We start from the raw sequence: 55,270 nt of genomic DNA, 5'->3' as shown, positions 1-55,270 counted from the left end.
GCTGTTTTTGCGTAATAGAGAGCTTGAGAAAAATAACCCAACCTGCTGCTGATACTGGCTATTTGGTAAATTAAATCCGGTTCTAAAATGTTGAGCTTGCTTGCTAATAAGTAAGCTTTTTTATAAAAATGTAGTGCTGTTTTATAATTATCCGTTAAATATTCATAAAGGGCTCTGAACTGAAAAATATAAAACTCCATCTCAGTGGTATACATTTTTTTCATTTCAGTCAGCTTTTCGAGCTGTTCTTTTGCCTTATCCAAGTCCTCTATATACATAAAGTAGCGTGCTGAAAAAATTTGAAAAAGATTGACTAGACCAAGATCATTCAATTGGTTTACTTCGGTCTGAAGCTCTTCAAACTTCCTGTGTGCATCGTCTGCATTTCTGTACTTTATATCCTGATACCAGTCATAGATTTCTTTTTTCAGATTATTGACGACCTCTTCACTGACAATAGAGGTTTGGATGTCTAACCGTTCACACAACAACTGTAATATTTCAGGGCTAGCCGTTATGCTGTTGTTTTCTATCTTACTTAAGTATGAAACGGAACAGATTCCTTCACAGGCAGCTTTTTGGGTTAAGCCTTTTTTAATTCTGTAAAAATAGATTTTTTTGCCGTCGATCACGTGCTGCCTCCCCCTCACATCATTAAAGACAGAAAATATTTCTTTGTAAAAATTCTACCATATGTTTACCAATACACATATATGCTAGTGAGAGTTTAGTACATAAGAAGGTATAGTGCAGGAAACAGTGGTAGGATAAGAGAAATAAAAAATCGGATGAGGAAGGAATAAAATCAGGAGCAAATCACTAAATCTTTTTCATGGGATGTATAGAAAGCAGTTTCTGATAACAGTTTAACAGTTCATTCAGTTCATTTCCCCAGCTGACGGTCTCCTCGTTATGAAAACCTTTCTCCATCGCTGAATGAATTACTTCTGTTCTCTTATTCTCTATTAACTTTAGTAATTCCCTATTTAACGCTGGACTCATGCCGTTCACTCCTGATTGAATAAGATATTTCTATCCCCATCATAAATCAAAAAATAATCCAATAGTAGTAAAGACCGGCTTTCACAGGTTGAGAAATTTTATAAAAAACGAGCCGTTCTCTAGGTCATTTGGCGGGAAGTTTCTCAACCTCCTGCCGAAAAAGCAAAAACAGCGGCTCTTTGGAGGAGCCGCTGAGTTTATCCTTTGTATACATATAGAGCTTGGTCTTGATCAGGTCCAGAGCGAAGAGTGTTCTTTTCTTTGTTCGAGTTCCATTCACTCGACGGCACTTGATCACAATTTTTCTTGATCCAATCCGTCACCTTTTGGCTTCCGCGACCCATCGCCCCCTGTCTGCCGGAAACCAAGAAATATTTCACTTCGCCTGCTTTGGCCAATTTTTCCAGCTTCTTTGCCGTTAAGGCAGGATCACTGCCCGAAAAACCTCCCATTGCCATAACGGCATGCTTTGTATTTAAGATGATGGGAGCGGCTGACAGTGAGCTTTCCGTATCTGTCATCCGTCGCAACGTCCGATAGAACAGGGCAGCTGTCCGTTTCTTAAAAAACGTTTCCCCTTTCCTTGCCGTCCTCTTGGCATATACGACATCAAAGCCCTCTCTCCATTTATTGATCATGGCAGGGATCAATTCTGGAGGATCCTGCAGATCAGCATAAATAATGATGATCACAAAGAGAAGCTCATAATCGCTTCCTGTTGAATCCATGGCCGTTTTAAGCCGGTGGTACGTATGTTCAATAACCTCCTTTTCGTTGAATGCCAGGATCAAGACCGATAACATGCCGTTCATTGTTTCCATACTTCCTCTCATCCTCTCTGTCCGAAGCAACATTACAGCCAGTTTAAAAGGAGAAGCTTAACTCTTCCTTAAGATAGAAAAAAGAAAAAACCAGATTTCGATGAACAGAATCTGGTTTCTCTTATTTTTCATTGATGATGTGCACGGTAAGATGCAGATCATAGACCTACAGCCGGCTTAACTGGGATTTAAAATCCGAAGAAGAAAGGTCTAGTTTTAATTTTCATTCGATTTTTGAACAGCGAGGTCGTATTGTTCCTGAACCACCGAAAGTTATAATCAGTTATACTAAGAAAGAATTGAAAATTGGAAATCGGAGTGATCTTACCATGAAAAAAACAGTTGGTCTGCTTCTTCTTCTCTTTTTGTTCACGACAATTACGGCTTGTACAGGCCAATCGGACAAGGATGAGGCTTCCAAACAAAAACAAACCGTCAACTTAACGATTTCAGCTGCAGCCAGCCTTAAGGATGCCCTTACAGACCTGCAGCATACATACGAGAAAAAGCATCCATTCGTTAAGCTTCATTTCAATTTTGGCGCTTCGGGTACATTGCAGCAGCAAATCTCACAAGGGGCACCTGTCGATCTGTTCTTTTCTGCAGCCCAGGACAAGTTTCAGGCTCTTGTGAAGGATGGCAGTATTGAAAGAAAAGAGGGGGCAAATGTAGTAGGAAACGATTTAGTTCTGATTGTTCCAAAAGAATCTGAATCCAGTATAAAGACATTCAATGATTTAAAGAACAGCTCTGTTAAAAAGATCTCGATCGGGACGCCTGAAGCCGTGCCCGCCGGCCAATATGCACTGGAAACTTTTAAAAACATGAAGGTATGGGGAAAAGTGAAACCAAAGCTCATCTATGCAAAGGATGTACGTCAAGTCCTTTCCTATGTGGAAACGGGAAATGTTGATGCCGGGGTCGTTTATCGAACGGATGCTCTGGTTTCGAAAAAAGTGAGCATTGCAGCATCAGCCGATTCAGCCTCTCACAGTCCGATCGTTTATCCATTAGGAGTTATTAAGGATTCGAAACAAAAAGCAGAGGCAAAAAAACTGTACACATTTCTTAAGAGTGAGTCGTCCGTAAAGACTCTTGAAAAATACGGATTTAAAAAGATCCATTAAGAAAAGTATTCATAAAGAACAAGTCCTTTCCATACACATAGATAGTATGCCTCAGAACAGGAGGTGAAGAATTGCACGTTAAAGTGATTAACCGCAAAATTGCTGTTCATGAACTCGACATTATGGGGGTCAGTATTTCCTCCATCCTCTTGATTGGTGATGCAGAATCGATCTCATCCGGTTCAGCCTTTGATACTCCTCCTACCTCACTCGTTGTCGGTCCTTTGTTGACACCGGTTCAAGGTACACTTCAAAAGAAACCGCCCACTCCTGAAACTCCCGCACAAGCTGGAGCCGGTCCCGCTGTACCATTGACCCCTGCCCAAGCTGCCGGCCCGTCAACAACAAGCGGTGCCGCACCTAGTGCACAAGCGCCCTCTTCTGGCGGAGGAGCAGCCCCGACATAAGGAAAAACGTAAAGCCGATTCTCTCCCATAGAGAATCGGCTATTTTTTTGTTATTTTTTATTGATTCCCTTTTTTGACCCAATCCGCAACCGTCACTGTCCGTTTCGCCTGATGAATGACGGCATCCTTTACATCTTCCTTCATGTTTCCGTTTTGGTCTACCGTAACACTGGTTCCATATGGATTTCCGCCTGCGCCGTATAACACGGGATCCGTATATCCCGGTGTCGCTACGATCGCACCCCAATGGTACATCGTCGTATAAAGAGAAAGGATTGTAGCTTCCTGTCCGCCATGAGGGTTTTGAGCAGATGTCATGGCACTGGCCACTTTATTCACCAATTTTCCATTAAACCATAGACCACCTGTCGTATCAAGAAATTGTTTAACTTGTGCAGGCACATTCCCAAAACGGGTAGGGATGCTGAATATGAACGCATCTGCCCATTCTAAATCATTCAGAGATACTTCCGGAACGTCCCTCGTCTCTTCTGCATGCGCCTTCCATGCGGCATTGGATTCAATCGCCTCAGGCGGAGCAAGTTCCGGCACCTTTAAAATTCGCACTTCTGCACCTGCTTCTTTTCCGCCTTCCGCAGCCCAATTCGCCAGCTTGTAGTTGGTTCCCGTAGAACTGTAATAGATAACCGCCAGTTTGACATTTGACATGCTTCCCATCTCCTTCATTAATAAAGTACATACCACTAAAATAGCCTATTGGGGGTACTTTAAAACGTTTAGAAAAAAGAGATTATTGATGTGCCGTCGATCTGAGAACGACGACCTGATTGATGTCATAAAAATCGGCAGATGGTTTAATGTAGGCAATGTTTGTAAGTCCGTAGGGATCCGGTTTGACCTTCACGATGGTTCCGATATCCAGGTTAGGAGGCAGAATTTCGCCCAGTCCTGACGTAACGACCTTCTCGCCCTTTTTAATGTTTTTATTTAAAATATCTCGTACCATTAAGTATTTATTGCTTGAGTCATACCCGTTCAGGATACCGTTGACGTTCTTTTTTCCTTTGATGGAAGCAGAGATGCGGTACCTTTTGTCTTTGCTGCTGAGCAGCTTAACTTCGGAGCAGGTGGGTTTTACGTCGGTTATTTTTCCGATCAATCCGTCCTTCGTAATCACCGCCATATTGTTTTGAACTTTGTCCTGGCTTCCTTTATCGATCACAACGGTTTCATACCAGCTGGATGTGTCTGAATTTCTGTACATCACGCTCGCTTGAAGCGGATCGTACTGTTCCACTTCTTTTGTTTTGTCCACAACCGCTTGAAGATTTTTGTTTTCTTTTTCAAGCTCCACCTTTTGTACAGAAAGAGATTCCTGTTCCTGCAGCTTTGATTTTAGTACTTTATTTTCATTTTCGATGGAAGACATATCTTTCACATTATCGATGACATTGAGAATGGGTTGTTTTCCAGGAATTTTAATGCCTGTAAAGTAATAGAGCAGTAAAACGGCTAACACAGCCGAAAAAAATATCAAGAGCAGAAATCTAAAACTAAGAAATCTCATGTATGAAAATTCACCTTTCATGTTATGGTTTCAATCATAGCAAAAGGCAGCATTAATTTCTGTTCTGCTGCCGCATGCACGTCCATTTATTTCATCAATACTCCTACCACATATTAACATAGATTGATAGCCAACAGATCACACAATACTACCATCTTATCGTGATTTGTCAAATTCGGTGTGAATATTTGGTGCCAGGCACCTCCATTACACAAGTGTGTAAATGGGGTGCCTGGCACCAAACCGTACCATCTCATTTTCTTAATATGGGCATTGTGCAGCAGCGGAACGAACCGCCGGATTTGATGATCTCGGACAAGTCGACTTCAATCACTTCGTATCCTCTTTTTCGAAGGTTGTTGTTCACCTGAGGATTCACGGGCAGGCTGAACACTTTCCTATCCCCAATGGAGAGTACGTTTGTGCCTAATGAGAACTGTTCTTCCTTGCTCACTTCGATCAAATCGTACCTTTTCGCCAAGAAATCCAATTCCTTTTTACGAAAAGCAGATGGAAACACAAGCGCCTGAGTCGGAGATAGTATGTTGAGCACACAATCAAGATGGAGATATTTTGGATTAAACGGCAAGGAAACCACTTCATGTTCTGGTATCATTCCTCTTAAAGATTGTATGGATGAATGAGCGGTCCTGCTGCTTACACCTACATAAATAGTACGTTTATCAACAAGTACGTCACCGCCCTCAATCTTTCCTCCATTGATTTCTCGAAGGCGTACGTTTTTATTCTTCAGCCAGTTTTTTAATACAATTTCTTCTCCTCGTCTTATCTTGCTTCCCATTGAAGAGACAAAAATAGTGGAATCCAGCGTAAAACCAATATCCCGGGTAAATACCTGTTCTGGAAATTCCTGACGCGGGGGGAGTTCAATCACCTCGACTTCATGGGCACGCAAAGTACGGACGAAGTTCTGGTGCTGTTTGGAAGCCAGTCTCTTATTAATATTTTGATCTGCATAATGACGCTGTGTTTCATTAATTACTTCAGAGATATGCATGTATTTTGGTTCACATACAATCACGCGGGCGAGTGAATCATACTCACTCCTGCATGATACTGTTTCCGTTCGTTTAAGGGCGATGGACATTCTGTACCCCCGATATAAGAGATTTAATATGACATTTCCCTTTATGGGCTTGAAATTAAACAGAATTCTTTAAATGAATGACAACCGCACAAACAAGCAGCCGGCGATAAACTCGCTTTGGCTGCTTGCTTCTAATCTCGTATACCTTCTATTTTTTCGAACTCAGCTTTACTACTGAGTCTATAATTTTACCCCAGTCTTCACTATGGATCTCATGCCCCGCTCCTTCAAGTGTCACCAATTCAGCATAGGGAATGGATTTTGCGAGAGCCAATCCATGCTCATACGGCAGAGCAGGGTCCTCTGTACCATGAATGATGACCGTTGGCACCCTGATTTCTCCCATCCTATCAAAGTACTCCCCGCCGCCCTGAAGCATACCGTGATTGAATCGGCTCGGTAGTTGTTTCGCCCGGTTCACTTCCCGTACTGCCAGCTTGTTCATACGTTTTTGCTCAAAAGGCTTAGATCCCGCTAACGTTTTCCAGCCATCGGCAAGATAGGCGATGACGGACTGACGATCTGACCAATCGACAGAAGCGCTATTCGTATGATAGTCCAGAATACGCTGATCCATCGGCGGCAGCTTCTCCTGCTCCGTTCCAAATACACTTGAAGCAATTGCTGTAAGGGTAAGAACGCGTTCAGGAAATCGTAACGCCAGAATCTGGCCGATCATTCCCCCAAGGGACATTCCTACGATATGAGCTTTCTGAATCGAGTAAGCATCAAGGACACCCATCGCATCATCTGCCAGATCTGTAATCGTATAATTGGACGTCCCTGGTTCATAAATCGTCGATCGTCCCACATCTCTATGATCGTATCGTATGACGAACCTTCCTTGATCAGCAAGCCGTTGACAAAATTCATCGTCCCACCAGTCCAATGACGCCATCGCTCCCATAATGAGAAGCACAGGCGGATTTTCAGGATTACCAAAGCTCTCTGAACAAATTTCCACTTTGTTTATCGCCAATATCTGTTCTCTCATGTTTTTGTTACCTCCGTAAAATTTATTATCTATTCGCCGTCGGTTACCATGGCGCAGATCAATAAACGCTTCCCGGAGTATTGGCCTGCACCTTGAATTATCGAATACGAACCCACTTGATAATCATGACGAGGCCACCTTTACACTGTCTTTTTAAGGGCAACCGGCCCAGCTTTTATTGTAACATGGTTTTCCTGAATTTTACTTGAATCCTTTTCCCTATCTAACCTCTTGCTGGGCTCATTTTTCTTCGATCAATTATTATTGATTGCTATTTATCGTTTTTTTCTCAACACTTGCCTCTGCCTCCCAACCTTTGCAAACATCAATCCAGCCCTTGGCATTGGAATATTCGTAGATCTCATCAATTGTCAGTTGAATCGCTGAGTTTGAACTGCCGCATGCCGGGAAAAGGGTTTGAAACCTTTTCATCGATTCGTCCAGATAAACAGCAATCTCGTTTTTTAAACCAAAAGGACAGACACCGCCTACCGCATGCCCAGTCTGCTCAAGCACCTCTTCAGGTGAAAGCATTTTCGCTTTAAAACCGAACTGCTGGCGGAATTTCTTGTTATCGATCTTAGCGTCCCCTGCTGCTGTGATCAGCATAGCGGTTCCATCTTCTCCTTTGAATGATAGCGTCTTGGCGATCCTGGCAGGAATGACTCCAATCGTATCGGCAGCCTGTTGGACGGTTGCACTTGATGCATCGAATTCCATCACATCTTTTTCACGGTTCCATTGCTTTAAATGAGCTTTAACGCTTTCAATCGACATTTCCATCATCCTTCCATGCTGATATAAGATAGAATATAACACTTTTTTCAGGAAACAAAAAGGAACCTCCTGTCCGGAAGCTCCTGAGGTGATATCGATATCTTCATTCTTCATCATATCGTTAAATTCACTGGCACGTGTTGCGGCGTCTGCTGACTTTGCCTTTCGCTGCGTCCAAGTCGTTTACCGCTAATGACATGAAACCCTTCAGCCTCCACTTGCCGGATGGATTGTTTTAAAAGGTCATGAAGTTCAGGCTGTACACCGGATGAAGGAGCGGTAACCCCGATGGAAGCCTCATTTGGTAAAAGCGGATATGTGATTATAAACGAATCCTCCTTTTAAAGCGCTCTCGTCATGACGAACCGGTTCTCGTTCACTCTGTAACCATTTTTCTCGTAAAACAATTTCGCCAGACCTTGCTTAGCCGTTAATAAATAAAGACTTGGAATCTCTCTTCGTTTCAATTCTTCCTCAAACCGCTTCAGCATTTTAGAGCCATAGCCCTTCCCTTGAATGTTGTTATTCACACAGAGCTCAGCAATATAGAACGTTAATCCGCTATACGTCCTTTTGCTGTTTCCAGCAATAAATCCAATGAGCTGGCTGTGCTCATAAAATACAAATCCGAGAAACTTTGGTGTATTCATCAAATCAGCTAATCTCTCTTTTGCTGTTTCTTCGGTCCAGCTCTCATTCCACGGACTGCGGTTAAATACATCCTGATACAGCTCAACACAAGCATCCAAGTGCTCTTCCTCCATAAAAACCATTTGTTCAGACACAGGCACTCCTCCTTCTTTTCAAGGACTATAAAAACTTAAGTAATTAGCAGCATGCCCCACCTTCCGGATCTATAAGACTCTGTCCCATCTTCCAAAATTCCATGCTTAATCTTAAATCCATTCTAATGGAACAGGTACAATTTAGTAACAAAAAAGCAGCTAGTTGCTGCTTGGAAAAAAGATGAATGATATTGAGTAATTTATTATGTATTAGCCACTAGTTAACTGGATTTAAGGAGAATTTTAGCTTTTTCTGCCTTGTGCGGGCAAAGAAGGCGATTGAGCGGCCTTCTTTCACCTCTAGAATGATTATGCTGAATTTTTTTGTTCAAAATACAGATTTTTGTTCAAAAAACACCATTCTATGTTCACAGCATCTGTTTGATGTCCAAAAACCCGCCATTTATGTTCAAACCGTTTATACGCAACATCATACGACGGGATTCGACCCAATCATTCCTAAAAGAAGAAGACCTCTAAGCCTATATGATCAAAAGTTCTCCACTCTCCCCTTTGTATCGCTTTTTGCATAACGCTTCATTAATGGTTTGGCAAATGGCAGCATTGGGATGATTTTATAGACAACCATTGACGAGATCATACCTATCAAAGCACCTGCCGCTACATCGATCGGATAATGTACACCGACCCAAACACGGGAAAAAGCCACACAAAGTGCGAGAAGAAGCCATATTACACCTTCTTTCCTTCTAAAGAGCCAAATCGATGTACATATTGAAAAAAAGATGATGGTATGATCACTTGGGAAAGAATTATCGATTACGTGTTCGAACAGTTGATGCACATTCGTCAGCTCTGCAAAAGGCTGATGATGAGAATAGGCCAAACCTGCAAATTTTCCTAGAATCTCCGCAATTCCACAGCTCATAATAGCAAAAACAATCATCAGCCGGTTCCGGTTGGAGCGGGTGAGACAGTACCCGATGACAAGGATTCCCAATGCATAGAGCATATACTCCGCTAGAAACACCATGACAGGGTTTGCTGCTGAAAAACGGTCCGCCAGTTCATTGATACTTCGGAAGGTTTCATTATTAAATTGTGTAAGTGACATTTTTTGTCCCCCTTTTTACTGATTCATCCTTTTTCCTCTATTTTTATTTTATGACGGAACACAGCTGTCTAACTATGGATGGACCTTACACTTACTTACAAAGCTGTAAGGTTACCATAAAAAAAACAGAACCCTTATTTTGGTTCTGCTTTTTCATTGATTACTTCGTGATCGCTGCATATTTCGCCTTGGTCACATTTTCTAAATCTCGCGGCGACAGTTCAATTTGCACCCCGATTTTACCGCCGCTAACGATGATGGTTTCTAGTGACTGTGCTGATTCTTCAATGATTGTCGCCAGCTGTTTTTTCATGCCTACGGGCGAGCAGCCGCCGCGAATATACCCTGTGACGGCCAGTAATTCTTTGACAGCAATCATCTCCACTTTCTTTTCGTTGACCGCCTTAGCTGCTTTTTTCAGGTCAAGCTCGGCTTCAACCGGTATGACAAAGACATAATGTTCCTTGCCAGCGCCTTGGGCAACGAGTGTCTTGTATACGATTCCAGGTTCCCTGCCAATTTTATGAGCTACAGATACTCCGTCAATCTTGCCGTCCTCTGTATTGTAATTCATATTCTCATACGCGATGTTTTCTTTATCCAAAATTCTCATCGCGTTCGTTTTGTTCTTTTTCATATTCTTCTCCTTATTTCCTGTCTCTCCCCCATTATATAGTACTGCTTAGGTTTGCCCCTTCTTTTTTATTCGCTTGCATCAAGGAAAAGGATAACACCGCAGAAATCATGATGAGGGCTGCTCCCAGTATGTAAACCGCACGGATACTTATGATGTCTGCCACAAAGCCCATAAGAAAAAAGGACGAGCTCGTAACATTGGATAATAGAATTCACCTGCTGGCATACACCTTGGGCAGATGCGCGCTTTCAATGTTGGTCTGAAATGCGGTTTGCTGTGCCGGCCCCATGGCTGCACACAAAAGCAGTGCAAAGAACGGAGCACTTGTTAAGCCATAAAGCAGGGTGAACAGACTGAAAAAGAAGGATCCCGCTGCCATGCTGGCGATCAGGTGTTTCTGAATTCGCCGTGCGAGCCAAATCGTACAGATTCCTCCCATAATGGTACCGGCATAATAGCTGGCATTGATAAAGCCCCACCATTGTTCACCCTGGTGCAAAACTTCTTTTACATAGATGAGTGTCAGTGCACCGATCCAGATCGAACCTGCCACTCCTTCTATAACATCCATCAGTGTAACCAAACGTAGAGTTGGTATCTTCCACAAGTAGATCCAGCCCTCTTTCATTAATGCCAACTTTGTTGACGGGGCAGGTTTTACCTCGTCATTTTCATAAAAATACCGGACACAAACGGCCAGGCAGATGACCGCCAGCCACATGAGAGCCGCTGTAACGATCAAGACAGGGCTATGTCCCCATTTTATGACTGCGTAACCTGTAAATGTGTAGCCTGCAATCTGTACGGATTGATTTGTGATCGCTAATGAGCTATTTACTTTCACAAGGTCTTCCCTCGGTACGATTTTGGGTACGACCGATGTAAGGAAAGGACTCCCCCACCCTTCGATGAAAGAAATGATCAGTATAACTGCCAGCAGCCACACGATATGAGAAGAAATGGATTCGAATCCAAAAAGAAGCAAAGTGAGCAACAACGCCTTCATTCCTTGAAGACTGATAAGCAGTTTGCTGAACGTAAACTTACTCAGCAGCAGAGGTGACGTGACGTAAACCCGGCAGATAGGCGTGCAATCGCCTTAAAAAGTGGGAATGAAGAAGAGATGATGGCGGATCCCGTTTGTTGATAAATGAATGTCGTAACCGCCATGATATACAGACATCGGCTAAAGATATACTCGTTTCTGCAATCCAGAAACTGATAAACGGAGTCCGTTGCATCAAGCCTCATTCCTTTTTTTGTCATCTATGTTTATTTTAATATTATAAATATTTTCAGTAAATGATAAAGTAGAGGAGGATTCAGCATGGGAACTACCGGCTATCCCGGAAAAACTCCAGGCTGTTTATCTCATGCAGAACGGCTAACCTCAGCCGTGCCCCTCGGCCATTTTCTTCTGGCACTTCATGAGTTTCCGGTTCATCAGGCAAAAGCGCTTCACGTTCCTTATGACCAACTGGACCGACTGGGAATAGAGAAGCGCAAGCCAAAGCTGCTGGGCTTTTTAAAGGACGTAAGAAATCTGCAGCTTTATGAACAGGTGGATGAACTGGAGCATTGGGTTCAAGATGCAGAGCAACAGGATACCGCTCGACACCAAGTTCTTGTGCATGGTGATCTCCATATCCGCAACATAACAGTGGATGACCAAGGTAAGATTTCAGGAATCATCGACTGGGGGGATGATCGTCTACAGTTTTCTTCCTCCCGAAGGCCGGGAGCTTTTCTTTCAAGTATATGGTGAGATCGGCTATCAAACCGAGGAACTCGCACGTTTCAAGGCGCTCTATACGACTGTTCTCCTTATGCTTTATGGACATGGGCATCGTGACGCAGAATTAATAAAAGCCGCCAGTCACAGCTTGGACCTTTTACGCTTGTGACTGGCGGCTTTTATTCTTGTTATCCCAATTAATTCGCTTCTCCATCAAGTGAAGCGTCTTGTTCATTTTTTAGTTTCATATGCTCAACATGGGCAGCGCCCCAATGGTGCATAGCATCCATCACCGGCCCTAAACTTTTGCCATATTCCGTAATGGAGTACTCCACTTTCGGCGGGATTTGGGGGTAGACCACCCGCTGTACAATATCCTGCTCTTCTAATTCACGCAGGTGAAGCGTCAGCATTCGTTGAGTGATATCGGGCATGAGTCTTCTTAATTCGTTAAATCTTAAAATATCACCGGAAAGCAAGTGCTGTATGATAATCGGCTTCCATTTTCCAACGATCATGTCCAATGCGACAACGACCTGACATTGTTCTGGATTTTTTTTCATGAAATGGCTCCTCCATTTTTACAGTACCTTTTTTTATACTATACCACATGAATGTGCCTACTTCACAAATCGGTGCCTATGCTTAATAATTGCTTATGCAGGTAATTTACAATAACTGCTCTATATTAAACAAAAGGTGGAATACAAATGGCAAAAGTATTATACATTACTGCCCACCCGCATAATGAAACTCAATCTTTCAGTATGGCTGCAGGTAAGGCATTTATCGACACTTATAAAGAAGTGAATGCCGGCGATGAAGTGGTGCATATCGATCTTTATAAAGAAAATATCCCTCATATTGATGCTGATGTATTCAGCGGCTGGGGAAAACTTCAAAGCGGTAAAGGATTTGAAGAACTGTCGGCTGACGAGAAAGCAAAAGTCCAGCGTCTTGGTGAACTGAGCGAACAGTTCGTTAAGGCGGACAAATATGTTTTCGTTACACCTTTGTGGAACTTCTCATTCCCGCCAGTGATGAAAGCTTATCTTGATTCAGTTGCTGTTGCAGGTAAAGCTTTCAAATATACTGAAAATGGGCCAGTGGGTCTTTTGACGGACAAAAAAGCTCTTCATATTCAAGCTCGCGGCGGTATTTACTCTGAGGGTCCTGCTGCAGAATTTGAAATGGGGCACCGTTATTTGAATGTAATGATGAACTTCTTCGGGGTTCCTTCATTGGAAGGCGTATTTATTGAAGGACATGCTGCCATGCCTGATAAAGCGCAAGAAATTAAAGAAAACGGAATTGTGCGTGCTAAGGAAGCTGCACATACATTTTAAGCTTATAGAGAAACAAGGCGGTGCTTTACAGTGGCCGCCTTGTTTTTTTATTAAAATAGCATCTCGTGAAACGCTTCTTTAAGGTAACTGTTCAGCAGGGGAATCGTAAATTCCTTGTCATATCGTTCAGAAGCTACCCTGCTTCCATCCCACCCCAGAGTGTCCAGTTCTGTCGTCATCTCGCCGCCATTCTTCAACTGTACCAGGATCGTACCGTTTGGTGTCCGTTCAAAACTGAGCACCGTCTGCTTAATCATGATTTGTGCAAAAACACCCTGGACGGCTTCATTGATCCGGATATTGATCTCATCCGTCTTTTCTTCCACTATTCTTAACTTAAACTTCATATCACTAAAGAAAACATTAATAGAATGCTGGGTCTTATCAATATGAACCCTTGCTTTATGGTCCAAAATGTACATTTCTTTAACCTTCTGGATCAATTTTTCAGAGTATGACATAATCCACCTGCCTTTATCTTTCTATGGAATTACATTCGCTAAAAAGGAAGTTTTCCCTTCTCATTTCTGTCTGAATTTCTCCTTTTGCGTCATTTTTTGTCCATGATTATTTCTGCCGATTAAGGGAAAAATACAAGCTGTCGTTTATAAGAGCGCCAGGCAAATTATTTTATCAGGTTATTTTGATTGTGTTACTATGATTTTGTTTTCAACTATTAAAAAAACAGGAGGAGACTTTTCAATGCCACACCTTTTTTCTCCGCTTACTATCAAAGAGATTACGCTCAGAAACCGAATTGGGGTTTCTCCTATGTGTCAATACAGTGCCGAGGATGGGATGCCGAATGACTGGCATTACGTTCACTTAGGCTCTCGTGCTGTAGGGGGAGCTGGTCTTGTTATCGTTGAGGCGACCGCCGTGGAACCGAGAGGCAGGATTTCGCCAGAAGATCTTGGCATCTATACGGATGAGCATATTGAGCCATTCAAACGCATCACCTCTTTTCTGAAAGAACACGGAGCTGTACCCGGCATCCAGCTGGCACATGCCGGACGGAAAGCATCAACGTACAGCCCTTGGAAAGAAAAAGAGCAAAGTACAGCCGGAGTCCCGAACGATCAAGGCGGCTGGGATGTAGTCGGTCCGAGTGCGATTCCTTTTAGTGAAGGATATAAAGAACCAAAGGAATTAAGTATCGACGAAATCAAAGAGATTCAGGAAAACTTCCGGCTGGCGACAATCAGAGCACGCGAGGCGGGCTTTGAGTGGATGGAATTTCATGGGGCGCACGGCTATTTGGCACACAGCTTCTATTCTCCGATCTCTAACAAGCGAACGGACGAATACGGCGGCTCTTTCGAGAACCGTATCCGCTTTTTCTTAGAGACTGTACGCATCATGAGAAAGGAATGGCCGGAAAACCTCCCGTTCACCGTCCGTATCTCCTCAACCGACTGGGTGGATGACGGCTGGACAATAGAGGATTCCATCGAGCTGGCTAAACGCCTCAAAGAAGAGGGTGTGGATCTCGTGGACTGCAGCTCAGGCGGAAATCTCCCGAAAGCACCTATTCCTGTCGGTGCTGGCTATCAGAATCTATTCGCCGAAAAAATACGTGAACAAGCGGGTATTCCTACTGCAGCTGTAGGTTTGATCACACAAGCCATGCAGGCTGACGAAATCATCCGCAACGAAAAAGCGGATCTTGTACTGCTTGCACGTGAGCTGCTTCGTGATCCATACTGGCCACTGCGTGCTGCGGAAACTGTGCATCAGAAAGGTGCGCTGGACATCCCCGTTCAATATGAGCGAGGCTGGTAAACATGAAAACCCGGCAAGGACCAAGGTTCCTTGCCGGGTTTTCATTGATTTCATAAAGAGCTGAGAATCGATCATCAGGGTTCTTCATTAACTTATACACCATGATCGTTTGCAGCGGCTTAAAGCCCATTTTTTCATACACACCTTTTGCAAAGTTCGCATCAAACACATTCAATCTTACTTCTTCATATCCATTTCCCTTCAACGCCGTGATCCCGGCTTCTACAAGCTTCTTGGACTGGCCTCTTCCTCTATATTCTTGATGAACGTAGACATCATAAATAAAACCGATCTCATTGCCAGTAAAGTAGTCGGTATTACGGCCAATCATAATCCATCCAGCTACTCTGCCTTGATCTTTGTAGACGAGGTGATAGGTCCCCATCTCTATGATTACGCTCAGCCTTGTCCTATGAAAGAACACCTGTCCCCTGCATTCCTTCGACAGTATGCCGTCGGTTTCTTCGCGGGTTGCTTGCTCAACCATTCGAATCATCCCTTCTTGACATCTTTCTCAATGAGCTGGAAACAAATGGGATATCCTTCTTTTCCTAAAAATTACTGAACTAGGGGTAATGGACCAAACTTATTCTTTATATAGTTTAAAGAAGGTTTCTTGGAGGTGATACCGTGGCTGTCGTGCAAGCCAGCAGCTCAGATATTAATTTGTTAGCCCGATTGCTTCGAGCGGAAGGAGAAGGAGAAGGCGTCCGGGGAATGCAGCTGGTCGGAAATGTTGGAATTAACAGGATCCGTGCCAATTGTTCCGATTTTAAAGGACTGAGGACAATTCCTCAGATGATTTACCAGCCCCATGCATTTGAAGCCGTAACACACGGTTATTTTTATCAAGCAGCAAGAACGAGTGAAAAACGCTTAGCAAAGCGAGCGATTAATGGAGAACGATACTGGCCGGCAAAATACAGCTTGTGGTATTTTCGGCCACAGGGAAATTGTCCGTCCACCTGGTATGGCCAGCCGCTTGTTGCCAGATATAAACTTCATTGCTTCTATCAGCCCCAACCGGAAGAGTGCGACAATGTCTACAATACGTTTTAATGCTTTTAGCAGGCTGGGATCATACAAACAGCCTGCTTCTACTTGTTTAACATTTCTAGTGTGGCCGATGTGATTCGTGACCGTGGTGACATAAAACGGAAGACAAGCTTGATGCTGCCGGAAACCGTAAGCCAGCTAAATCACTAGTTTCTGAAGGAATATTATGAAGAGGAAGAATCGTTTTCTGATGAACAGCAGCTTGAAGAGATGAACGAATTGATGTTAGATGCTATGGAGTTTGCGTTCCCATTAAATTTCTCGGTGTTTGAGAAAGGCCTCTCGGAAATAAAAGGAATGATTCATTACATGGACGAATCAGCGCGCAAGCTCAGAATCCTTGACAAGGGTGGTCAACTGCGTCATCTTTCGCTGAAGAATATCAAGAATATATCGAAAGCCGATCAGTAAGAAAAATAGGTGCCATTCACGGTTGCCTGACACCATTAATTCAACGTCTTTTTTCCAATGGCCTGTTTCACGTTTCCATAGACTTTGATCGAAGTAAAATCAATCCCGGCATTTACAATTCTGCTGGCCAATTCAGGGCGTATCCCTGTAACTGCGATATCGATTCCGAGCAGAGCCAAAACACTGTGTACAGTAAAAATGTGCCTTGCCACTTCGGTATCAATGGTAATAATACCTGAAAAATCAAGAATAAGATATTTGACGCCCAAAGGAGAAATCTTTGGAACCACACGATTTAGCAAGTGGTCCGATCGATTGGAGTCTATCGTTCCGATCAAAGGAAGAATGGCAATTCCGTCTTGTATGGGTACGATAGGTGTTGATAATTCCATGATCTCTTTTTGTGCTTCATGAATGACACGGTCTTTATAGCGTTCAAAAGCGATCACTGTTTCATTTATACTGAGATCCAGCATCAGATTCACTCTTTTGATGACCATGACGACTTCTCTCGTATTCAATCCAAATTCCATGCCGATGTCCGTCAAGAAATCTGCTAACACCATACGGGTATCCGTAAAACGAATAATAATTTGGGAAATTTCCAGCTGGCTTCTTGCCGCTGTTTCTCCGTTACCCTTACTCCATGACAACAGCACCTCAGGAACAGAGCCCTCCTGGCAATCAAGGGATTGTGCTAAAAACACTAAAAACTCATCATACATTGATTTAGCTTGATCGATCTCCTCTTCCGGAACATCAAAACGAAATCTGACGACAATCTCATCAACAATGTCTGAAGCGAGTGTGCCAGAGTTCTCCAATAGATAATGCGCCATAGTGATGAAAGAGTTCATGAACGTACACTCCTATATGTTTAATATCCATTCAGCATGGAGGAATTGATATTTTAATGGTTATAGATAACAAAAGTAATAGTCATATTGTAAACGGCTAGACCTCATTATAGCTTATTTTGTCGCGACTGTAAGAGTTTCTTAGAATTGGAATGGTGAAACTCCCTTCTGCCCGTAATTGTTTTATAAGTATGGTACGATAGAGGTTAAAAAGGTGGGAAAATGAGAATGGAAGGCGAACACTTCTTTTTAAAGCATCTTGATCCATCCGATAGCGAAGCACTGCTTCAGCTGGAAGTAGATAACCGTGAATTTTTTCAAATGTATAGTCCGCTAAGAAACGATGAATTTTATACGCTGGAAGGACAGCGGGAACGGCTGGAAGTGATCAATAAGATGAGGGAAATGGGTCATCAATACACGTTTGGGATCTTTTTAAAAGGATCTGAAGAGCTCATTGGCGATGTTTCATTGTTTAAGATTGAGCGTGGCCCTGCACAAACGGGAATGCTCGGTTACTGTCTCGATCATCATCACAATGGAAAAGGGTATATGACGGAGGTCGTCAAACTGATGATTACGTTTGCTTTCAACGTCAAGAAACTTCATCGTATCGAAGCGGGTGTGATGCCTCAAAACGCTGGTTCCATCAAGGTATTAGAGAAAGCCGGATTCCATAGAGAAGGCATTGCTGTAAAATCAATAAAAATAAACGGAAGATGGGAAGATCATCAAATGCTTGCCATCATTAATGATGCCGAATGACCTCACCTAAAAAGACCGCTCGATTTAAAGAGCGGTCACTTTACTTATAGAAGGTTTTCTTTCTCTAAGTATTGCTTTGCCACCTCATCAGGTGACATGCCATTAACATTCACTTTGTAGTTCATCTCCCTCATCTCGCCGTCTGTAATTTTATTGGAAAGTTTATTGAGGGCTTTTTTTATTTCAGGATACTTTTCGGCCGTTTCCTTTTTCAGGAGAGGTGCTCCTTGATAAGGAGGAAACAGGTGCTTGTCGTCTTTTAAAACGGTCAGATCGTACTGACGCAGCTCACTATCGGTGGAATAGGCGTCCACGACATTAATATCTCCTTTTTCAACAGCGTTGTACCTCAGTTTTGGTTCCATCGTTTTAACGTTAGCAAGCTTGATTCCGTATTTCTTTTGTATGCCACGGTAGCCATCCTCCCTGTCAGCAAATTCCAGCGTAAAACCTGCATTAATATTGTTGCTCGCCTGTTTAAGGTCGGAAATGGTTCTAAGGTTATACTGGTCCGCTGTCTGCCGGGGAACCGCCAAGGCATATGTATTGTTGTATTTCATTGGACGAAGCAGCTGCATATCAAATTTATCCGCCATCCCTTTTCTTGCCTGCTCGTACACTTTTCTGCTGTCCGTGCTTGAGGCTGTTTCTTTTAAGAATTCAGAGATCGCTGTTCCTGTAAATTCTGGATAGACATCGATGCTTCCTGATTTTAGCGCATTGAAAACAAAAGATGTCTTCCCCAGTCCAGGCTTGAGTTCAACATTTAAGTCCGTGTCTTTTTCAATTAAGAGCTTGTACATATTGATTAGAATTTCAGGCTCTGAACCGAGCTTTCCGGCAATTACGATATCCTTTTGTTCACCTCTCATGGCGAAAGGAATAATGACGACGAGCAGAGCGACAACACCCAGAATCCCAAAGGTAGCCATAGACCGTTTAAAGGTCATACGTTCAAAGCTTCTTAGCAGAAAATCAAACAGGATCGCGAGCAAAGCAGCCGGTACTGCCCCGAGGACGATGAGCATGGAATTGTTGCGGTCGATGCCAAGCAGGATAAGGTCTCCCAGTCCACCTGCCCCTATTAATGCAGCGAGTGTTGCGGTACCGATAATCAGAACCATCGCCGTCCGAATTCCCGCCATGATGACCGGCATCGCCAGCGGAAGTTCCACCTTGATCAGCCTTTTTCTGCTGTCCATGCCCATCGCTCTCGCTGCCTCAATCAGTGATGGATCCACTTCTTTGATCCCCGTATACGTGTTTCTTAAGATAGGAAGCAGCGCATAGACAACGAGCGCGATGATCGCCGGTATTTTACCGATCCCGAACAGGGGAATCAACAGTCCGAGCAGAGCCAATGACGGTATCGTCTGCAGGACTGCGGTCACTCCGATCACGGGCTCAGCGGCTCTTGGCCTCTTGGTGAGAAAGATGCCGAGCGGAATAGAAATCATTACGGCAAATAAAAGTGCAATAAAGGAAATCTGTATATGCTCGAGCAGTGCGCTTGCCAGCTCACCCTGTCTATCTTGAAAAACCTGTAAGAAATTATTCATGGCCGCCGCTCCCTTCCTTTAAATGTTCGGCAAGATATTGAATGACGGCCTGCCTGTTGATGGTGCCGATGACTGCGCCTTGTGCTTCAACTCCAAGCTTTTCTTCCTTTGTTAAAAGTGCCAGTGTATCTTTTAAAGAAGATGATGCAGGTATTGTTTTGAGCTGATCGGGGAAAATTTCATCCTTCCTCAAAGGTTCCGCAATACGGGAAAGATCTGCCATTGCTTCAAAACTCCCTTTGTCATTTCCAACAAAATTTCTTACGAATTCATCCGCAGGCCGCTGTATAATGTCTTCTGGTGTTCCTACCTGAACCACTTCTCCATCCCTCATTACACAGATTCTGTCACCCAGCTTTAACGCTTCTTTCATATCATGTGTGACGAACACGATGGTCTTCTTAATGCGGCGCTGCAGGCTGTACAGGTCCTCCTGCAGCTTTTCACGGCTGATCGGATCGAGGGCGCTGAACGGTTCGTCCATCAGAATGATCTCAGGATCTGCTGCCAATGCCCGCACCACGCCGATCCGCTGCTGCTGGCCGCCAGACAGTTCCTTCGGTTTGCGGTTTTGGTACGTTTTTGAATCTAATCCCACCATGTCCAGCAGTTCATCCACACGTTCATGAATTCTCTGCTTGCTCCATCCTCTTAGCTCAGGAACCACTGAAATGTTTTCCTGGATGGACATGTGGGGAAACAGGGCGATCTGCTGAAGAACGTACCCGATGTTCCAGCGCAATTCATGGATATCATAGTCACTGATCCTCATGCCATTGATCAGAAGAGTGCCCTCTGACAGTGTGATCAGCCGGTTGATCATCTTGAGCATCGTTGTTTTGCCGCATCCGCTTGGTCCGATGACCACGAAGAATTCGCCCGCTTTGATTTCCAGATTTAGAGACTTGACCGCAGCTGTGCCATCTTGGTACTTTTTCGAAACGTTATCAAATTTAATCATTCACCTGCTCCTTAAATATAAAGTAGCTAAACATCTATAATATATAAAAAGCCGGCACAACACTACACCTGTTCGGTTATGTGAGCCAGCTCTCCATTTTATGTTTATTATTCTACAGCCTCAGGAAGATGGACAGTGAAAATAGTCCCTTTTCGCAGTTCGCTCTCGACTTCTATCCGTCCATCATGCATCTCCACAATTTTTTTTACGATAGACAATCCCAGGCCGCTTCCTTCAGCCGCTCTGTTTCTGGGTTTATCCGATTTGAAGAATCGTTCAAAGATGTGAATCTGATCTTTTTCTGAGATTCCAATTCCGTTATCCTGAATGGATACTATAATCTCAGCCCCTCGTATTCCCAGGGAAATCCGGATCATCCCTCCACTCGGTGTAAACTTTATACTGTTGTACAGGAGGTTGAGCCAGACTTGATCCAGCAGCTCCTGATCTCCTGTCACGTTTACTTTTTCTAATGAAAGCTTCAGCTCAATGTTTTTCTGTAGCGTTCAAACAAGGAAAATAAAGTCGTTTTTCCGCTGCCGCTCGGACCTACAATCGCCGTCACTTTTCCCGGTTCTACAGAAAAACTGACTCCCTTTACTATTTCTTCGTCTTTATAGGCAAAGTGCAAGTCCTTAACTTCCAGTGTTTGATCGACCCTCAGCAATTCCTGACCTGATGAATAGTCTTCTTCTTCATGCTCCAGCAGCGCAATGATTCGTTCTGTCGCTCCTTTTGCTTTTTGAAGCTCAGTAAAAAACATCGCAAATTGTGTCATCGGCATAATGATTTGAAATAAGTAAAGCAGATAAGCAACAAGTGATCCGGCACTCAATGCTCCGCTTGAAACCCGCATGCCTCCATACCCGATAATGACCACTAACAATAGCATAAGAATAAGCGAGATGACCGGTCCAAGCATCGCCTGGTATTTTCCTTCCTTGATGCCGAATTGAAGAAGGTTCTGAATCCCGCTTCTGCCGTTTTGATATTCCTTCTCCTCCGCATTTGAAGATTTCACAAGACGGATTTCCATAAGCATTTTACTAAGTATCCCAGTGAATCTCGCATTCTCGTCTTGTGTGGCCTTTGAGATTTTATGCATTTGCTTGCCAATCGGAATAATAACCAGCATGGCGACCGGTACGATGACTAACGTGATGAGCGTCAGCTTCCAGTCGAGGATTAACAGAAAAATCACAGAGCCGATGATCGAGATGATACCGTTAATAAAATTCGTAAAATGCTCGGATGCCAGATTTTTAATCACAGCGGTGTCGTTAGTCATCCGGCTGATCGTTTCCCCGGTCTGGTTATGATCGTAAAAAAGGAATGGGCAGGGAAATCAGTTTTCTCCATAACCGGTCGCGGATTCCGGCCACGATTCCATTGCCAACCATACTCAACAGATAGACAGATATTCCCCCTGCTGCGGCACGTGCAAGCAGTACGGCCGCCAGCAGCGCGATCTGACCCCCTAATAATGTTGATAAAGAAAATTCATCCACAAGGTTTTTTGTAAAAAGCGGAACACATAAACCGACAAGTGTCGTAATGACACTCATGACAATCGCCATACTTAGTTTTAGTTTTGGCGGATTGGTCTTTTTTATTAGATCAATAAACTGCTTCGAGCTTACATTATTCTCTTTTTTCAAGTTCATCACCTTCATTGGCAAAATTTGTCCCTTTCCCTTTACTATACCGGAAAGAAATGAACAAAGTATGAACGGCATACGGTGCTGTTTACCATTTTTGCAGAATGTCTAAAATGTCCCATATTTCCTCTGAACACGGGACAAACTGATATAGTAAACACATCCCAACAACCCCTTTTCATATTTTTAGACGTAAAACCCGGTCATCGGGCCTTTGATGATATTCTTTTATCAAAATCCCTTGGGCCGGGTCTTTTTTTTGGACGATTCTTTTGAATCCGCTTACACCTAGAACTGTTATAGTTTTTTTTGATCCTGAAGTTACACAGTTTCACCTCCATCTCGTATTCTTTTGTGAAAATCTAGACAATTTATGATACAATGCCTATAAATCGAAATATTCTAATAATAGAACAGCACCAAAATAAAAGAATGACAGCTAAGAAACGGAAGGTGAGACGATGACAACAATTACAGAAACAGCAAAATTGGAACAAAGCAGTTCACCCCTCCGCCGAGATGTAAAATCTCTCGGCCAGCTGCTCGGAAATGTTCTGGTTCATCAATGCGGGCAGGCACTTCTGGATAAAGTTGAAAAAATAAGAGAAATGACAAAATCTCTTAGGAACAATGACCGGTTATCCTATCAAGAACTGAAAAATGAGATTGCCAGCTTAAAGCACCCACAGCGCCAGCAAGTGATACGGGCGTTTGCTGTGTACTTCCACCTCGTCAATATCGCTGAACAAAACCACCGCATCCGGCGCAGAAGAGAATACCAGCTTAAAGATGGACATCAGCCTGGGTCATTGGAATACACAGTCACCCAGTTTAAAGAAAACGGCATTAACGCTGAAGTCATTAAGAACGTCGTTAAGAAACTTTCGATGGAGCTGATTATTACTGCCCATCCGACAGAGGCGACAAGGCGCAGTGTGCTGGAAGCCCATAAAAGAATCGCTCTTCTGCTTCACCAGCTCGACCAGAACGTGCTTACTTCCCGTGAGAGGGAGGAGCTCAATGAAAAATTGCTAAACGAGATTACCATCCTCTGGCAGACCGATGAATTGCGTGACCGAAAGCCGACCGTGATGGATGAAGTAGCAAACGGGCTTTACTATTTCGATGAAACATTATTCGAGGTTCTTCCGCAGATCCATCAGGAGCTGGAAGACACGCTGCAGGAACATTATTCAGCTGAGGACTGGCATGTGCCAAACATTTTGCGCTTCGGTTCATGGATTGGCGGTGACCGTGATGGAAATCCGAATGTCACCCCTGCGTTAACATGGGAAACATTAAAGAAACATCGTAAACTCGCGCTAAGAAAATACCATCAAGCCCTTACTAACCTCATGAAGCAGATGAGCCAATCTTCTAAACATGTGGCGGTTTCTCAGGAATTAAAAGATTCCATTCAAAAGGAATTGTCCATTCTGCCGGATGAAGAACAATGGAAAATCGAGCATGAAGTATACCGATGCAAAATTGCGATAATGAAGAAAAAGTTGGAGCTCGTCGGCAAAAAGAAAGACGGCTATAAAAGTTCTGAAGCGTTCTTAAAAGACCTTCAGCTTATAAAACGCAGCCTTCTCGGACATTCTCCGCAAGGCTTCCGTCTCAAAAGCCTGGACCAGCTCATCCGGCAGGTTGAATTGTTCGGCTTTCACCTTGCGACACTCGATATCCGCAATCATAGCGGGGAGCATGAAGCGGCGATCAGTGAGATCTTTCATTCTGTGAATCTTGCTGACGACTATTCGAGTCTGACGGAAGAAGAAAAAGTAGAACTGTTAGGGAAAGTATTACAGGATCCCCGGCCATTGCTTCTTCCCTACGCTGAAGATTACTCTAAAGAAACAACGCAGATTATCGATGTCTTCCGGATGATTAATAAGGCCCATGAGGAATTTGGCGACCGGTCAATAGAGGTATATTTAGTCAGTATGACAGAGTCGGTAAGTGATTTATTGGAAGTCCTTGTGCTAGCCAAAGAAGCAGGAGTTTATCGGCTTCATGCTGACGGTCGGGTAGAAAGCAAGCTTAATGTCGCTCCCCTCCTAGAAACGATCGATGACCTGATAGCCGGTCCAGCCATTATGGATAAGCTGTTTTCCATGGATTTTTACCAAAAACAACTGAAGGAGCATGGCAATACACAGGAAATCATGCTCGGTTACTCAGATGGAAGCAAGGATGGGGGCACGTTGACGGCCAACTGGAAGCTGTATAAAGCTCAGCAGGAAATCCATGAGGTGGCCGATCGATACAATGTCCGTTTAAAATTCTTCCATGGCCGCGGCGGATCGCTCGGGCGCGGTGGCGGACCGCTCTATCGTAGCATTCTATCACAGCCTTCTGAAACTCTGGGAGACGGCTTTAAAATCACCGAACAAGGTGAAGTGCTGTCTTCAAGGTATTCACTTTATGACATTGCCTATCGCAGCCTTGAGCAGGCAACCTCTACCATGCTCTCTGCAGCTGCTAACGCTTCTAAAGATGCCGAGCAGAACAACAGCCGAACGAAAGCATGGGAAGAAGTCATGGAACGCATCTCTGCGGCTTCACTCAAAAAATATCAGGAGCTTGTCTTTAAGGACCCAGACTTCCTGACATACTTTAAACAAGCGACTCCTCTTCCAGAACTTGGATCTCTCAATATCGGTTCCCGTCCCATGAGCCGTAAAGGGAGCGAACGATTCGAAGATCTCCGGGCCATTCCATGGGTGTTCGCCTGGACACAGAGCCGCCAGCTCCTTCCCGCCTGGTATGCGGCTGGCACTGGGCTTCAAAGCTTTATGGAAAGCGAGGATCAGCGGGATCTTCTGAAGCAAATGTATCGTGACTGGCCGTTCTTCCGTTCGACCATCGATAACCTGCAGATGGCATTAATGAAAGCTGACTTAACCGCTGCAAGGGAATATACTGCAATGGTAAAAGACCAGGAGATGGCGAAACGGATTTTCTCTGAAATTGAGAATGAATACCGCCGCACGACTGAAGCGATCCTTTTCATCACCCAGCAGGAGCATTTAATGGACCAGCTGCCAAACATTAAGGAATCCATCAGACTGAGAAACCCGTACGTTGATCCACTCAGCTTCCTTCAGGTTGAATTGATTTCCAAACTGCGTGAAGACGAGCCATTGGACGAAGACCTGTTAAGGGAAGCATTGCTGACCATCAATGGGATTGCAGCCGGACTGAGGAATACCGGCTGAGTAAAAATAAAAACAGCCATTCGTTCATCGAATGGCTGTTTTTTATGGTTTTTTGCCTGCCTCTATTTTTCGTCGATCGGCAATTGAATCAATTGATTGGAACCGGTGGCTTTCGGCATCTTGCCATCCCATTTCTCAATCCATTTATTCTGAATTACTTCTTTTGAGATTGATTTCTTTATGTTGTCATTGTAGTCAGCAATCCCTTTTGCTTCAATCTGTTTCTTGGCTGCTTCTGCTTTGGCGATCTTCAGCTCAATCTGCTTACGTTCAAGCTCCTGGGCTGCTTCCACTCTCTTGTCAATGGCCGCTTGTGTTGACTTATCAGGCTTTGGCACGCCAAGCGTCAGGTTGTTTACATTAAAACCGAGCTTTCGGACATCTTCTGCAAAGATTTTCTGAACGTCTCCAGCGGCTTCGGATGATTTCTCACCATATGTATCAATTACAGAATATTTAGCGATCGCTTTTCGCCCTGCATCCCATAATCTTGTTCTTAGATAAGAGCCTTCAATTTCTTCAATCTCAACCGGACCGAATTTGTTAAAGACATTCACGACTTTATCGGGCTGTATGCTGTAGTTATAGGCAAAGTCAATCGTTACACTCTTCCCGTCAGAAGTAGCTACCTGTATGTTGCTATAATTTACAGTCTGCATCCTTACGGGGTAAACTGTAACCTTGTCAAACAACCCTACCAGGTGCCACCCTTGGCCGAGCGTATCCTCCTGAACGCCTCCATTCGGGCTGTAAACAACACCGACGTATCCATTTGGAATCTTTTCTATGAATAATGATGTGAGCCCCACTGCAAGAAGCAATGCAATTCCAATGATGACTCCCCCTAAAACTCTACGGTTTTTCCCCTTTTTGCTCTTCTCCATCCTGTTCCTCCTGCAGTTTTTCTTTTAATTTTGTTGCCGTAACACCCACTTTTTTAAACGAAGGAGATAGGATTAGCCATACACCAAAACAAAGTACCAGCACAAGAAGCATTGAGCCCAGCCATACTTTCATTCTTCTCCCTCCCCTTTACTATTATTGCGGTGAATCCTAAATATGTCATTTATGGAACTCTTCTACTATAGCATACCGGCAACTCCCCTAAAAAAGAACAACTGGGATTCCAGCTGTTCTTTCATCGCAGATTTCTGTTCTTGACGCCAATCTTCAATGTTCGAAACATGAGTGACCCAGTCTTTATAGAAGTCTGGTTCATGTGATACAGGCAATACTGCTCCCTCATATGTTACAAGAGCTTCTTTAAGAGCTTGTTTGGACTGGGCATCCTGAAGTTTTCCATACTCCATTAACAAAGACTTCAGTAAGGTGGATTTCCCAGTTCCGTTTCTCCCCGCCAATCCTGCGTGTTCACGCGGCAGTAGCAGGAAACAGATATCTTTAAAATTCAGCTGATCTCCATACTTATGGGTCAGATATTCTACTGATAAAATACTCATTTCATTCTCTCCTTTGCTTAATCCTTGCAAAGCTAACAGAGAGAACAGTATGATAAAAAACTATTGAATTTTTGGCAATAAAAAGGGGGTAAGGCGAGTGCGTACGCCTTACCCATTGATTATTTTATAACATAAGAAGTGAACGACGATTTTTCATGAATGATCCGTCACTTTTTGCGAGTTGGATCTTCGTCCTTTGCAAATTCTGTAACAAACCTCAGCTTTGGAGTGGCGCCGTGGTGCCTGATCTCCCTTTTTTGTTCTGGCATGTGGTTGAGCAGATAGCGATGAACATAAACCTCCGCTGCAGTAATAATAGCAGCTGAAATGGCGCTTCCCCAGGCAATCTGCAGATAGCCATGAAGCAGAATCGACCCAAAAATCCACACGATCGCATACGTTAAAATAAATTCTGCCCATAATGTATTGGTTTTGCCGATTCGCGGCAGCAGGATGCGGTCAGCCAGGATGTAGGATACGACCGTTGCTGTAACACCGAAAGAAATGATGTCAGCCAGTGTTGCATCGAAAAAAAGATCAAGCCCAATAGAAAATGCGATCAAGCTCACGATAAATTTTAATAAAATTACTTTTGCCTGTTCCAATGTTAAAACCTCCCTTTCCTGCTACTAGTTTGCAACAAATACAGCAGGTTCATTCTTTTTAGCAAAGAATTTAAACATGCAAAAAAAGCTGGTGCGCATCACTGCGGCCAGCTTTTTTTTTTTTAGAATTAGCGAGTAAATCCAGAAAGCTGCTGCTGAGCAGTAGCCACCAGACGTTTGGTGATTTCTCCGCCTACTGATCCGTTTGCACGGGATGTTGTATCAGCTCCAAGCTGAACACCAAATTCAGAAGCGATTTCCCACTTCATTTGATCAAGTGCCTGTTTTGCCCCTTGGACTAAAACATCATTGTTATTTCCACGTCTTGCCATATGTATGTTCACCTCCTTTTTGTTAACTTCTCTCTAAAAAGGTTTTTTAATGCAAAATTGAATGAAAATATTTCCTCCGCTAATGATAAAAGCAAATCGTCTATTTTATTAGTATGGGGGAAGTAAACCATGATATTCGGCTGCCATGTCAGCATAAGAAACGGCTATTTCTCGGCCGCTCAATATGCCGCATCCATTGAGGCACGTGCTTTTCAATTCTTTCCTAAAAACCCCAGAAGTCTCAAGATCAAACCATTTAATCAAGAAGATGCTGAACGGTGCAAGACCTATTGCCAGCAGCATCAACTTGTGTCCATCGCGCATACTCCTTATCCTACCAGTCTTACTCCGCATGAGGATAAAAAGGAGCTGACCATTGATTCTCTCGTAAACGATCTTGAAATTGCAGAGGCATGTGGTGCGGCAGGGGTAGTCGTTCATTTCGGCACCAGGATCATCAATAATGCTCCGCTATCATCTTACCGCCTAATGATTGCTATGCTCAACAAGGTGCTTCAGCACTGGGATGGCAAATGTAAAATACTGCTCGAAAATAATGCCGGAAAAGCGGGTTCACTTGGGGTAACGATGGAAGAACTTGTACAAGTAAGGAATCTTACAGACTTTCCGGAGCATATCGGTTTTTGCCTTGATACATGTCATGCTTTTGCAAGCGGGCTATGGAATGGGGACAATTGGCAAGAAATCGTGGAGAATGGTGAAAAACTGGGATATTTTGAGCATTTAAAGGCTATTCATCTTAATAATTCGAAATATCCATCTGGACAGGGAAAAGACCGCCACGCCAATCTTTTTCATAATGGAAAGATCCATAAAGATCAGCTTCTTGGGCTCATCAATTCTCCTGTACTGTCTGGCATCCCTTTTGTTCTGGAAACTCCTTCAGAGGAGGGAATAACTCATGCGGAGGAAATACAACAGTTACACAAGGAGTGTGGAAAATAAAAAACTCCCTGTATACTACAAAAGGAGTTTTTATTGCTTACACATAGTCAGAGTCGTCATCCGTTAGTTCCTGATCCAACAGGAACCTCTCATAATCTTTATGCATTTTATTCGGGATGATACGGGTATTGCTGCCATCCATGTCTGTTGCAATGAAACCTTCAATATCCTCAACGTATCCCACATTTTCCTCTGATTCAACAAACATTTCGTTGTAATTGAGCATTCCGTTTTCGGAGAAATCCGATGGCGTCTCACTCGTTCCATAAACGGCTACATCCTGCCAGGAGTCTTCTGCATCGTAGAAGGTAGCATCTTTTTCATCATTATCGTATTGGCCATATGGCGGCATCAATACTTCTTCTTCGATTGGGCGGTCATTGGAACTCGTTTGTTCAAGGCTATGTTCTTTGCAGTAAGCTGTAGTGGGAAGGGCCTCCAGCCTCTCCGCGCTGATTGGCTGTCCGCACGTTTTGCAAAATCCATATTCTCCTGCATCGATTCTTTCAAGAGCTTGCTGAATGGATTTCAATTCAGCTTCATTTAAATCGTTGAGCGCAATATCTTTTTGCCTCTCGAACAGTTCTGTTCCCAGATCACCCGGATGGTTATCATAATTGGAAAGTTCTTTTACCGAATCTTTCACAAGCTCCAATTCATTTCCATAATGACGGTTAAATTCCAATCGATCATTCAGTTCCTTTTGCATTTGCTCCAGCCGATCTTTAAACTGACTGATTTTCTGCTGTGACCACACCATTTTATAACCTCCGAAAGTAGAATCTCGTTCACATTTGTATTATTCAACACAAAGAGAACGCTCATACTTTTCAATCATTGGAAAAAAATAAGGACTGCCTATTTAAAATAGGCAGCCTTGTCCATTAAATATTCTGTTTTGGAGTTAAGCTTAAATGCTATATCCGCTAATTAGCGAGATTGTTGTCCACCAAATCCAGAAAGTTGAGATTGAGCCTGAGCTACTAGACGTTTAGTGATTTCTCCACCAACAGATCCGTTAGCGCGAGAAGTTTGGTCAGCACCAAGTTGTACACCAAATTCAGAAGCGATTTCATACTTCATTTGGTCGATAGCTTGTTGAGCACCTTGAACTAATAGTTCGTTACGGTTTCCACTTTGTTGAGCCATGTGTTTCACCTCCTCGATTGGTATACTTAAATTCTCTCTCTAATGGTGTTGAACCATACTATGTAATATTTGTAAAAATCAAAAGGTCATTGACATGGAACCAAATGGTTTTATATAATCCATAAAGTGAAACCATTTGGTTTTATATTTCCAATTAAAAAGAGAGGTTAAAATAATGTCCAATACGACTGAAGAACGATCAAAAGATATTCAATACTCGGAAATTTTTAATGCTCCCATTGAAAAAGTGTGGGAGACTGTTGCGACTGCAGAAGGAATCTCTTCTTGGTTTATGCCCAATGATTTTGAGCCGAAAGTCGGCCAGGAATTTCATATCCAATCTCCATTTGGACCTTCGCCATGTAAAGTGCTGGTCGTTGACAAGCCGCATAAGCTTTCATTTGCATGGGATCAATTTGGCTGGATCGTAACATTTGAACTAAAAGAAGAAGATGGCAAAACCCATTTCAAACTCACTCATGGAGGTTGGGGCCACCCGGATGCCATCCTTCCAAAAGCACAGCAAAAAGTGTCCGCTGTCCGGGACAATATGAACGGCGGCTGGGCGAAAATTATGCAGAGCTTGAAGAAAACTGTTGAAAAATAATGAACACAGCTAAAAAGCACGACGTCTTCCAAGCAATCGCCGATCCCACTCGCCGTGAAATTTTAAAAATGCTTGCTGGCAAAGAACTTGCGATTACAGAAATAACGGTTCGATTCCCAATGAGCCGGACGGCAGTGTCAAAGCACCTGCTGATCCTGTCTGAAGCAGGTTTAGTAAAAAATCGGAAGTCCGGCAGGGAAAAACTGTACACTCTTCAAACCGAGCCTTTATCTGAGTTAGACCAATGGCTCTCCTACTTCGATCAGTTCTGGCAAAATAAAATGTCCGTTCTGAAGCATTTGGTAGAAAATGATGGTCAAAATTCATAGCAAAACCCGCCGTTTCCGCGGGTTTTGTTTTTTACCAAATATTCTTGAAGTTGCCGACAATCTTATGGGCAGGGATTGCCGAGATGAAGGCTGTTTCATCGATTTTCTTCACAATCTCGACAAGATCTGCCCATTGAATATTAACAATGACACATAATACAACCTGTTTACTCGCATGAGAATAGGCGCCTTCCCCTTCCCACGACGTCACACCACGATGGAAGGCTTCATTTAATGCCGCTGAAACCTCAGTGCCTTTATCGGTGACGATCATGACAGAGCTTCGTTCAGCCACAGTCAGTATCGTATCGTATGTTTTCGCGCCGACATACATCGAAAGAATGGTGAACATGGCCGACTGAACATTAAAGATAACAGCGGAAACGGAAATAATAATAAAGTTCATAATCAGACCGAAGCGTGCAATCGAAAGATTCTTGTACTTTGCAATGACCCGTCCAAGTACATCAAGCCCTCCGTTGGAACCGCCTGCTCGAAGCATAATGGCTCCGCCAGCAAACGAAACCGCCCCTCCAAATATGGAAGCCAGAATGATGTTATGTGTCCACATCATCTTGATGGGAATAAAGTGCAAAAACAACGAATCAAAACCGACGGCCAGCAGTGTATAGATGATGAATTTTTTGCCCAAATGAATATAGGCCAGGACGAGGAGCGGAATATTATAGAGAAAGTATTGTGTACCCACGGACCACCCCAGCGTATTGTAGAGGATCATACAGATTCCCATCAGCCCGCCCGAAAGCAGGTGAGCCGGAAGAAGCAGCGTATTCGAGCCTACTCCGATAAGGAAACTTCCAAAAATAATACAAAGCACTTCAAAGGCAATTCTAACCATTCTGTTCTCCATCATGTGCAACCCTTCTTTTCAAGCAATTATGTATTAAACGTATGTATCTTACTATAAAAAACTTTATGAATGAACAAAAGCAATAACTTCTCGTTTAATATTATCTTTATTGCCTGAGAGTAAACCTTTAAAGAAGAGAGCTGAAGGAAATAGTGCCAGTTTAGCAGAACCAATTCAGCTGATGTTCATAGACACCTCTTTTGTTCTGAGAAGTGTTTGAGCCCTTTGGAGCGCTTCTTCCATTCGATCGAAGAAATGATGGTGCCCGATTTTCCCTGCCAATCCTGTCTTTTCAAGCAGCCTCTTTGGGTCCGGCTGCAATCCCACGATGATGAGTTCCCCGTTCTGCCGAGTGACTTTATTCGTGAGGTTCAATAATGCGGCTTCAGCACTCGTATCAATGTATGGAACGTTTTGCAGTTTAAGAATAACGACTCCCTTTTTGTGCTTATTACTCACATGTTCTTCCAATTGATCGGTAGATCCAAAAAACAGCGGTCCGCTTAACGTAAAGACTTGAATCCCTTCATATTCTTGCTGAACCATACCGTTTTCTATTGTCTGGACTTTATTAATATGCAAAGAGCTGCTCATTCTTCTGATAAACGCAACGAATGCCAAAATTAAACCGGCAATAACGGCTGTTGCCAGATCCGTGAATACAGTAAGAAGAAACGTAATAAGCAATACCACCGAATCCATCGTTTTGGTTTTCAGTACATGCATAAACTGTTTTCTCTCACTCATGTTCCAGGCTACTACCATCAGGATAGGTGCCATACTTGCTAAAGGAATATGTGAAGCGTATGGGGAAAATAGAAGCAGGACCAGAAGTACGACCACCCCATGTGTGACCCCCGAAACCTTGGATACGGCTCCGCTTCTAATATTCGTCGCAGTTCTTGCGATGGCTCCTGTTGCTGGTATTCCGCCAAACAGCGGCGACACCATATTTGCGATTCCTTGTCCGACCAATTCTTTGTTGCTGTCATGCTTGCTTCCTTCTTTCATTCCATCTGCCACCATGGCGGATAACAGGGATTCAATACCTCCAAGCAAGGCGATGGCGATGGCCGGCGGAAGCAAGTAAACCAATTTCTCGACGGATAGCTCAAAGAACTGCAACTCAGGCAATTTATTCGGTATATCGCCGAAAGTCGTTCCGATCGTAGGAATCTTGTCGGGAAACACCAGTAATGCGAGCAAGGTCGATCCCAGGAGGCCAACAAGAGCCGGAGGTATTTTTGTCGTCATTTTCGGAACAATAATCAGCAGGAATAGGCACGTTAGTGCAACCGCCACACTTTGCCAGTTGAACGTATGGATCTTGTCCGCGATCGCCATCATGTTCAGGTGAAACTCCTCATGCTTTTCAACCTTTTTCAAGCCTAAAAAGTTTGCGATCTGGCCAGAAAAGATAATAACAGCAATACCTGTAGTAAAACCTATGATGACGGGTCTCGGTATGTACTTAATGAGTGAACCCCATTTCAGCAAACCCATGATGACAAGTATAATCCCTGCCATAAATCCTGCGATCAGCAGGTTTTGAAAGCCATATTGCATAACAATTCCAAGAAGAATGGGAACGAATGCCCCGGTGGGACCGCCGATCTGATATTTTGAACCGCCTAAAAGGGAGATGAGAATACCGGCAATAATCACCGTATATAATCCGTTTTCCGGCCGGACTCCAGAGGCAATGGCAAATGCCATCCCAAGCGGAATCGCAACAATTCCAACGATGAAGTCTGCCACCAGATCTTTCCTAAAATCCTGAAAAGTATATCCTTTAAATCTGTTCAACATCTCAATAATCACTCCTCTTCCTCTGTCTATGATTCCGAACGGTACAATACTTGCTCTTCGAAAAGTTCACCTTTTACAAGGAATAACTCACCGGTATGCGGATCGTTAACAAGCCCGTGAACACGAATATCTTCTGGAAGTAAAGGATGCTTCTTTATAAGATGAACGGTGTGCTCAACACTATGCTCCACTTTTTCAAAACCTGTCAGCCAGCTTTCAAGATCAATACCTGCGGAAGAGATCGTCTCTATTTTTTCTTTTTTAATGCCTTTTTCGATTACTTTTTCCATGAAGGTTTGGTGCCTTAAGCCGGCCATACCACAATCGAGGTGACCGACCACACAAACTTCTGAAGCATTCAATTCAGATGGCTACCAAGATGCTTCTCATAACACTGCCGAACGGATGTGAGATTACAGCACCCGCATTCTAAATGATTTTTGCGTCGCATTACAAAGCCCCATGGCTTTTGGCAACAACTCGGTGAGCCGTGTATCCATACACGTTAAAATAACAAGCTTCTTATCCGGAAACTTTGTGGTCTCATACGCTCTGAACGCTTCCTCTCTAACAAAGGATTGATTGTGCTGAAGAATTTCTGAAATAATGGTCATTATTCTCTCTCCTTTTTCAGTTGAGTGTAAGGATTATAGCGCTCATTATACAGTGTAACGTGACACTGTACATTTACAGCATTGTAAAAAAAACTGGGTATGTAACCGTAATCATTGAAAAGAAATACATATTTTATGACAAAAGAAAGACAGGAATGATAATGTTAACGGGCTGAATGGTACAGGCTATGTGACTTTTTTCCGGGTCAAAAGAAGAAGCATGATGTATCCTGAGCCCCATGTATTAAATTATCTCCAAAGAGATATTAAGCAGCTTTGACGTTACAATAAACGGAAAAAAACGAAATCTATAGGGATTGTTCAAATTTTCCTTCAAAAAGGAGGGTCTGAAGTGTCAAAAGTATTAAACAAAGAAGCCCCTATTGCCAAAAGATCAGCGGGCTGATTCTCGATCAAAAAGAATCATTAGCGAAAACCATCCTGGACAGCAAGAGCTGAAATTAAAAAAGAAGCATCCGCCAATGAGCGGATGCTCCTTTTTATTGTATTCGAAAAAAAATTAGATCAGTTTGCTTGTATGAATGGCCTCCCGATACCCTGAACGTGTAAAATGAAACGATTCATCGAGAAATCCTTCCCGCTGAAGTGATTCAAGAGTTTCCTCCGGTATATTAATGGTCAGTTCATCCAGGCGTGCATTAATTTCACTTAATGATGCCGTACTTACAAAGTCAGGCTTAAGCAGACGAACAATTCCTTCAATTCTGGAATCCCGCTTTTGGAAAAGCTGAGGTGTTTTATTAATCGCCTGGGAAATCTTGTTCGTAAACTGTATGAGTTCCTGCTTAAGATTAGAGGCCTGAGTTTCTTTTTCCTGAAGCTGCTGTTGGAAATATTTCCTCTCTTCTTCATTCAGATCAGCTCTCGTATACAGCTGCTGGTAAATCTGGGTTTTATCCATCTCAATCTGTCTGAGTTCTTCTTCTTTAAGCCGCTGGGTTTTCATGTCTTCTTCACTCGGCTCATAACGGTAATCTTCATATTCAATCCTATCTTCTGTCTTCGGCCGTTCTTCCTCTGCTGCCCGCGACGTGACGGACGGAGCCTGAGGCTCCTCAAGACGTTCTTCAGCAGCATGCTCTCTTTGCCCATCCCTGTCTGCAGCTTCCACAGCCTGTTCTTCCTGTACGTCCTCTGCCAGCTTATCATCAACCGGCGGTTCTTCATCAATGACCGCTTTATTCCTCGTAGTTTTCACTTCTGCTTCAAGGAACGTTTCCTCTGGTTCAGTATCATTTTGATTTTGATCGTTTCTTGATTCCTGTGCTTGAGGAAATGCTTGTACAGCTGCAGGCTCATCCCTTTTCAACTGAATGGAACCTTCCTCTAATCTGCGGACGAGGTCATTAAACTTTTTGTAAAACATCACTGAAATCGTCAACGCAAAAAGAGAAGCAAAGAGAGAGATAAAATCAGAGAATCGGAAAACAAAAGGCGAGGTGGCAATCTTATAAAAAAGTAAAAGAGCAAATGCACCAATAACAATAACCTTAAGCCAGCTTTCACGATTCTGAATCTGTTCACTTTTGCCAGAACCTCTGCTGCTTCCTCCAAAAAAAGATAATAACTTTTTATTCATAGCGTGTCCCTTTCTTCCACTGGTGCCAGGCACCAGGTAGTAAAGCCTTATGCTGCTATTACATAAATATCGAGAACTTCCGTTTGTTTTTAGGGGTTTATTATTCCTTTTACCCCTTTTTCAAACCTTTAATTACCACCTCCTACAACATTTGTAATGTATTTACACCTTATTGCCCAGGTAAGCGGGGAGATTCTCAATTCCTATATTCAATTTTTCGTTCTGTAGTCCTTCTGGCATAAAATTAGAAGTGTAAAAGTGTGCTATAAAGGTAAAAGTTAACTGAATCTACCGTTTAATGCTAGATGACTGTCTTTATTGTGAAGCATTTTTCGATGCCTTTACGCTTTTGTTACAAAAGACACATGCCCGGCAGCACGATCGAACCATTTAATGCGGGTCAGGAATATCTTTCCATGAGGAGTGTATGATATGGCACAAGTAAGGCTGCTTGATAAATATTTACGAAGATATACACAATTGTCTGAACGGGAACTTTCCCATCAGCTCCAGACTAATTTATGGTTTACCCCTGTACTTTACATTTTTAATTCGTTTATTCTCTTGGCGATCGCATTCACAGCTGACTACAAGCTGAAGATCGGGGAAAAAATGTGGAGTATCTTTTCAGTGAATTATGATCTTACCCAGGCTCTGGTCAGCACCTTGACTGCAGCAACCTTAACACTTACCACTTTTACCTTCAACTTGATTCTAGTCGTTTTCACTACCTTTTCCGGCCAATTCTCACCCCGGATCCTAAAAAACTTTATCGCCAGCAAAGCCACACAGCGAATCCTGGGAATATTCACCGCCAGTTTTTTCTACATGCTTTTTTCCTTTTTGTTTTTAAACAAACGCTTTACTGAGCAGTTTTTTACTGTTCCGCTCATGGCGGTGATTCTCGCTTCTGTGTCCATGGGCACTTTTATTTTCTTCATTAATCATGCCGTTGCCTGGCTGCAGGTGAATAAAATGACAAACGAGATGAAAAAAGAATCATTAGCCATCGTTGATGGTTCTCTTCAGAAGGAAATTGAACCCTACAGAGTAAAAGATACAGGGCCCGTTAAAAATTTGGTTGAGGACCTCGTAAAATCACCCGGCAATCAAATTAAATCGAATAAAGCCGGATACATCCAGCTTATTGATTTTGCTGAAATTATGGAGGAAGCTCAGAAAGACGACATTGTTATTGAGCTGAAGCATGCGATCGGCGATTACGTGTTCAATACGACTCCTATACTTACCTATTGGAAAAGGCAAGGGCAAACAATTGATGAGTACAAATATCTCGCGTTTTTTAGTTTTGGAAAACGCCAGACGGAAGTACAGGACATCGAATTCAGTATCAACAAACTGGTTGAGGTCGCTATCCGCTCAGTGGGAAACTTCGACCCTAAAACAGCACAGAACGCGATATATCAGCTGGGTGAGCTCTTAACTTACATTTCATGTGTCGCTAATTTTGACCCTTATTTAGTTGATCCGAATGGACAGCTGCGTGTCATCCTTCAGGAAAAAGAGTTCAGTCACTACCTTTATAACGGATTGGGATATATCCGGCACTATTCTGAGAATAATGTAGTGGTCGGCATCGAAATTCTGAAAGTCCTGGATATGATTGCACGATCAGCAAATCCAAGAGACTATGAAGCAATATGGGACTTTGCCGTCTACACAGCCCAAGGATTTGAAAAAGACTTCCTATTCGGGCTTGATTATGAAAAATTCAATAGTGCCCTGTATGATATCGCGGTCTCCACAAAACATGAAGGAGACTACGAGCATCTGCGGGAAAAAGCAGGATCTCAATGACAGTAAATGAGGCAGCTGTTATGTTTAAAAACTTTGAGTTAAGAAGAATGCAGTTGAATGAAGTCACGATTCGCGTCCGTATTGGCGGGGATGGCCCCCCTCTTATTCTTTTGCACGGACATCCACAGACTCATGTTATGTGGCATAAGATCGCCCCAAGACTCGCCGATGATTTTACGGTCGTTGTTCCTGACTTAAGGGGATATGGCGAGAGTTACAAACCTCCCACAGACAAAAATCATTATCCCTACTCAAAACGGGTCATGGCTCAGGATCAGGTGGAACTGATGAATCGATTCGGCTTTCATCATTTTTCTGTTGCAGGACACGACAGAGGCGGACGATGTGCTTACAGACTGGCTTTGGATTTCCCTGAAGTAGTTACTAAACTTGCAGTACTCGATATCGTTCCGACAGGTGAAGCCTTTCAGAGAACGGCAATGGACTTTGCACTGGGCTATTTCCACTGGTTTTTTCTGGCTCAGCCTTATGATTTTCCCGAAAAGATGATCGGTGAAAATCCTGCCAACTTTTATTTCCGAAACGATCGGTCAATGTTTCATCCTGAAGCATTAGAAGATTACATGCGCTGCAGTAATGGATCCTGAAACCATCCATGCCATGTGTGAAGACTACCGGGCGGGTGCTACTTTTGATTTCAATCTGGATCAAGCAGATAAAGGCAAAAAGAAAATCAGTTGCCCGGTGCTGGCACTTTGGGGGTTACAAGGTATGCTTCCACGATGGTATGACGTCCTTTCCGTCTGGAGGGAATGGGCGGATCAAGTGCAAGGATGGGGCATTCAATGCGGCCACTATCTTGCCGAAGAAGCTCCTGAAGAAACCTATGATGAATTATACTCCTTTTTTAAATAGCGAATAAACAGCTTACATATGATAGGCTATAAGAAATAAAAGATTAGGAGTTTGTCTATGTGGATTCAGAAGGGAAATCGGATTGAGATTGAACGGCATGATGTTCTTTTTGAAGAGTGTCTTCGTTATTTAAACCGGAACCAAAATGAGCTGCTGCATGAAGTAGATATAGAAAATAAAGTCATTAGGAAAGCGGTACGCTGTGAAAAAGAAATTGTTTTGATCCAGCTGGAAGCCACAGATCAGCATCTTCTTTTATCATTTCCATTACATGTTCCTGATTCACGTTCAAAAGCCGAGATAGTTCATCACGTCATCGATTGGATGGACCTGGAACGCGATCTTGCCCCCTTCTATCAGTTGGCAAAACAGGATCATATCTTAAATCACATCGTACACGGACGGGAGGGGCTTCGGATGATTGGGGTACCTGACCTGTTTGAGGCTATGGCCTGGTCGATCATGGGACAGCAAGTCAGCCTTCATGTGGCTTATTTGCTTAAGAAGAGGCTTGTGGAACGCTATGGGGAATCTGTGGTTTGGGAAGGAAAAGAGTATTGGACGTTCCCTGAGCCTGGCATCATCGCCAAACTTACAAAAGAGGACTTGCTCTCCTTAAAGTTCACGAACCGAAAAGCAGAATATTTGCTTGGGGTTGCTGACATAATCGCCACAGGTCAATTAAAAAAAACGGCGTTGCAGCAAATGCCTCTGCCTGTGATGGAGAAATCATTGATTGCCATTCGCGGAATCGGGAGCTGGTCAGCAAATTACGTGATGATGAGATGTCTGCGCCACCCTGATGCTTTTCCTGCAGCCGATGTGGGTCTTCATAATGCTTTAAAGAAGGTTATCGGTTCCCATTCCAAGCCAAGCCTTTCAGAAATCATGGAATGGTCTGAAAAATGGACGGACTGGCGGGCCTACGCGACATTTTATTTATGGATGGAGCTGGCTGGCGGCTGAATGAACATGACAGCATTATGCATTGCTCACACTCGGCTCTAGAATCGTAAAGCGGTTGTTCACGGTATCCAGGTTTGCCTGGGCGCCGATCGGAATGGCCGCCTTATAATACCCATGCGCGGTTGTGACGTTAGTCATCAATGGTTTTCCAAGTGGAACCATATAGTTAGTAATGAGCTGATCATATGTTACTCCGTAAGCGGGTTCGCATCCTGTACATTCTCCCATCACAATGCCTGCACACTCCTCGAATGTCCCTGCTAGTTTTAAATGATCGATATAGCGGTAAACGGTGTTGATCGGTTCATGGGTTTCCTCGATTACTACAATTTTTCCGGCCATATCTATTTCATACGGAGTTCCTAATGTATCCACAAATGAAGTCAAATTGCCGCCAACAACTTCTCCTGTTACATTTCCCCTTACTCGGCTGATTTGTGGAATGCCAGGCGGATTCACAATTTGCCGTGGCGACTGGAACGTTGAAGTGGCCAGAAAGAACTGGTCATAGTTATATGCTGGTGTATTCAGATTAAAATCCAGAAGAAGAAGACTTTGCAAGGTCATTAAATCTGCATATTGATACAGCACATTCAGCAAGATCGTAATGTCGCTGTAGCCCGAGACGATTTTAGGGTTCTGCCGAATGACATCAAAATCAAGATAGGGCAAGGTCCCTGCAACTCCTACCCCTCCTCTAGTCGGAAGAATCATCTTCACGTTTTTGTTCGTAAACATCTCCATTAGATCGTCCGCCCGCTGTTGATCCGTTCCAGCTAAAAATCCAGTATTCGCATATACATTTCTTCCAAGGACAATATTAAATCCAAGATTTCTCAGTGTCGTTATACCTTCATTAATTCTCTGGGCCGAAAGAGGGCTCCCGAGTGTCACAATTCCGATGGTGTCACCTCTTTGCAGTATCGGTGGTTTAACAGCCATAAAATCATCCCTCCATCAGCACGGTTTCCCATCGAAATTCCATCATTTATGTATATTAAAGGGATCATTTTGCTATAACTGAATCTTTTTTATATCCTGCAAATGAATTTCTAAAAAGGAACAGGGAACAGAGCGGATACGTAGAAGTATATAAATATAACATCGTGCCGTTCCTGATTCCCAAAAAATAAGAAAGGGGAATTTGTATGAAAGAATATAAGGTTATTGAATCCAGCGGGCGGTTTACTTTCAGCCTGGAAACGTTAAAGGACCTAAACACTCCGTTATCCCGAGAGGAAGCCGAACAAATCAAAGAAAAGCTGGAAGAATGCGTCCCCTTCCAGCTCGAGGTTGTAAAAATTGATTCAACGAAAAAATGATGACCTGCCCATCGTATGGCAGGTTTTTTCATGTTAAAATGAAAGCCTCCTTCTTATGTTTTGTGTGATTATTTAAGATTTCTGTTTTTTCAAGTACAGCATAGATCGAGCACCAGGATCTCTTTGAAAAATAGATCGGTATGTTCTGTTTGTTAGCCTTTTTCTTAATTGCAGCTGAAAATTCATGATTAATAAAATCCGTTAGTACGAGATCTAAATTCACATGGCTGGGAATCTCCTTTTGAGACATTCTAGCTTTTCTTCCGCTCACATGAATGATTTCCTTTATCCCTTCATACTGCAGCTTCTTTGTAATTTTTCCAAGATGATCTCCGCCAACAATCATTAACGATGGCATAACAGCCTCTCCCTTCCCTAGCGGCGACAGGTTCATCCATGACAAGAAAATCTGGATTGAGTGCCATCGCTCTTGCGATGACGATCCTTTGCCTTTGGCCACCGGAAAATTCATGAGGATTCTCCAATCGCATCTTCAATCTTGATTGTTTTTTTCTTCCAGTAACATCTATTTTGTTTAAGCAAGTTTACTACAGTGCTTTATTTTGCTTTACTTTTCAAAGGGAGATACGTATTGGCTACCACTTCTCCAAACGAATGAAACGGGCGCTTCGCCTCCGTTTCTGGATGTGCGAGTGTAAGTCTTGGAAAGAGCAGTTCAGCCACTCGGTACGCTTCTTCAAGATGCGGATAGCCTGAAAAGATAAAGTGATCGATTCCAATATCCTGGTATTCTTTCATTCTCTGTGCAACCGTATCTGGACTTCCTACGAGCGCGGTTCCTGCCCCCCCTCGTACCAAGCCTATACCCGCCCAAAGGTTAGGACTGATTTCCAAGGAATCTCTTTTTCCGTTATGAAGAGCAGCCATCCGCTTCTGCCCGACTGAATCATATCTTGAGAACACCCTTTGTGAAGCGGCGATCGTTTCTTCATCCACATATTGAATCAGCGAATCTGCCGCAGCCCACGCCTCTTCTTCTGTTTCCCTGACAATCACATGAAGCCGGATTCCAAAGCTCACCTTCCGTCCCTGCTGAGCTGCCAGCATCCTGACCCTCTCGATCTTTTCTTTTACCTGTCCAGGCGGCTCTCCCCAGGTCAAATAAACGTCAATATGCTTGGCGGCTACTTCTAGCGCCGCATCAGAAGAACCGCCAAAATACAGCGGCGGATATGGCTCTTGCTCTGAAGGAAGGAGTATTTTTCCTTTTTCCACCTTCAGATGACCCCCCTCATAGTCAACCACTTCTCCGGCAAGCAGCCCCCTCCAGACCGTCAAAAATTCATCCGTCAGCTCATAGCGTTCAGTATGTGATAAGTGCAATCCGTCACCGGCAAGCTCTACTGGATCTCCCCCTGTCACCACATTGATCAATAACCTTCCATCAGAAAGACGGTCAAAGGTGGAAGCCATTCTTGCCGCTAGAGAGGGAGAGATCAATCCCGGACGTACCGCGATGAGGAATTTCATCTTTTTGGTGGCCTGAATTAAGGAAGATGCGGTCACCCACGCATCTTCGCATGAGTGTCCCGTCGGCAGGAGTGCCCCTTTAAAGCCAAGGCTATCTACCGCTTGCGCAATTTGGCGAAGATAGGAGAGCGTAATAGGCCTTCCTCCTTCTGATGTTCCCAAATACCGGCTGTCTCCATGTGTCGGCAAAAACCAATATACGTTCATGCCTTATTCCCCTTTCCCTCAGTGTCTCCCGCAATCTGAAGTTCTCCTTTTTCTAAGTCCTTGATGTACCAATCTTTCTTTACCTCATCGATCAGTTCATTCAGTGATACGATCAGCCGTTTCTCGATTTCCGGATCAAACGTAACGTCATGGCCATTGTTATGCTGCAGCTGCAGATCGATAAAGTAAATACCATTTAATATGTTCCTTGCTCCAATCGCATAAAGGACAGGCTTTAACGCATAATCGATGCTCAAGAGATGAGCGATGGTACCTCCCGTTGCGATGGGCAATATACTTTTTCCCGTTAGAATATCGCGTGGCAGCAGATCCAATAGTGACTTAAGGACCCCCGAATACGCTGCCTTATACACAGGAGTTCCGATAATGACGGCTTTTGCTTGCTTTATGCTCTTCTCAATTGCTTTCAGCTGTGGACTTTGAAAATTGCCAAGAACAAGATCTTCCGGCGGGACATCAAGTACAGAAAAAGATTCTGTTTCAAGTCCCCCTTTTTGAGCGAGCTCACTTAAATATTGAAGGACGATTCCTGTTCCCGAGGTTACCGATGGACTTCCCGATATGGTTACGATGTCTGCCAAAGTATATTCCCCCTTAAATGTTTTTTATAAAAAAGGTGTGCAGCGCTCTTGCCAAACCTCCTGTGCCGAAGGAAACGTGTGCTCCACGGCTTTCCTTTCCTTTCTTGCTTTGAACGTCGGCCAGGAATTCAAGGATGTACACTCTGCGATAGAGAATGTTTCTTACTCCCTGCTTTGCAAAATAGTTTTCAATCGTGTTGTACAATCCTTTATTCACTCCGTATCTTTCTTTGCAAAGGCCTGTGAACTCAAGATCAGTTAAATTAACAAGGTGCAGCTGTTCCTTCGTGATCGATGCAACAAAGTTTTTTGGGCGGTGCCATTCTCTTAAAGACGCTTCTGCCATGTTCATCCCTCCATCAAAATGTTTGCTGCTCACTCCTTCTCCAGAGCCTTCTCAACAAACCGGTTCTCTATCACTTTTGATGTATTGAGCTTTTTGTTGATGCCTCCGACTTTATACAGAAAATCAGCCTGATGCTGATGGGCTTTTGCGAACTCCTCTGTTGTCGGAGATAGGATTAAATCCGATCGCTTTAAGACCGTGCGGACAATTTCCGGATCCAGTTTCTCACGTTTGGCAATTTCATTTGTTACTTTATCCGGATGATGGATAAATTCTTGTCTGACTTTTTCATACGTTTTTAAGAAGACGACCGTTAAGTCAGGATGCTCCTTCGTAAACTGTGTTCTAGCCACGAGAAAGCTTGGCGCATTGATATTTAAGTTCTCTCCATCAGCGAGGGATTTTGCCCCTGTTTGATAGAGTGCAGTGGTTGCGTAAGGCTCCCAGGTCGACCAGGCATCAATGGAGCCGTTATCGAGGGCTGGCCTTGCTTCATCAGGCTGCAGCTGTACAATTTTTATATCTTTGTCGGTCAGACCTGCTTTTTCAAGAGCCATGTAGAGGAAATTGTAAGCACTGCTTCCTTTAGCCACGGCTATTTTTTTACCTTTTAAGTCCTTCAAATTTTTGATGCTGCTGCCCTTAGGAATGATGATGGAATTTCCTTTTTTTCCGTTGGTTGTCACCGCAATCGCTTTAAAGTCCACATCACCAGACTGCCCGGCAATAAGAGGCGTACCCCCAGTGGCACCGAAGTCCAGTCTTCCAGATGCCAGTGCCTCAAAGTGAGGAGGACCGCTTGAAAATTCGTTCCATTTTACTTTTACGCCTTCTTTCTCAAACGCTTTTTCAAAGTATTCCTTTTCACGGGCATAAGGCAGAACGCCGGTACTTCCCTGGACTCCGATATTGACCCTAACGTCACCTTTCTGCTCAGCGTTCGTGCTTTGTTCACTGCAGCCGGAAAGCAAAGCCATCAATAAAATCAATAGGAATACACCTGGCATGATTTTTCTCTTCGTTAATTGTGTCATCTGTTTTCTCCTCTCCTTATATGCAATCTACTACTAAACTTTTAATGTATATAGACCTGTGTTAGCCTCTGGCCTTTGAAGCTGGAAGTGAACCCTTAATGTATCTCCTTCATACTTTGTCCGGAATAACCCTCTGTGCTGTAATAGCGGAATAACATGATCGATGAAGTCGTCCGATCCCTCACTCAAGAGCTGAGGCATAATATTAAAGCCATCTGCTCCTTCGTTCTTAAACCATTTTTCAAGTTCATCGGCGATCTGCTCTGGAGCACCTGCGATGGTATAGTGCCCTCTCCCGCCGGCAAGACGAAGCAGAAGTTCCCTGATGGTCAAGTTCTCCCGTTGTGCCAGCTCCTGAATCAGCGGAGTCCGGATGCGGTGTCCGTCCGTTAACGGAAGCTCTGGAAGTGGTCCACCAGCGGATAAGCAGTACAATCGTAGCCTGTTCTGCTTTTTGTGCAAGTTTTTTAAAATAATTAAAATTCCAGTGTTTGATCCACGGTTGAGCTAGGATGCCCTCCACGAAGCTTCGTGGTGGCCCATTCCTGCCAAAAAGAGATTAAGATGGAGCTGCCTTTTGTTTTGAGCCATACCGAACACCTCCTTTTATGATTTTTCACCCGATAAAGCTGTCGCGCCATTTCAGAAGCCGTTTCTCAAAATAGCGGACCAGTGAATCGGATGCTTTACCGAACACCGCAAAAATGATAATTCCAACAAAAACAACCGACGTTTGAGAAAATTGCCGCGCATCCATAATAAGGTATCCGATGCCTTCACTTGATCCCATCAATTCGGCGGCGACCAAAGCCAGCCAGGCCGCTCCCAACGAAAGGCGCAGACCAAGAAGAATATTCGGCAATGCAGCCGGCAGAATGAGATTTGTAATCTGTTTCCATTTGCTGAACTCAAGGATCTTTGCTACATCAAACAGCTTAGAGTCCACCCCGCGGATCCCCAGGAACGCATTCACATATAGCGGGAAGAATGCCGATTTTGAAATCAGCAATATTTTTGAGAGTTCACCAAATCCGAACCAGAGTATGAACAATGGGATCACAGCCAGCGATGGAATGGTCCGCAGCATCTGTAAGGTCGGATCCAGGGTTTGCTCTGTTTTACTTGAAAATCCAACAACAAGCCCAGCCAAAAGCCCAAGCCCCCCTCCCAGCAGAAATCCTGTAATCGCCCGCAACAGACTGATCTTAAAATGGGTAAATAACTCTCCCGTGCGGATGAGATCTTTAAATGCAATGAAAATTTCACTCGGCCGAGGCAGCAAGGTGGCTGAAATCAGTCCATAGGCACCTGCAACCTCCCAGATGACAAGAATAAAAAACGGCAGTGCTAATCCTCTCACCCAATGGGAAAGGGGTGTTTTTTTTCGGTTTTTTGTTTTTACGGCGGACTCTTTTCTTCTCTGTTTTCGATCCAAGTTGGTTGTCGTTAATACTCCAGTCTGATCGCTCATCCTTTCATCTCCTTTGCTTCGTTTTTTATTGGACAGCTTCTGATTGTTCGTTTACTTCTACTTTTTCAAATTCACTCAATACCCGCTGCCGTATTTTTTGGAAGGCGGAATCCGTTTTTCGCCGGGGATGCGGCAGTTCGATCGGTATTACCTCCCGAATCGTGCCCGGCCGGGGATTCATAATAACAACTCGGCTGGCAAGATAGATCGCTTCATCAATATCATGTGTAACAAAGATCATCGTTGTCCGGTTCTTTTCCCAGATATCGAGGAGCACCTCCTGCATATGTGACCGTGTAAAGGCATCCAGGGCTCCAAATGGCTCATCTAAGAGGAGAACCTTAGGATTTCTAAGCAGGGCCCTTGCGATCGATACCCTTTGTGCCATTCCTCCTGACAGCTCTTTTGGATAAGCATTTTCAAATCCTTCCAATCGGACAAGCTTGATCAGTTCGCTTACTTTTTCTTTTGTTTCTTTTTCTTTCAAAGGCAAGTTTGCCGCAATATTTTTTTCAACAGTCAGCCACGGAAATAATCTTGGTTCCTGAAAAATAAATCCTTTATCGATGCTCGGCCCGGATACTTTTTGATTATCAAGCATCACAGCACCCTCATGCCTTGTATCCAAACCAGCAATTATCTTTAGCAGCGTGCTTTTTCCGCAGCCGCTCGGGCCGATCACCGTGATAAATTCACCTTTGTTCAGACTGAGATCTATACGTTCCAGTGCTTTCATCACGCTTTTCCCCGTTTGGAAACTTCGATCCAGTTTTCTAATTTGCAGTAAAGTCATTACCAATCTCCCTTTCTTCTTTACGATTCGGCAAAAGAAAAACAACCGGAAACCTCCTTATTTTAGGAAAGCCTCCGGTCGTCCGGTCGACGCAATATTTGAATGGCCGTGCTGCGAATAAAATTCCCCCTTTCAAATGAAAAAAGGTTCATGTACGAAAGAAAACCAAAGACCATGTCTGCAAATTTCAAGACACGGCCTTTGGTTTACCAATCAGCTGTACGATATTTTTTTACTCTTAAATAAAAAACCTCCCCTTACCTGTCATGGACGTGTAAGGGGAAGTGTATTGCATGTTCTTCCTTTCTTATCGTCCAAGCTGCTGCTTGTTGGATTTGGCACAGTTCTCTGAAAGAGTCCGCTGCCGAGGTTTCATGGGGCCAATTCCCTCCACCTCTCTTAATAAGAAAAAATTATGTAGGTTTAAATCATATAAACCCCATCGGATTAATTGTTATTAAAACAGGTATAGAATACAAAGTCAATAACATTTTTGAAAAATCTAAAAACAGCCGGGTCGCCGATACATTTTCAACCTTCTTACATAAAACGATTCAGCCTTCAACATACTAATTGTTGGGAGGTTGTTCGTTATGTTGCTTTCTTGGTTAACCGGTATATTGCTGGCTGTCCAGCCCCTCAATATACCAGACAGCATATCTTTAGTACATGAAGGGCAAACCATTGCGATCGTTGATCGAAAAGACTTCATGATCCCGCTGCCGGGTACGCCCGTTATCGACGGCGAGAAACTTGACTTGTTTACGGCAAAATTGGAGGGGCAGATCTACCGTCCGCCTCTAAACGCAAGGATCAATGAATCGGGAGGAATCACTTCTGAAAAAAAAGGATCCATGCTCTATAAAAAAGCGTTTAAAGAACGATTTTATATGAGTTTTTTCAGTAAGGGGCCTGTAAAACTTGAAATTCCTCAATTACCGGTCCATCCAAGAGTGGACAGCGAGCTTCTTGGAAATATTCGCACGAACCAACTTGCTCATTATGTTACCTATTTCAACCGTTCCAACGAATCCAGGAGCCATAATATTTCACTTGCTGCAAAAGCCATTGACAACCATGTCGTATTTCCTGGAGAAACCTTTTCCTTTAATGGTGTTGTAGGCAGACGAACATCGGATAAGGGGTACATGCGTGCTCCTGTTATCGTGCGGGGGGAGCTTTCGGAAGGAGTCGGCGGTGGAATTTGCCAAGTGTCCTCTACCCTTTTCAATGCAGTTGACCGGGCAGGACTTCATATCGTTCAGCGTTTTTCACACAGCAGGCTTGTCCCTTATGTACCGAAAGGGCGAGATGCGACCGTAAGCTGGTATGGCCCGGACTTCCGTTTTCAGAACCGTTTCAACCAGCCGATTCTTATACGAGCGAAAGCGTACGGAGGGAGCATGATGGTGATGATTTCGTCTTCTGACGTCATTCACGTGCCTCCAAAAAAAAGCACTAATATGCGGTAGGGAAGTAATTGTGTCAACATTGTTAACCATTGAGCAAACCCATTCCCATTTCATAATGGCGGTGTTAGAATAAACGAGGATTTGATCATCTTGGAGAGAAGTGATGACATGAAAAGTCTTCCGTTTTTCTATATGCTGTTCCTAATTAATGGATTGCTGCTTGCCGGTGGATTAGTCAGCCCGACTTACCTTGTTGTTGCCCGCTGGAGCATGGTTTTCTTTAATATCACAGCACTTGCTGCTCTCGTCTATTTCAAAGAACAAAGCAAGAGAAAAAGATGGAGCAAAGTTTCACCACGGGGCCGTGTATTATGGTGGGGAGCTTTCTTGTTCAATATCGTTTCTGCAGCAAATGAAGTGCTGCATTCAGGACTGTTTCAATAATTGGAAATTACAGCTCAGCATAATGCTGAGTTTTTTTATTTTTTCGGGTGAATTTGGATGTTTGTCCTAAAGCGAATCAGGCAAAAGAATGGAGAGCATGATAAGCACAAAAGGGAGTTGGCGAGTTGTTTGGTTTTACAGAGATATGGAAATTTTTCTTATCATTTTTTTTCATTCTGCCTGCCGTAACATTATTGCATGAATCCGGACATTACTTTTTCGCCAGAATCTTTGGAGAAAGGTCAGAATTCATGTCGGTACAGGAAATGTCATCAACAAGGTCGGCGCACTTCGTATCCGTAACCTTTTCTTTTACCAATTCACGTACTTTTCGTTTTAATACGTGTTCTTTTCCCTCATGCCTATGGAACAGGCGAACGGATACCCGAGTGATGGACTAGCGGCGCTTAATGCGATCAAAGGAATCAGTCTGGAAAATCAAAACTAAACAGCCCGCCTGCATGCAGACGAGCTGTTATTTATGTTCAAAATACTTATAAAATACGTCAGTATACGCTTTTGCTTCACACCCGTTTTTCTCAAACACCCGCTGCATTTTTTGGTTGGCCAGGTGCGTACTTCCGATATAATATTCCGCCCCCATCTCCTTTAAGAACGACAAAGATTGGCCATGCATTTTCGTTCCGCTCCCTTTAAACCGTTCTTGCGGAAGCACTCCGAAATAAAACAATCTGCCTTCATTTGAAGTACCTGGTTCAATATGAGGAATGGAGATCCCTTTTGGGCCCTTATTATCATAAAACACCCGGCAGGAATATTCCCATCCGCTGCCAAGTTCCTTTTTTACGGACTGTAAGTGTTGTTCCATCGTAAGTGATGAAGGAGTATTGTCCGAAAGCAGCATGCATTCCCTCCATATTTCGATGAACTCGGCTTCAGTCAGGGTTTCATCTTTCAAAGAGAGCCATTGAAACATAGAGGTTTGGTCTGTTAATCCGCTTAGATTCCGATATACATCTACCTTGGAAGAGTAATAAACAAATCCCCTGCGGATTAATTCATTTGCAAGGTTCTCATAATTTCTGCCATCCCGTAATAGTACAGCCTGAATCCGCTGAAGGCTCTGCTTCTTGGCTCTCAGTAAAATTTTTGACAGCCCCTGCTTCCACTCTTCGGGCTTAAGCCTGGGATCTGCCTGTTCAATTATGATATACTCAGGGCTTCCATCTAAAATTTTCATACCGGGTAAATATGGATTACACATAAAGGAACGCCTTTCCCCTTTGTAAACACTTCAAAGTTTCCGCGTTTCGTTCGTACCATCTTCGTTTCCCATTGTCTCATCCTTGCACCACCCTCCACATAATTATCTGGCCTTCCATTCAACATATACTCCATTTGATTTTTATTTCCTTGTCCAATATAAAAACAGCCGCCCGTGAGCGGCTGTTTCTCAGTGTGATTGTTTCGCAGGATCAGGGCTCCATCGCAGCAATTGGCCGGCGTGTGTGAGCCCCCCGCCGAATCCATACAGCAAAAGGATGTCCCCATCGTTCAGCTTTCCTTTTTTTATAGCCAGATCCATCGCTAGCGGAATAGAAACCGAGGAAGTATTTCCGCAGAACTCCACGCTGGTGAGCATTTTTTCTTCCGGAAACCCTGCTTTTTCACAAATCGACTCAATCATTCTCAAGTTAGCGCTATGAGGTACAAACCAATCCACATCATCCAGCTTCATGGCCGCTTGATCTATAAGTTTATGAATACCCTCAGGAATGGTGCGGACTGCCCATTTGTAGACTTCTCTCCCATTCTGGACCATCTTATCTGTCTTCTCCATCTCCCACCCCTTCATGCTGGTGGAAAAATTCGTTCGGTACACATGTCTTCCTCCATCTCCGTTCGTCCCATAATGGGCAGAAAGAAAACTGTGATGTTCCTCATCTCTTTCAATCAAAACAGCTGCGGCTCCATCACCAAAAAGGATGCAAGTAGATCGGTCCGTATAGTCTGTTGCTTTTGTCAGCGTTTCGGCTGCTACAACTAAAATTTTGTTATGGAGGCCGGAGGTGATCAAACTGTTTGCCATATGAAGGCCATATGTAAATCCAGCACAGGTAGCATTAAAATCGTAGGCGAGGGTATGAGGAATACCGAAAAAGTCTTGAATTTGGCAGGCTACACTTGGAAAAACAAAGTCAGGTGTGGTTGTAGAAACAAGTATGGCATCAACATCATCAAGTCCCTTGCTGTAGCGTTCGGTTAATTCTTGAACAGCCTTTATAGCCAATGTGGAGGCAAACTCATGCTCTCCTGCCACTCTTCTTTCCTTCATGCCGGTACGCTGTACAATCCATTCGTCGCTAGTATCGACGAGCTTCTGCAGATCTTCGTTTGTCAGGACTTTCTCCGGTACATACGTGCCGATCGCTGTCAGCCGTGCTTTTGATTTCATATTCAACCCCCCAAAAAATTATAGGTTAGTGTTATTACTAGGTACTAATTTATCAATAAGTTTACCACGAATCCCCAGGAAATCAATTAGTTTTCCCTGATAAATATTTTGTCGAACGATTAATATTCACTAAAGAGTTGTTTAGCACTAAAATAAATTTTAACGATAAATTATATTAAAATAGGGTAGGAGGAATTTTATGGAAAGCAGTTCGGCTCATGAAGTAAGGGTGAAAAAGAAGACATCGTTCGGAGAAATTTTTGCCAACCGGCAGTTTATATTTTTATGGATCGCAAGCATTTTTACGGGGCTGTCTTTTTCTGTCTATTTAATTTCAGAAACCTGGTTTGTCATTCGGGCTCTTGAAGCCCCAGCAAAACTGGGAATCATTATGATGCTCACCACTATTCCCCGCGTACTGCTCATGTCGATCGGCGGAGTTCTCGCTGATCGGATGAAGCGTTCTCATGTTATCTTCATTTCCAATCTGACAAGAGGCCTGCTCGTTCTAGGCCTAGTGCTTTTGATCATGAATGACAGCATGAACCTTTTTTTCCTTGGTTTATTTGCATTATGTTTTGGTGTTCTTGATGCTTTTTACTGGCCGGCTAATCAATCCATGCTTCCCGCCATCGTTGAAAAGGAGCATATCGTACGCTCCAACTCTCTCATGCAGACCACCAATCAGCTTTCTCTTTTAATTGGCCCAGTCATCGCCGGCTTTATCATTAAGTTTGGCTCATTTAGCGGTGTTTTCGGCTTTACTTCTTTCCTGCTGATCTGCAGCAGCATTCTTATCTCGCAGATCCGCTATCCTCAACAGCAACCCGAAAAAAAGAAAAAAAGAGAATCAGCATTCCAGCAATTAAAGGAAGGGGTTGTCTACGTCAAAAGCGTGCCCTACCTGCTCATCACGATGGCTACTTCTATTTTTGTCAACCTCCTCTTGGTTGGTCCACTGAACATCGGATTGCCCTTAATGGTAGACCAATATCTAAAAGGAGATGTTTTGTCGTTAAGCTATCTGGAAAGCTCGCTTGCAGGCGGCATGGTTGCTGGAGCTTTGCTGACTGGGGCATTGAACATAAAAAGAAAACGTCCGGTCATCAGCCTTTCTCTGATCGCCTTTCTATCCGTCTTTAATATTTTTTTAAGCCAAATGACCGCCCTTTGGCATGGAATCTTGCTTCTCTCGATGGCTGGCGTATGCTTATCGATTTCCAATATTATTTCTCCCTCACTAGTTCAGGAGATGACGGATACACACATGATGGGCAGGGTGCAAAGCCTGATGGCTACAGCTTCTATGGGTTTTGTCCCACTCTCCTTTGCTTTTGTATCCTCTTTGCTTTCCGTAGGAATTCCGATTGACAGGATTATCCTTGTTTCGAGCTTGGCCCTCACTATATTTGTGGGTGTTGTTCTTTGGAGAAGCAAAGTAATCCGATCGCTGGATTAATGACACAAATGAGCATCACGTTCCCCCTTAATAATGTGGTATTCTGTTTAGTAAAGATAATGTTTAGGTGGGATGCCACGTGGCTCAATGGAAAACACAATCGATTGATTTAATGAAGATCTTCTCAGATCCCAGACGAATCAGGATTCTTCACCTCGCTTCCGAGCAGCCCGTAACGGTAAAACAGCTCGCCGGTGAACTGAACGAGCACCCTTCCAGGCTGTATTATCACGTGAAAAAGCTGCAAGACGCAGATCTTCTGGAAGTGGCGAAAACAAAACAGCTGGGTAATCTTGTGGAGAAATATTATCAAACCGTTAACATGGAAGGTGTGCTGTATAGAGGTGATCTCCAGGCACAGGCCGAACAGCCGGAAGTCGCACTTTCACTTACCTATCAATTAATCGAACCAGCGTTAAAGCTGTATGAAAAATCGCTAGCGAAGGTGAGAGAAGAAAAAGAGCTGGGGATTGAACTGAGTGAGCTCCCCTATCATGTAACGATCAATTCCTCGAGCGACCGCATGACAGCAAAAGAATGGCAGGAATCCTTTCCTCCCATCATGAAGGCATTGGGAAAAAAAGAGAAAAAAGATTTCGACTGGCCGGAACGCCCTGGAAAAAAGCTCTTGTCCGAAGAAGAAGCTAACAAAGTCGGCACGTATCAATATGTCTTGATCAGTTATCGGATTGAAGATGCCGAGGAGCTTGGAATCGTGACAGGGAACGAAGAGGAGAAATAAAAAGAGCTGCCACCCGCATTCGCAGGAGGCAGCTCTTTAAAGCCGTATTTAATTACTATCAAGCCTGTGAAGTCAATGGAGGCTTCGCGTTGCAGGGCCATTCCACTCCTTGTTTCGTCTGTAAAAGAGAACATTGCCATCGGCGCAAGGAACAGACTGATCACCATTGGAGTTAAGTTCCATAGTTGTATTGTAATCCCAATTAGTCTTGCTCCCTTATCTCCTTCAGCCATGAGTAATTACTAAAATAAACTCTATCCATATCGCGATAGAGTTTATTAGTCTTTTTTGTTTTTATCTTTAATAATAGCTGGTTTAAATAGACCGGCGCCATCTCCATAGTATTCCGGAACATCTTGCGGCAAATACAAATCTCCAAGCTTCACATCGCTTTCAATCGCTTCTTTTTCAGAAGAAAACGGTACAACAACCTGTACATGTACTTTTAGATGAACATATACCTCAATATACGTATTGTTAATGCCAATATTTTTTGTCTTCGTTTTAAGCTCAGAATCTACATTACCCACTATGCTCATTTCGACCGGAATGGGCGGACCAACATCGGACAGCAAAGAATTATTAAACGCAGCACCTAGAGGGATCTGATAGACTACTGAATTTAGACGGTTGCCGAACCTGTCTTTTTTGGTATGCTGCTGACTCTTAATTTCATCATGGATACTCTCGGTCATCTTCCCCAATATTTGATTAAACATCTGGTAATTCAAAGTATAAGCCGGGCGCTGTCCTTCCTCCTTGTTTGTGATGATCAGTTTATTCATATCAATTTGATCTCTGGTTTTAAGGATGGCATCGTTAATCGCTTCATCACCAATATTGTGAACTTCCGAACGGGCGATATTTTTAAGAATGGGCTGTATTTTATGGTCAACTAACCAAAAGGCAAAAATAGTCATACCGAGGAGCATGATCAACGAGTATAACAGCACACGTTTAAACGGCAGAGGTCCTTTACGCAGTTTCATTCGATGGCCAAACATCATACACCTCCTTCTTTATACGTACGTCCGGAAGAAAGTATTTATTCCTTGTACGCTAAGCGCTTCAGTATTGCCCAAAAAAGAAAAACGTGCCTGATTCGGGCACGTTTTCTTTGAAGGAAAGCTTATAAGGATATTTTTAGACGAAGGTACATTTAATTCGCATATAACCGATACGTATCTGTTAATTTTTCACCATTACCATAGATATACGCTTTGGATGGCGCGTAGAAATTAGAGCTATCGTATTTCCAATGAATTCTTAGGGCCATGTATCCACCGGCTCCATAGGTGTTCGTTCCTCTCTTTTCAATGAATTTGGAAAAACTGTCCCATGTCCGAGGACCCACTACGCCATCCGCGGCAAGGTGGTGTGTTTTCTGATATTTTTTAACAGCATCTTCCGTTTTTGGACCAAAGATTCCATCGGAGTCGATGACTGACGAATCAGTATAAAATCTGAGAACATTGATAATATACTGCACGTTCTTAACTTCCACGCCCCGTGCATCCTTGCGCAGGATTGAATTCTTATCCCAGTCCGCTGGGTGATGGAAGCCAGGTGCTGAGGCTGATGCTGTTGAAAAGGAGATCCCCCATGCCATGAGGACCACTGCCAAACTGGTAACGATTTTTTTCATTTTTACCAACTTCCTTTTTGTATGGATTTAATACCCTTTACAAATTTCCCCTCAGCCTGAAGATTCCCCCTCTTTGTAAAATTAATCCTTTCTTTCTTGAGGCCAATGCCCTGTTTTTGACCTGTATCTTAAGAATCAGTGTCCAACCACTGTTAGTCAGAATAGGATAGTTTGTACGTAAATAAGGAGGTTTCTGGATGAACCATTATTGCAAAAGAATGTATCCCCAATTCCCGGGCATGTTCCCCGGGATGCCTGGCGGACAGCAGCAG

63 protein-coding genes, 4 pseudogenes and 1 riboswitch (1 of these 68 cut by a window edge) are annotated in these 55,270 nt (G+C 43.5%); of the genes and pseudogenes, 21 read left to right on the top strand and 46 right to left on the bottom strand.

The annotated features are described in order from the left end of the window. From ABHN01_RS03065 to ABHN01_RS03055, 3 genes and pseudogenes are all read right to left on the bottom strand, one after another. A protein-coding gene (locus tag ABHN01_RS03065; protein WP_429874338.1) for a helix-turn-helix domain-containing protein crosses the window boundary here: on the bottom strand, nt 1-632 show its 5' portion. The gene continues 619 nt to the left of window position 1, outside the view; 632 of the gene's 1,251 nt are visible here — the first part of the coding sequence; the start codon lies at nt 630-632; its stop codon lies beyond the left edge, outside the window. 187 nt (nt 633-819) lie between these two features. Then, nucleotides 820-1,002, bottom strand: coding sequence for an aspartyl-phosphate phosphatase Spo0E family protein (locus tag ABHN01_RS03060; protein ID WP_429874337.1), 183 nt, complete (start codon nt 1,000-1,002; stop codon nt 820-822). Nucleotides 1,003-1,499: 497 nt separating this feature from the next. Beyond that, nucleotides 1,500-1,814, bottom strand: a pseudogene (locus ABHN01_RS03055) (glycosyltransferase); the annotation flags it as partial. 338 nt (nt 1,815-2,152) lie between these two features. On the opposite strand from ABHN01_RS03055, the gene modA reads away from it, so the two are divergent. Then, a complete protein-coding gene (gene modA / locus ABHN01_RS03050) occupies nt 2,153-2,950 on the top strand; it encodes a molybdate ABC transporter substrate-binding protein (protein WP_429874336.1) in 798 nt (265 codons plus the stop codon). Between the two features lie 71 nt (nt 2,951-3,021). Continuing rightward, nucleotides 3,022-3,357 carry a hypothetical protein gene (locus tag ABHN01_RS03045; protein WP_429874335.1) on the top strand — a complete coding sequence of 112 codons (336 nt, stop codon included), beginning with the start codon at nt 3,022-3,024 and terminating at the stop codon, nt 3,355-3,357. Nucleotides 3,358-3,414: 57 nt separating this feature from the next. On the opposite strand, the gene wrbA is transcribed toward ABHN01_RS03045, so the two are convergent. The 9 genes from wrbA to ABHN01_RS03000 all read right to left on the bottom strand — a co-directional run bounded on the left by wrbA (nt 3,415) and on the right by ABHN01_RS03000 (nt 11,267). Further along, on the bottom strand, nt 3,415-4,026 hold the full coding sequence (gene wrbA / locus ABHN01_RS03040; RefSeq protein WP_429874334.1) for an NAD(P)H:quinone oxidoreductase: 612 nt from the start codon (nt 4,024-4,026) through the stop codon (nt 3,415-3,417). An 82-nt stretch (nt 4,027-4,108) separates the two neighbouring features. Then, nucleotides 4,109-4,885, bottom strand: a complete 777-nt coding sequence (gene mreC, locus ABHN01_RS03035) for a rod shape-determining protein MreC (protein WP_429874333.1) — start codon at nt 4,883-4,885, stop codon at nt 4,109-4,111. Between the two features lie 253 nt (nt 4,886-5,138). Further along, a complete protein-coding gene (locus tag ABHN01_RS03030; protein ID WP_429874332.1) occupies nt 5,139-5,993 on the bottom strand; it encodes a dimethylarginine dimethylaminohydrolase family protein in 855 nt (284 codons plus the stop codon). Nucleotides 5,994-6,141: 148 nt separating this feature from the next. After that, a complete protein-coding gene (locus tag ABHN01_RS03025; RefSeq protein WP_429874331.1) occupies nt 6,142-6,987 on the bottom strand; it encodes an alpha/beta fold hydrolase in 846 nt (281 codons plus the stop codon). Between the two features lie 261 nt (nt 6,988-7,248). Beyond that, complete coding sequence (locus ABHN01_RS03020) at nt 7,249-7,764, bottom strand: YbaK/EbsC family protein (RefSeq protein WP_290400268.1); 516 nt, start codon at nt 7,762-7,764, stop codon at nt 7,249-7,251. 341 nt (nt 7,765-8,105) lie between these two features. Beyond that, nucleotides 8,106-8,549 carry a GNAT family N-acetyltransferase gene (locus tag ABHN01_RS03015; RefSeq protein WP_429874330.1) on the bottom strand — a complete coding sequence of 148 codons (444 nt, stop codon included), beginning with the start codon at nt 8,547-8,549 and terminating at the stop codon, nt 8,106-8,108. A gap of 490 nt (nt 8,550-9,039) precedes the next feature. Next, nucleotides 9,040-9,624 (bottom strand): undecaprenyl-diphosphatase, encoded by a 585-nt coding sequence (locus tag ABHN01_RS03010; RefSeq protein WP_429874329.1) that lies wholly within the window; start codon nt 9,622-9,624, stop codon nt 9,040-9,042. A gap of 160 nt (nt 9,625-9,784) precedes the next feature. Further along, nucleotides 9,785-10,261 carry a Cys-tRNA(Pro) deacylase gene (ybaK, locus tag ABHN01_RS03005; protein ID WP_290400272.1) on the bottom strand — a complete coding sequence of 159 codons (477 nt, stop codon included), beginning with the start codon at nt 10,259-10,261 and terminating at the stop codon, nt 9,785-9,787. Nucleotides 10,262-10,472: 211 nt separating this feature from the next. Beyond that, nucleotides 10,473-11,267 (bottom strand): MFS transporter, encoded by a 795-nt coding sequence (locus ABHN01_RS03000; protein WP_429874328.1) that lies wholly within the window; start codon nt 11,265-11,267, stop codon nt 10,473-10,475. A gap of 321 nt (nt 11,268-11,588) precedes the next feature. Here ABHN01_RS03000 and ABHN01_RS02995 point away from each other — a divergent pair, with 321 nt between their 5' ends. Then, the gene (locus ABHN01_RS02995) at nt 11,589-12,026 is read left to right on the top strand and encodes a phosphotransferase (RefSeq protein WP_429874327.1); all 438 of its coding nucleotides are present in this window, start codon (nt 11,589-11,591) and stop codon (nt 12,024-12,026) included. Nucleotides 12,027-12,193: 167 nt separating this feature from the next. On the opposite strand, the gene ABHN01_RS02990 is transcribed toward ABHN01_RS02995, so the two are convergent. Beyond that, nucleotides 12,194-12,559 (bottom strand): winged helix-turn-helix transcriptional regulator, encoded by a 366-nt coding sequence (locus tag ABHN01_RS02990; RefSeq protein ID WP_429874326.1) that lies wholly within the window; start codon nt 12,557-12,559, stop codon nt 12,194-12,196. 147 nt (nt 12,560-12,706) lie between these two features. On the opposite strand from ABHN01_RS02990, the gene ABHN01_RS02985 reads away from it, so the two are divergent. After that, the gene (locus ABHN01_RS02985; RefSeq protein ID WP_429874325.1) at nt 12,707-13,342 is read left to right on the top strand and encodes an FMN-dependent NADH-azoreductase; all 636 of its coding nucleotides are present in this window, start codon (nt 12,707-12,709) and stop codon (nt 13,340-13,342) included. A 50-nt stretch (nt 13,343-13,392) separates the two neighbouring features. Here the strand turns inward: ABHN01_RS02985 and ABHN01_RS02980 are convergent, their stop codons facing one another. Further along, nucleotides 13,393-13,803: a hypothetical protein gene (locus ABHN01_RS02980; RefSeq protein ID WP_429874324.1), complete on the bottom strand. Its 411-nt coding sequence runs from the start codon at nt 13,801-13,803 to the stop codon at nt 13,393-13,395. 241 nt (nt 13,804-14,044) lie between these two features. Here ABHN01_RS02980 and ABHN01_RS02975 point away from each other — a divergent pair, with 241 nt between their 5' ends. After that, nucleotides 14,045-15,124, top strand: coding sequence for an NADH:flavin oxidoreductase/NADH oxidase (locus tag ABHN01_RS02975; RefSeq protein ID WP_429874323.1), 1,080 nt, complete (start codon nt 14,045-14,047; stop codon nt 15,122-15,124). A 124-nt stretch (nt 15,125-15,248) separates the two neighbouring features. Here ABHN01_RS02975 and ABHN01_RS02970 read toward each other — a convergent pair. Next, nucleotides 15,249-15,509 (bottom strand): annotated as a pseudogene (locus ABHN01_RS02970) (GNAT family N-acetyltransferase); the annotation flags it as partial. A 245-nt stretch (nt 15,510-15,754) separates the two neighbouring features. Between ABHN01_RS02970 and ABHN01_RS02965 the strand changes: the two are divergent. Then, nucleotides 15,755-16,183 (top strand): cell wall hydrolase, encoded by a 429-nt coding sequence (locus ABHN01_RS02965; RefSeq protein WP_429874322.1) that lies wholly within the window; start codon nt 15,755-15,757, stop codon nt 16,181-16,183. A 150-nt stretch (nt 16,184-16,333) separates the two neighbouring features. After that, nucleotides 16,334-16,591: a YolD-like family protein gene (locus ABHN01_RS02960; protein ID WP_429874370.1), complete on the top strand. Its 258-nt coding sequence runs from the start codon at nt 16,334-16,336 to the stop codon at nt 16,589-16,591. Nucleotides 16,592-16,626: 35 nt separating this feature from the next. Here ABHN01_RS02960 and ABHN01_RS02955 read toward each other — a convergent pair whose 3' ends face one another. Then, nucleotides 16,627-17,448, bottom strand: coding sequence for an STAS domain-containing protein (locus ABHN01_RS02955; protein ID WP_429874321.1), 822 nt, complete (start codon nt 17,446-17,448; stop codon nt 16,627-16,629). A 222-nt stretch (nt 17,449-17,670) separates the two neighbouring features. On the opposite strand from ABHN01_RS02955, the gene ABHN01_RS02950 reads away from it, so the two are divergent. Beyond that, complete coding sequence (locus tag ABHN01_RS02950; RefSeq protein WP_429874320.1) at nt 17,671-18,213, top strand: GNAT family N-acetyltransferase; 543 nt, start codon at nt 17,671-17,673, stop codon at nt 18,211-18,213. A 44-nt stretch (nt 18,214-18,257) separates the two neighbouring features. On the opposite strand, the gene opuFB is transcribed toward ABHN01_RS02950, so the two are convergent. The 5 genes from opuFB to ABHN01_RS02925 all read right to left on the bottom strand — a co-directional run bounded on the left by opuFB (nt 18,258) and on the right by ABHN01_RS02925 (nt 22,391). Beyond that, the gene (gene opuFB, locus ABHN01_RS02945; RefSeq protein ID WP_429874319.1) at nt 18,258-19,772 is read right to left on the bottom strand and encodes an osmoprotectant update ABC transporter permease/substrate-binding subunit OpuFB; all 1,515 of its coding nucleotides are present in this window, start codon (nt 19,770-19,772) and stop codon (nt 18,258-18,260) included. After that, on the bottom strand, nt 19,765-20,733 hold the full coding sequence (locus tag ABHN01_RS02940; protein WP_429874318.1) for an ABC transporter ATP-binding protein: 969 nt from the start codon (nt 20,731-20,733) through the stop codon (nt 19,765-19,767). The genes opuFB and ABHN01_RS02940 overlap by 8 nt, the downstream gene beginning before the upstream one ends. A 107-nt stretch (nt 20,734-20,840) precedes the next feature. Next, entirely contained in the window at nt 20,841-21,191 is a 351-nt protein-coding gene (locus ABHN01_RS02935; protein ID WP_429874317.1) for a sensor histidine kinase, read from the bottom strand. Between the two features lie 23 nt (nt 21,192-21,214). Next, entirely contained in the window at nt 21,215-22,021 is an 807-nt protein-coding gene (locus ABHN01_RS02930; protein ID WP_429874316.1) for an ABC transporter transmembrane domain-containing protein, read from the bottom strand. Nucleotides 22,022-22,046: 25 nt separating this feature from the next. Beyond that, nucleotides 22,047-22,391: a hypothetical protein gene (locus ABHN01_RS02925; RefSeq protein ID WP_429874315.1), complete on the bottom strand. Its 345-nt coding sequence runs from the start codon at nt 22,389-22,391 to the stop codon at nt 22,047-22,049. A gap of 461 nt (nt 22,392-22,852) precedes the next feature. Between ABHN01_RS02925 and ppc the strand changes: the two genes are divergently transcribed. Beyond that, a complete protein-coding gene (gene ppc, locus ABHN01_RS02920; RefSeq protein WP_429874314.1) occupies nt 22,853-25,612 on the top strand; it encodes a phosphoenolpyruvate carboxylase in 2,760 nt (919 codons plus the stop codon). Between the two features lie 62 nt (nt 25,613-25,674). Here ppc and ABHN01_RS02915 read toward each other — a convergent pair whose 3' ends face one another. The 5 genes from ABHN01_RS02915 to ABHN01_RS02895 all read right to left on the bottom strand — a co-directional run bounded on the left by ABHN01_RS02915 (nt 25,675) and on the right by ABHN01_RS02895 (nt 28,009). After that, a complete protein-coding gene (locus ABHN01_RS02915) occupies nt 25,675-26,496 on the bottom strand; it encodes a prohibitin family protein (RefSeq protein WP_429874313.1) in 822 nt (273 codons plus the stop codon). Further along, nucleotides 26,465-26,629 carry a hypothetical protein gene (locus ABHN01_RS02910; RefSeq protein ID WP_290400287.1) on the bottom strand — a complete coding sequence of 55 codons (165 nt, stop codon included), beginning with the start codon at nt 26,627-26,629 and terminating at the stop codon, nt 26,465-26,467. Before ABHN01_RS02910 ends, ABHN01_RS02915 begins: the two co-directional genes overlap by 32 nt. 65 nt (nt 26,630-26,694) lie before the next feature. Next, a complete protein-coding gene (locus ABHN01_RS02905) occupies nt 26,695-27,072 on the bottom strand; it encodes an ATP-binding cassette domain-containing protein (protein ID WP_429874312.1) in 378 nt (125 codons plus the stop codon). A gap of 167 nt (nt 27,073-27,239) precedes the next feature. Then, complete coding sequence (locus tag ABHN01_RS02900; protein ID WP_429874311.1) at nt 27,240-27,677, bottom strand: YndM family protein; 438 nt, start codon at nt 27,675-27,677, stop codon at nt 27,240-27,242. A gap of 128 nt (nt 27,678-27,805) precedes the next feature. After that, nucleotides 27,806-28,009, bottom strand: a complete 204-nt coding sequence (locus tag ABHN01_RS02895) for a small, acid-soluble spore protein, alpha/beta type (protein WP_429874310.1) — start codon at nt 28,007-28,009, stop codon at nt 27,806-27,808. A 129-nt stretch (nt 28,010-28,138) separates the two neighbouring features. On the opposite strand from ABHN01_RS02895, the gene ABHN01_RS02890 reads away from it, so the two are divergent. After that, the gene (locus tag ABHN01_RS02890; protein WP_429874309.1) at nt 28,139-28,975 is read left to right on the top strand and encodes a deoxyribonuclease IV; all 837 of its coding nucleotides are present in this window, start codon (nt 28,139-28,141) and stop codon (nt 28,973-28,975) included. A gap of 37 nt (nt 28,976-29,012) precedes the next feature. Here the strand turns inward: ABHN01_RS02890 and ABHN01_RS02885 are convergent, their stop codons facing one another. Both ABHN01_RS02885 and ABHN01_RS02880 read right to left on the bottom strand, forming a co-directional pair. Next, entirely contained in the window at nt 29,013-29,735 is a 723-nt protein-coding gene (locus ABHN01_RS02885) for a TraR/DksA C4-type zinc finger protein (protein WP_429874308.1), read from the bottom strand. 170 nt (nt 29,736-29,905) lie between these two features. Beyond that, complete coding sequence (locus ABHN01_RS02880; protein ID WP_290400293.1) at nt 29,906-30,124, bottom strand: alpha/beta-type small acid-soluble spore protein; 219 nt, start codon at nt 30,122-30,124, stop codon at nt 29,906-29,908. A gap of 175 nt (nt 30,125-30,299) precedes the next feature. On the opposite strand from ABHN01_RS02880, the gene ABHN01_RS02875 reads away from it, so the two are divergent. Both ABHN01_RS02875 and ABHN01_RS02870 read left to right on the top strand, forming a co-directional pair. Next, nucleotides 30,300-30,731, top strand: a complete 432-nt coding sequence (locus ABHN01_RS02875; RefSeq protein ID WP_429874307.1) for an SRPBCC family protein — start codon at nt 30,300-30,302, stop codon at nt 30,729-30,731. Further along, nucleotides 30,731-31,060: an ArsR/SmtB family transcription factor gene (locus ABHN01_RS02870; protein ID WP_429874306.1), complete on the top strand. Its 330-nt coding sequence runs from the start codon at nt 30,731-30,733 to the stop codon at nt 31,058-31,060. The genes ABHN01_RS02875 and ABHN01_RS02870 overlap by 1 nt, the downstream gene beginning before the upstream one ends. Nucleotides 31,061-31,091: 31 nt before the next feature. Here the strand turns inward: ABHN01_RS02870 and ABHN01_RS02865 are convergent, their stop codons facing one another. From ABHN01_RS02865 to ABHN01_RS02850, 4 genes and pseudogenes are all read right to left on the bottom strand, one after another. Next, on the bottom strand, nt 31,092-31,934 hold the full coding sequence (locus ABHN01_RS02865) for a YitT family protein (RefSeq protein WP_429874305.1): 843 nt from the start codon (nt 31,932-31,934) through the stop codon (nt 31,092-31,094). A 171-nt stretch (nt 31,935-32,105) separates the two neighbouring features. Next, complete coding sequence (locus ABHN01_RS02860; RefSeq protein WP_429874304.1) at nt 32,106-33,740, bottom strand: SulP family inorganic anion transporter; 1,635 nt, start codon at nt 33,738-33,740, stop codon at nt 32,106-32,108. A 26-nt stretch (nt 33,741-33,766) separates the two neighbouring features. After that, nucleotides 33,767-34,354, bottom strand: a pseudogene (locus tag ABHN01_RS02855) (beta-class carbonic anhydrase). A gap of 520 nt (nt 34,355-34,874) precedes the next feature. After that, nucleotides 34,875-35,954 carry a hypothetical protein gene (locus ABHN01_RS02850; RefSeq protein ID WP_429874303.1) on the bottom strand — a complete coding sequence of 360 codons (1,080 nt, stop codon included), beginning with the start codon at nt 35,952-35,954 and terminating at the stop codon, nt 34,875-34,877. 432 nt (nt 35,955-36,386) lie between these two features. Here ABHN01_RS02850 and ABHN01_RS02845 point away from each other — a divergent pair, with 432 nt between their 5' ends. The 4 genes from ABHN01_RS02845 to ABHN01_RS02830 are packed head-to-tail and all read left to right on the top strand — an operon-like array spanning nt 36,387 to nt 39,614. Further along, on the top strand, nt 36,387-37,772 hold the full coding sequence (locus tag ABHN01_RS02845) for a DUF2254 domain-containing protein (RefSeq protein WP_429874302.1): 1,386 nt from the start codon (nt 36,387-36,389) through the stop codon (nt 37,770-37,772). After that, nucleotides 37,769-38,380, top strand: a complete 612-nt coding sequence (locus ABHN01_RS02840) for an alpha/beta fold hydrolase (RefSeq protein ID WP_429874301.1) — start codon at nt 37,769-37,771, stop codon at nt 38,378-38,380. The genes ABHN01_RS02845 and ABHN01_RS02840 overlap by 4 nt, the downstream gene beginning before the upstream one ends. Continuing rightward, nucleotides 38,370-38,648 (top strand): alpha/beta fold hydrolase, encoded by a 279-nt coding sequence (locus ABHN01_RS02835; RefSeq protein ID WP_429874300.1) that lies wholly within the window; start codon nt 38,370-38,372, stop codon nt 38,646-38,648. The genes ABHN01_RS02840 and ABHN01_RS02835 overlap by 11 nt, the downstream gene beginning before the upstream one ends. A 57-nt stretch (nt 38,649-38,705) precedes the next feature. Continuing rightward, nucleotides 38,706-39,614 carry a DNA-3-methyladenine glycosylase family protein gene (locus tag ABHN01_RS02830; protein WP_429874299.1) on the top strand — a complete coding sequence of 303 codons (909 nt, stop codon included), beginning with the start codon at nt 38,706-38,708 and terminating at the stop codon, nt 39,612-39,614. Nucleotides 39,615-39,629: 15 nt separating this feature from the next. Here ABHN01_RS02830 and ABHN01_RS02825 read toward each other — a convergent pair whose 3' ends face one another. Beyond that, on the bottom strand, nt 39,630-40,556 hold the full coding sequence (locus tag ABHN01_RS02825; RefSeq protein WP_429874298.1) for a S66 peptidase family protein: 927 nt from the start codon (nt 40,554-40,556) through the stop codon (nt 39,630-39,632). 206 nt (nt 40,557-40,762) lie between these two features. Between ABHN01_RS02825 and ABHN01_RS02820 the strand changes: the two genes are divergently transcribed. After that, on the top strand, nt 40,763-40,936 hold the full coding sequence (locus tag ABHN01_RS02820; RefSeq protein ID WP_429874297.1) for a hypothetical protein: 174 nt from the start codon (nt 40,763-40,765) through the stop codon (nt 40,934-40,936). 28 nt (nt 40,937-40,964) lie between these two features. On the opposite strand, the gene ABHN01_RS02815 is transcribed toward ABHN01_RS02820, so the two are convergent. From ABHN01_RS02815 to ABHN01_RS02775, 9 genes and pseudogenes are all read right to left on the bottom strand, one after another. Beyond that, the gene (locus ABHN01_RS02815) at nt 40,965-41,282 is read right to left on the bottom strand and encodes a DUF2325 domain-containing protein (RefSeq protein WP_429874369.1); all 318 of its coding nucleotides are present in this window, start codon (nt 41,280-41,282) and stop codon (nt 40,965-40,967) included. A 31-nt stretch (nt 41,283-41,313) separates the two neighbouring features. Beyond that, a pseudogene (locus tag ABHN01_RS02810) lies at nt 41,314-41,412 on the bottom strand (ATP-binding cassette domain-containing protein); the annotation flags it as partial. Nucleotides 41,413-41,494: 82 nt separating this feature from the next. Then, on the bottom strand, nt 41,495-42,634 hold the full coding sequence (gene ssuD, locus ABHN01_RS02805) for an FMNH2-dependent alkanesulfonate monooxygenase (protein ID WP_429874296.1): 1,140 nt from the start codon (nt 42,632-42,634) through the stop codon (nt 41,495-41,497). Then, the gene (gene ssuE, locus ABHN01_RS02800) at nt 42,631-43,236 is read right to left on the bottom strand and encodes an NADPH-dependent FMN reductase (protein ID WP_429874295.1); all 606 of its coding nucleotides are present in this window, start codon (nt 43,234-43,236) and stop codon (nt 42,631-42,633) included. The genes ssuD and ssuE overlap by 4 nt, the downstream gene beginning before the upstream one ends. A 13-nt stretch (nt 43,237-43,249) precedes the next feature. Beyond that, on the bottom strand, nt 43,250-43,582 hold the full coding sequence (locus ABHN01_RS02795; protein WP_429874294.1) for a hypothetical protein: 333 nt from the start codon (nt 43,580-43,582) through the stop codon (nt 43,250-43,252). 29 nt (nt 43,583-43,611) lie between these two features. Beyond that, entirely contained in the window at nt 43,612-44,616 is a 1,005-nt protein-coding gene (locus tag ABHN01_RS02790) for an aliphatic sulfonate ABC transporter substrate-binding protein (protein ID WP_429874293.1), read from the bottom strand. 33 nt (nt 44,617-44,649) lie between these two features. After that, on the bottom strand, nt 44,650-45,051 hold the full coding sequence (locus ABHN01_RS02785) for a hypothetical protein (RefSeq protein WP_429874292.1): 402 nt from the start codon (nt 45,049-45,051) through the stop codon (nt 44,650-44,652). 181 nt (nt 45,052-45,232) lie between these two features. Next, entirely contained in the window at nt 45,233-46,087 is an 855-nt protein-coding gene (locus tag ABHN01_RS02780) for an ABC transporter permease (protein ID WP_429874291.1), read from the bottom strand. 25 nt (nt 46,088-46,112) lie between these two features. Beyond that, on the bottom strand, nt 46,113-46,880 hold the full coding sequence (locus ABHN01_RS02775) for an ABC transporter ATP-binding protein (RefSeq protein ID WP_429874290.1): 768 nt from the start codon (nt 46,878-46,880) through the stop codon (nt 46,113-46,115). 304 nt (nt 46,881-47,184) lie between these two features. Continuing rightward, nucleotides 47,185-47,289, bottom strand: a riboswitch (SAM riboswitch). Nucleotides 47,290-47,473: 184 nt separating this feature from the next. On the opposite strand from ABHN01_RS02775, the gene ABHN01_RS02770 reads away from it, so the two are divergent. After that, nucleotides 47,474-48,352: a VanW family protein gene (locus ABHN01_RS02770; RefSeq protein WP_290400309.1), complete on the top strand. Its 879-nt coding sequence runs from the start codon at nt 47,474-47,476 to the stop codon at nt 48,350-48,352. Between the two features lie 90 nt (nt 48,353-48,442). After that, a complete protein-coding gene (locus ABHN01_RS02765) occupies nt 48,443-48,736 on the top strand; it encodes a hypothetical protein (protein WP_429874289.1) in 294 nt (97 codons plus the stop codon). 475 nt (nt 48,737-49,211) lie between these two features. On the opposite strand, the gene ABHN01_RS02760 is transcribed toward ABHN01_RS02765, so the two are convergent. After that, nucleotides 49,212-49,961: a GNAT family N-acetyltransferase gene (locus tag ABHN01_RS02760; RefSeq protein ID WP_429874288.1), complete on the bottom strand. Its 750-nt coding sequence runs from the start codon at nt 49,959-49,961 to the stop codon at nt 49,212-49,214. A 189-nt stretch (nt 49,962-50,150) separates the two neighbouring features. After that, nucleotides 50,151-51,152, bottom strand: coding sequence for a ketoacyl-ACP synthase III (locus tag ABHN01_RS02755; protein ID WP_429874287.1), 1,002 nt, complete (start codon nt 51,150-51,152; stop codon nt 50,151-50,153). A gap of 199 nt (nt 51,153-51,351) precedes the next feature. On the opposite strand from ABHN01_RS02755, the gene ABHN01_RS02750 reads away from it, so the two are divergent. Together ABHN01_RS02750 and ABHN01_RS02745 are read left to right on the top strand one after the other, a co-directional pair. Next, the gene (locus ABHN01_RS02750) at nt 51,352-52,611 is read left to right on the top strand and encodes an MFS transporter (protein WP_429874286.1); all 1,260 of its coding nucleotides are present in this window, start codon (nt 51,352-51,354) and stop codon (nt 52,609-52,611) included. A 79-nt stretch (nt 52,612-52,690) separates the two neighbouring features. Beyond that, nucleotides 52,691-53,353, top strand: coding sequence for a helix-turn-helix domain-containing protein (locus ABHN01_RS02745; protein ID WP_429874285.1), 663 nt, complete (start codon nt 52,691-52,693; stop codon nt 53,351-53,353). Between the two features lie 278 nt (nt 53,354-53,631). On the opposite strand, the gene yunB is transcribed toward ABHN01_RS02745, so the two are convergent. Both yunB and ABHN01_RS02735 read right to left on the bottom strand, forming a co-directional pair. Then, nucleotides 53,632-54,357 carry a sporulation protein YunB gene (gene yunB / locus ABHN01_RS02740; RefSeq protein WP_429874284.1) on the bottom strand — a complete coding sequence of 242 codons (726 nt, stop codon included), beginning with the start codon at nt 54,355-54,357 and terminating at the stop codon, nt 53,632-53,634. Between the two features lie 155 nt (nt 54,358-54,512). Continuing rightward, complete coding sequence (locus tag ABHN01_RS02735) at nt 54,513-54,998, bottom strand: peptidoglycan-binding domain-containing protein (RefSeq protein WP_429874283.1); 486 nt, start codon at nt 54,996-54,998, stop codon at nt 54,513-54,515. Nucleotides 54,999-55,270 lie beyond the last annotated feature (272 nt).

Source organism: Fictibacillus sp. NRS-1165 (genome assembly GCF_050468105.1).
GTDB lineage: Bacteria > Bacillota > Bacilli > Bacillales > Fictibacillaceae > Fictibacillus_C > Fictibacillus_C terrinigri.
Note: the sequence above shows the minus strand (reverse complement) of the source record. Positions and strands in the feature narration are given on the sequence as shown.

Excerpts from the sequence above, each read along its gene's own strand:
- ABHN01_RS02735 (WP_429874283.1), bottom strand. The coding sequence starts at position 54,998 with ATGAAAAAAATCGTTACCAGTTTGGCAGTGGTCCTCATGGCATGGGGG.
- ABHN01_RS02885 (WP_429874308.1), bottom strand. The coding sequence starts at position 29,735 with ATGGTGTGGTCACAGCAGAAAATCAGTCAGTTTAAAGATCGGCTGGAG.
- ABHN01_RS02775 (WP_429874290.1), bottom strand. The coding sequence starts at position 46,880 with ATGACTTTACTGCAAATTAGAAAACTGGATCGAAGTTTCCAAACGGGG.
- ABHN01_RS02795 (WP_429874294.1), bottom strand. The coding sequence starts at position 43,582 with ATGGCAGAAGCGTCTTTAAGAGAATGGCACCGCCCAAAAAACTTTGTT.
- ABHN01_RS02940 (WP_429874318.1), bottom strand. The coding sequence starts at position 20,733 with ATGATTAAATTTGATAACGTTTCGAAAAAGTACCAAGATGGCACAGCT.
- ABHN01_RS02890 (WP_429874309.1), top strand. The coding sequence starts at position 28,139 with ATGATATTCGGCTGCCATGTCAGCATAAGAAACGGCTATTTCTCGGCC.
- ABHN01_RS02990 (WP_429874326.1), bottom strand. The coding sequence starts at position 12,559 with ATGAAAAAAAATCCAGAACAATGTCAGGTCGTTGTCGCATTGGACATG.
- ABHN01_RS02930 (WP_429874316.1), bottom strand. The coding sequence starts at position 22,021 with ATGACTAACGACACCGCTGTGATTAAAAATCTGGCATCCGAGCATTTT.
- ABHN01_RS03030 (WP_429874332.1), bottom strand. The coding sequence starts at position 5,993 with ATGTCCATCGCCCTTAAACGAACGGAAACAGTATCATGCAGGAGTGAG.
- ABHN01_RS02780 (WP_429874291.1), bottom strand. The coding sequence starts at position 46,087 with ATGAGCGATCAGACTGGAGTATTAACGACAACCAACTTGGATCGAAAA.
- ABHN01_RS02755 (WP_429874287.1), bottom strand. The coding sequence starts at position 51,152 with ATGAAATCAAAAGCACGGCTGACAGCGATCGGCACGTATGTACCGGAG.
- ABHN01_RS02850 (WP_429874303.1), bottom strand. The coding sequence starts at position 35,954 with ATGAATAAAAAGTTATTATCTTTTTTTGGAGGAAGCAGCAGAGGTTCT.
- modA (WP_429874336.1), top strand. The coding sequence starts at position 2,153 with ATGAAAAAAACAGTTGGTCTGCTTCTTCTTCTCTTTTTGTTCACGACA.
- ABHN01_RS02915 (WP_429874313.1), bottom strand. The coding sequence starts at position 26,496 with ATGGAGAAGAGCAAAAAGGGGAAAAACCGTAGAGTTTTAGGGGGAGTC.
- ABHN01_RS03060 (WP_429874337.1), bottom strand. The coding sequence starts at position 1,002 with ATGAGTCCAGCGTTAAATAGGGAATTACTAAAGTTAATAGAGAATAAG.
- ABHN01_RS02870 (WP_429874306.1), top strand. The coding sequence starts at position 30,731 with ATGAACACAGCTAAAAAGCACGACGTCTTCCAAGCAATCGCCGATCCC.
- ABHN01_RS02875 (WP_429874307.1), top strand. The coding sequence starts at position 30,300 with ATGTCCAATACGACTGAAGAACGATCAAAAGATATTCAATACTCGGAA.
- mreC (WP_429874333.1), bottom strand. The coding sequence starts at position 4,885 with ATGAGATTTCTTAGTTTTAGATTTCTGCTCTTGATATTTTTTTCGGCT.
- ABHN01_RS03025 (WP_429874331.1), bottom strand. The coding sequence starts at position 6,987 with ATGAGAGAACAGATATTGGCGATAAACAAAGTGGAAATTTGTTCAGAG.
- ABHN01_RS02905 (WP_429874312.1), bottom strand. The coding sequence starts at position 27,072 with ATGAGTATTTTATCAGTAGAATATCTGACCCATAAGTATGGAGATCAG.
- ABHN01_RS02975 (WP_429874323.1), top strand. The coding sequence starts at position 14,045 with ATGCCACACCTTTTTTCTCCGCTTACTATCAAAGAGATTACGCTCAGA.
- ABHN01_RS02760 (WP_429874288.1), bottom strand. The coding sequence starts at position 49,961 with ATGTGTAATCCATATTTACCCGGTATGAAAATTTTAGATGGAAGCCCT.
- ABHN01_RS02985 (WP_429874325.1), top strand. The coding sequence starts at position 12,707 with ATGGCAAAAGTATTATACATTACTGCCCACCCGCATAATGAAACTCAA.
- ppc (WP_429874314.1), top strand. The coding sequence starts at position 22,853 with ATGACAACAATTACAGAAACAGCAAAATTGGAACAAAGCAGTTCACCC.
- ABHN01_RS02830 (WP_429874299.1), top strand. The coding sequence starts at position 38,706 with ATGTGGATTCAGAAGGGAAATCGGATTGAGATTGAACGGCATGATGTT.
- yunB (WP_429874284.1), bottom strand. The coding sequence starts at position 54,357 with ATGTTTGGCCATCGAATGAAACTGCGTAAAGGACCTCTGCCGTTTAAA.
- ABHN01_RS02790 (WP_429874293.1), bottom strand. The coding sequence starts at position 44,616 with ATGACACAATTAACGAAGAGAAAAATCATGCCAGGTGTATTCCTATTG.
- ABHN01_RS02815 (WP_429874369.1), bottom strand. The coding sequence starts at position 41,282 with ATGATTGTTGGCGGAGATCATCTTGGAAAAATTACAAAGAAGCTGCAG.
- wrbA (WP_429874334.1), bottom strand. The coding sequence starts at position 4,026 with ATGTCAAATGTCAAACTGGCGGTTATCTATTACAGTTCTACGGGAACC.
- ABHN01_RS02820 (WP_429874297.1), top strand. The coding sequence starts at position 40,763 with ATGAAAGAATATAAGGTTATTGAATCCAGCGGGCGGTTTACTTTCAGC.
- ABHN01_RS03000 (WP_429874328.1), bottom strand. The coding sequence starts at position 11,267 with ATGAAGGCGTTGTTGCTCACTTTGCTTCTTTTTGGATTCGAATCCATT.
- ABHN01_RS02770 (WP_290400309.1), top strand. The coding sequence starts at position 47,474 with ATGTTGCTTTCTTGGTTAACCGGTATATTGCTGGCTGTCCAGCCCCTC.
- ABHN01_RS02845 (WP_429874302.1), top strand. The coding sequence starts at position 36,387 with ATGGCACAAGTAAGGCTGCTTGATAAATATTTACGAAGATATACACAA.
- ssuD (WP_429874296.1), bottom strand. The coding sequence starts at position 42,634 with ATGAACGTATATTGGTTTTTGCCGACACATGGAGACAGCCGGTATTTG.
- ABHN01_RS03020 (WP_290400268.1), bottom strand. The coding sequence starts at position 7,764 with ATGTCGATTGAAAGCGTTAAAGCTCATTTAAAGCAATGGAACCGTGAA.
- ABHN01_RS02865 (WP_429874305.1), bottom strand. The coding sequence starts at position 31,934 with ATGATGGAGAACAGAATGGTTAGAATTGCCTTTGAAGTGCTTTGTATT.
- ABHN01_RS03010 (WP_429874329.1), bottom strand. The coding sequence starts at position 9,624 with ATGTCACTTACACAATTTAATAATGAAACCTTCCGAAGTATCAATGAA.
- ybaK (WP_290400272.1), bottom strand. The coding sequence starts at position 10,261 with ATGAAAAAGAACAAAACGAACGCGATGAGAATTTTGGATAAAGAAAAC.
- ABHN01_RS02980 (WP_429874324.1), bottom strand. The coding sequence starts at position 13,803 with ATGTCATACTCTGAAAAATTGATCCAGAAGGTTAAAGAAATGTACATT.
- ABHN01_RS02840 (WP_429874301.1), top strand. The coding sequence starts at position 37,769 with ATGACAGTAAATGAGGCAGCTGTTATGTTTAAAAACTTTGAGTTAAGA.
- ABHN01_RS02835 (WP_429874300.1), top strand. The coding sequence starts at position 38,370 with ATGGATCCTGAAACCATCCATGCCATGTGTGAAGACTACCGGGCGGGT.
- ABHN01_RS02910 (WP_290400287.1), bottom strand. The coding sequence starts at position 26,629 with ATGAAAGTATGGCTGGGCTCAATGCTTCTTGTGCTGGTACTTTGTTTT.
- ABHN01_RS02895 (WP_429874310.1), bottom strand. The coding sequence starts at position 28,009 with ATGGCAAGACGTGGAAATAACAATGATGTTTTAGTCCAAGGGGCAAAA.
- ABHN01_RS02750 (WP_429874286.1), top strand. The coding sequence starts at position 51,352 with ATGGAAAGCAGTTCGGCTCATGAAGTAAGGGTGAAAAAGAAGACATCG.
- opuFB (WP_429874319.1), bottom strand. The coding sequence starts at position 19,772 with ATGAATAATTTCTTACAGGTTTTTCAAGATAGACAGGGTGAGCTGGCA.
- ABHN01_RS02860 (WP_429874304.1), bottom strand. The coding sequence starts at position 33,740 with ATGTTGAACAGATTTAAAGGATATACTTTTCAGGATTTTAGGAAAGAT.
- ABHN01_RS02950 (WP_429874320.1), top strand. The coding sequence starts at position 17,671 with ATGAGAATGGAAGGCGAACACTTCTTTTTAAAGCATCTTGATCCATCC.
- ABHN01_RS02880 (WP_290400293.1), bottom strand. The coding sequence starts at position 30,124 with ATGGCTCAACAAAGTGGAAACCGTAACGAACTATTAGTTCAAGGTGCT.
- ABHN01_RS02955 (WP_429874321.1), bottom strand. The coding sequence starts at position 17,448 with ATGAACTCTTTCATCACTATGGCGCATTATCTATTGGAGAACTCTGGC.
- ABHN01_RS02825 (WP_429874298.1), bottom strand. The coding sequence starts at position 40,556 with ATGGCTGTTAAACCACCGATACTGCAAAGAGGTGACACCATCGGAATT.
- ABHN01_RS02995 (WP_429874327.1), top strand. The coding sequence starts at position 11,589 with ATGGGAACTACCGGCTATCCCGGAAAAACTCCAGGCTGTTTATCTCAT.